Origin of the sequence: Breoghania corrubedonensis (assembly GCF_003053845.1) — a bacterium.
Lineage (GTDB): Bacteria > Pseudomonadota > Alphaproteobacteria > Rhizobiales > Stappiaceae > Breoghania > Breoghania corrubedonensis.
The window spans coordinates 114,328-171,998 of sequence record NZ_QAYG01000003.1; the positions used below are offsets into that span (position 1 = coordinate 114,328).

At 64.4% G+C, this 57,671-nt stretch carries 47 protein-coding genes (2 of these 47 only partly in view); 31 read left to right on the plus strand and 16 right to left on the minus strand.

What is annotated here, in order from left to right; all coding sequences use genetic code 11:
• The 4 genes from C8N35_RS11010 to C8N35_RS11025 all read right to left on the minus strand — a co-directional run.
• On the minus strand, positions 1-549 hold the 5' end (the start) of the coding sequence (locus C8N35_RS11010) for a 4Fe-4S binding protein (RefSeq protein WP_245926758.1). It extends 873 nt beyond the left edge of the window; 549 of the gene's 1,422 nt are visible here — the first part of the coding sequence; the start codon lies at positions 547-549; its stop codon lies off the left edge, out of view.
• Entirely contained in the window at positions 546-1,400 is an 855-nt protein-coding gene (locus C8N35_RS11015; protein WP_107989745.1) for an FTR1 family iron permease, read from the minus strand. Before C8N35_RS11015 ends, C8N35_RS11010 begins: the two co-directional genes overlap by 4 nt.
• A gap of 37 nt (positions 1,401-1,437) precedes the next feature.
• On the minus strand, positions 1,438-1,809 hold the full coding sequence (locus C8N35_RS11020; protein WP_107989746.1) for a cupredoxin domain-containing protein: 372 nt from the start codon (positions 1,807-1,809) through the stop codon (positions 1,438-1,440).
• Between the two features lie 77 nt (positions 1,810-1,886).
• Positions 1,887-2,423, minus strand: coding sequence for an iron transporter (locus tag C8N35_RS11025; protein WP_107989747.1), 537 nt, complete (start codon positions 2,421-2,423; stop codon positions 1,887-1,889).
• 519 nt (positions 2,424-2,942) lie between these two features.
• Between C8N35_RS11025 and C8N35_RS11030 the strand changes: the two genes are divergently transcribed.
• The 4 genes from C8N35_RS11030 (at position 2,943) to gltX (ending at position 8,177) form a co-directional block, all read left to right on the plus strand.
• The gene (locus C8N35_RS11030) at positions 2,943-3,776 is read left to right on the plus strand and encodes a DODA-type extradiol aromatic ring-opening family dioxygenase (protein WP_107989748.1); all 834 of its coding nucleotides are present in this window, start codon (positions 2,943-2,945) and stop codon (positions 3,774-3,776) included.
• Positions 3,777-3,937: 161 nt separating this feature from the next.
• A complete protein-coding gene (locus tag C8N35_RS11035) occupies positions 3,938-4,504 on the plus strand; it encodes a response regulator (protein ID WP_146177381.1) in 567 nt (188 codons plus the stop codon).
• 335 nt (positions 4,505-4,839) lie between these two features.
• Complete coding sequence (locus C8N35_RS11040; protein WP_107989750.1) at positions 4,840-6,510, plus strand: NAD+ synthase; 1,671 nt, start codon at positions 4,840-4,842, stop codon at positions 6,508-6,510.
• Positions 6,511-6,809: 299 nt separating this feature from the next.
• The gene (gene gltX, locus C8N35_RS11045; RefSeq protein WP_107989751.1) at positions 6,810-8,177 is read left to right on the plus strand and encodes a glutamate--tRNA ligase; all 1,368 of its coding nucleotides are present in this window, start codon (positions 6,810-6,812) and stop codon (positions 8,175-8,177) included.
• Here the strand turns inward: gltX and C8N35_RS11050 are convergent.
• On the minus strand, positions 8,140-9,546 hold the full coding sequence (locus C8N35_RS11050) for a DUF2865 domain-containing protein (protein ID WP_107989752.1): 1,407 nt from the start codon (positions 9,544-9,546) through the stop codon (positions 8,140-8,142). The genes gltX and C8N35_RS11050 overlap by 38 nt on opposite strands.
• Before the next feature lie 258 nt (positions 9,547-9,804).
• Here C8N35_RS11050 and C8N35_RS11055 point away from each other — a divergent pair, with 258 nt between their 5' ends.
• From C8N35_RS11055 to C8N35_RS11080, 6 genes are all read left to right on the plus strand, one after another.
• Positions 9,805-10,818, plus strand: a complete 1,014-nt coding sequence (locus C8N35_RS11055) for a fumarylacetoacetate hydrolase family protein (RefSeq protein WP_107989753.1) — start codon at positions 9,805-9,807, stop codon at positions 10,816-10,818.
• Positions 10,819-11,079: 261 nt separating this feature from the next.
• On the plus strand, positions 11,080-12,036 hold the full coding sequence (locus C8N35_RS11060) for an MBL fold metallo-hydrolase (RefSeq protein ID WP_107989754.1): 957 nt from the start codon (positions 11,080-11,082) through the stop codon (positions 12,034-12,036).
• A gap of 389 nt (positions 12,037-12,425) precedes the next feature.
• Complete coding sequence (locus C8N35_RS11065; RefSeq protein ID WP_107989975.1) at positions 12,426-14,054, plus strand: FAD-dependent oxidoreductase; 1,629 nt, start codon at positions 12,426-12,428, stop codon at positions 14,052-14,054.
• Positions 14,055-14,068: 14 nt separating this feature from the next.
• Positions 14,069-14,263 (plus strand): DUF2783 domain-containing protein, encoded by a 195-nt coding sequence (locus tag C8N35_RS11070; RefSeq protein ID WP_107989755.1) that lies wholly within the window; start codon positions 14,069-14,071, stop codon positions 14,261-14,263.
• Between the two features lie 296 nt (positions 14,264-14,559).
• Positions 14,560-15,144: a hypothetical protein gene (locus tag C8N35_RS11075; RefSeq protein ID WP_107989756.1), complete on the plus strand. Its 585-nt coding sequence runs from the start codon at positions 14,560-14,562 to the stop codon at positions 15,142-15,144.
• A 156-nt stretch (positions 15,145-15,300) separates the two neighbouring features.
• The gene (locus C8N35_RS11080; protein ID WP_107989976.1) at positions 15,301-15,792 is read left to right on the plus strand and encodes a CreA family protein; all 492 of its coding nucleotides are present in this window, start codon (positions 15,301-15,303) and stop codon (positions 15,790-15,792) included.
• A gap of 50 nt (positions 15,793-15,842) precedes the next feature.
• Here the strand turns inward: C8N35_RS11080 and C8N35_RS11085 are convergent, their stop codons facing one another.
• On the minus strand, positions 15,843-16,154 hold the full coding sequence (locus C8N35_RS11085; protein WP_107989757.1) for a hypothetical protein: 312 nt from the start codon (positions 16,152-16,154) through the stop codon (positions 15,843-15,845).
• Positions 16,155-16,438: 284 nt separating this feature from the next.
• Here C8N35_RS11085 and cysS point away from each other — a divergent pair, with 284 nt between their 5' ends.
• From cysS to rarD, 5 genes are all read left to right on the plus strand, one after another.
• Positions 16,439-17,860 (plus strand): cysteine--tRNA ligase, encoded by a 1,422-nt coding sequence (cysS, locus tag C8N35_RS11090; protein WP_107989758.1) that lies wholly within the window; start codon positions 16,439-16,441, stop codon positions 17,858-17,860.
• A 212-nt stretch (positions 17,861-18,072) separates the two neighbouring features.
• Positions 18,073-18,591, plus strand: a complete 519-nt coding sequence (locus tag C8N35_RS11095) for a GFA family protein (protein WP_107989759.1) — start codon at positions 18,073-18,075, stop codon at positions 18,589-18,591.
• Entirely contained in the window at positions 18,588-19,544 is a 957-nt protein-coding gene (pip, locus tag C8N35_RS11100; protein WP_107989760.1) for a prolyl aminopeptidase, read from the plus strand. Before C8N35_RS11095 ends, pip begins: the two co-directional genes overlap by 4 nt.
• Before the next feature lie 43 nt (positions 19,545-19,587).
• Positions 19,588-21,219 carry a citramalate synthase gene (gene cimA, locus C8N35_RS11105; RefSeq protein ID WP_107989761.1) on the plus strand — a complete coding sequence of 544 codons (1,632 nt, stop codon included), beginning with the start codon at positions 19,588-19,590 and terminating at the stop codon, positions 21,217-21,219.
• A gap of 18 nt (positions 21,220-21,237) precedes the next feature.
• Positions 21,238-22,173 (plus strand): EamA family transporter RarD, encoded by a 936-nt coding sequence (rarD, locus tag C8N35_RS11110; RefSeq protein ID WP_107989762.1) that lies wholly within the window; start codon positions 21,238-21,240, stop codon positions 22,171-22,173.
• 90 nt (positions 22,174-22,263) lie between these two features.
• On the opposite strand, the gene C8N35_RS11115 is transcribed toward rarD, so the two are convergent.
• Complete coding sequence (locus C8N35_RS11115; protein WP_107989763.1) at positions 22,264-22,866, minus strand: LOG family protein; 603 nt, start codon at positions 22,864-22,866, stop codon at positions 22,264-22,266.
• Between the two features lie 390 nt (positions 22,867-23,256).
• On the opposite strand from C8N35_RS11115, the gene C8N35_RS11125 reads away from it, so the two are divergent.
• From C8N35_RS11125 to C8N35_RS11135, 3 genes are all read left to right on the plus strand, one after another.
• The gene (locus C8N35_RS11125) at positions 23,257-24,906 is read left to right on the plus strand and encodes a LysM peptidoglycan-binding domain-containing protein (RefSeq protein WP_170122077.1); all 1,650 of its coding nucleotides are present in this window, start codon (positions 23,257-23,259) and stop codon (positions 24,904-24,906) included.
• A gap of 556 nt (positions 24,907-25,462) precedes the next feature.
• Complete coding sequence (locus tag C8N35_RS11130; protein ID WP_107989766.1) at positions 25,463-25,846, plus strand: ArsR/SmtB family transcription factor; 384 nt, start codon at positions 25,463-25,465, stop codon at positions 25,844-25,846.
• Positions 25,843-27,774: an ABCB family ABC transporter ATP-binding protein/permease gene (locus C8N35_RS11135; RefSeq protein ID WP_107989767.1), complete on the plus strand. Its 1,932-nt coding sequence runs from the start codon at positions 25,843-25,845 to the stop codon at positions 27,772-27,774. The genes C8N35_RS11130 and C8N35_RS11135 overlap by 4 nt, the downstream gene beginning before the upstream one ends.
• A 294-nt stretch (positions 27,775-28,068) precedes the next feature.
• On the opposite strand, the gene C8N35_RS11140 is transcribed toward C8N35_RS11135, so the two are convergent.
• On the minus strand, positions 28,069-28,365 hold the full coding sequence (locus C8N35_RS11140) for a GIY-YIG nuclease family protein (RefSeq protein WP_107989768.1): 297 nt from the start codon (positions 28,363-28,365) through the stop codon (positions 28,069-28,071).
• Between the two features lie 167 nt (positions 28,366-28,532).
• Here C8N35_RS11140 and C8N35_RS11145 point away from each other — a divergent pair, with 167 nt between their 5' ends.
• Both C8N35_RS11145 and pssA read left to right on the plus strand, forming a co-directional pair.
• On the plus strand, positions 28,533-29,234 hold the full coding sequence (locus C8N35_RS11145; protein WP_107989769.1) for a phosphatidylserine decarboxylase: 702 nt from the start codon (positions 28,533-28,535) through the stop codon (positions 29,232-29,234).
• 4 nt (positions 29,235-29,238) lie between these two features.
• Entirely contained in the window at positions 29,239-30,162 is a 924-nt protein-coding gene (gene pssA / locus C8N35_RS11150; protein WP_107989770.1) for a CDP-diacylglycerol--serine O-phosphatidyltransferase, read from the plus strand.
• Between the two features lie 71 nt (positions 30,163-30,233).
• On the opposite strand, the gene C8N35_RS11155 is transcribed toward pssA, so the two are convergent.
• Positions 30,234-30,494 carry a hypothetical protein gene (locus tag C8N35_RS11155; RefSeq protein ID WP_107989771.1) on the minus strand — a complete coding sequence of 87 codons (261 nt, stop codon included), beginning with the start codon at positions 30,492-30,494 and terminating at the stop codon, positions 30,234-30,236.
• 338 nt (positions 30,495-30,832) lie between these two features.
• Here C8N35_RS11155 and puuE point away from each other — a divergent pair, with 338 nt between their 5' ends.
• The 10 genes from puuE to C8N35_RS11205 all read left to right on the plus strand — a co-directional run bounded on the left by puuE (position 30,833) and on the right by C8N35_RS11205 (position 43,318).
• Entirely contained in the window at positions 30,833-31,741 is a 909-nt protein-coding gene (puuE, locus tag C8N35_RS11160; RefSeq protein WP_107989772.1) for an allantoinase PuuE, read from the plus strand.
• A gap of 319 nt (positions 31,742-32,060) precedes the next feature.
• Positions 32,061-33,113, plus strand: a complete 1,053-nt coding sequence (locus tag C8N35_RS11165) for a TRAP transporter substrate-binding protein (protein ID WP_107989773.1) — start codon at positions 32,061-32,063, stop codon at positions 33,111-33,113.
• A 229-nt stretch (positions 33,114-33,342) separates the two neighbouring features.
• Positions 33,343-33,906 carry a TRAP transporter small permease gene (locus C8N35_RS11170; RefSeq protein ID WP_107989774.1) on the plus strand — a complete coding sequence of 188 codons (564 nt, stop codon included), beginning with the start codon at positions 33,343-33,345 and terminating at the stop codon, positions 33,904-33,906.
• Positions 33,906-35,222 carry a TRAP transporter large permease gene (locus C8N35_RS11175; RefSeq protein ID WP_107989775.1) on the plus strand — a complete coding sequence of 439 codons (1,317 nt, stop codon included), beginning with the start codon at positions 33,906-33,908 and terminating at the stop codon, positions 35,220-35,222. Before C8N35_RS11170 ends, C8N35_RS11175 begins: the two co-directional genes overlap by 1 nt.
• A gap of 480 nt (positions 35,223-35,702) precedes the next feature.
• A complete protein-coding gene (locus C8N35_RS11180; protein ID WP_245926760.1) occupies positions 35,703-36,506 on the plus strand; it encodes an ABC transporter ATP-binding protein in 804 nt (267 codons plus the stop codon).
• A complete protein-coding gene (locus C8N35_RS11185; protein ID WP_107989776.1) occupies positions 36,506-37,891 on the plus strand; it encodes a KpsE/RkpR family capsule polysaccharide export protein in 1,386 nt (461 codons plus the stop codon). Before C8N35_RS11180 ends, C8N35_RS11185 begins: the two co-directional genes overlap by 1 nt.
• A gap of 270 nt (positions 37,892-38,161) precedes the next feature.
• Positions 38,162-39,298 (plus strand): polysaccharide biosynthesis/export family protein, encoded by a 1,137-nt coding sequence (locus tag C8N35_RS11190; RefSeq protein ID WP_107989777.1) that lies wholly within the window; start codon positions 38,162-38,164, stop codon positions 39,296-39,298.
• Between the two features lie 290 nt (positions 39,299-39,588).
• Positions 39,589-40,938, plus strand: coding sequence for a capsule polysaccharide biogenesis protein (locus C8N35_RS11195; protein WP_107989778.1), 1,350 nt, complete (start codon positions 39,589-39,591; stop codon positions 40,936-40,938).
• A 69-nt stretch (positions 40,939-41,007) separates the two neighbouring features.
• The gene (locus tag C8N35_RS11200; protein WP_107989779.1) at positions 41,008-42,288 is read left to right on the plus strand and encodes a capsule polysaccharide biogenesis protein; all 1,281 of its coding nucleotides are present in this window, start codon (positions 41,008-41,010) and stop codon (positions 42,286-42,288) included.
• A gap of 238 nt (positions 42,289-42,526) precedes the next feature.
• Entirely contained in the window at positions 42,527-43,318 is a 792-nt protein-coding gene (locus tag C8N35_RS11205) for an SDR family NAD(P)-dependent oxidoreductase (RefSeq protein ID WP_107989780.1), read from the plus strand.
• Positions 43,319-43,467: 149 nt separating this feature from the next.
• Here C8N35_RS11205 and C8N35_RS11210 read toward each other — a convergent pair whose 3' ends face one another.
• From C8N35_RS11210 to C8N35_RS11225, 4 genes are all read right to left on the minus strand, one after another.
• Positions 43,468-44,841: an aminotransferase class I/II-fold pyridoxal phosphate-dependent enzyme gene (locus tag C8N35_RS11210; RefSeq protein ID WP_107989781.1), complete on the minus strand. Its 1,374-nt coding sequence runs from the start codon at positions 44,839-44,841 to the stop codon at positions 43,468-43,470.
• An 81-nt stretch (positions 44,842-44,922) separates the two neighbouring features.
• Positions 44,923-52,539, minus strand: coding sequence for a type I polyketide synthase (locus tag C8N35_RS11215; protein WP_210203490.1), 7,617 nt, complete (start codon positions 52,537-52,539; stop codon positions 44,923-44,925).
• A gap of 543 nt (positions 52,540-53,082) precedes the next feature.
• Complete coding sequence (locus C8N35_RS11220; RefSeq protein WP_107989782.1) at positions 53,083-53,835, minus strand: substrate-binding periplasmic protein; 753 nt, start codon at positions 53,833-53,835, stop codon at positions 53,083-53,085.
• A 213-nt stretch (positions 53,836-54,048) separates the two neighbouring features.
• Positions 54,049-55,068 carry a helix-turn-helix transcriptional regulator gene (locus C8N35_RS11225; RefSeq protein ID WP_107989783.1) on the minus strand — a complete coding sequence of 340 codons (1,020 nt, stop codon included), beginning with the start codon at positions 55,066-55,068 and terminating at the stop codon, positions 54,049-54,051.
• A gap of 152 nt (positions 55,069-55,220) precedes the next feature.
• Here C8N35_RS11225 and C8N35_RS11230 point away from each other — a divergent pair, with 152 nt between their 5' ends.
• Positions 55,221-55,466 carry a YjiS-like domain-containing protein gene (locus C8N35_RS11230; protein WP_107989784.1) on the plus strand — a complete coding sequence of 82 codons (246 nt, stop codon included), beginning with the start codon at positions 55,221-55,223 and terminating at the stop codon, positions 55,464-55,466.
• Positions 55,467-55,551: 85 nt separating this feature from the next.
• Here C8N35_RS11230 and C8N35_RS11235 read toward each other — a convergent pair whose 3' ends face one another.
• The 3 genes from C8N35_RS11235 to C8N35_RS11245 all read right to left on the minus strand — a co-directional run.
• On the minus strand, positions 55,552-56,400 hold the full coding sequence (locus C8N35_RS11235) for an ABC transporter substrate-binding protein (RefSeq protein ID WP_107989785.1): 849 nt from the start codon (positions 56,398-56,400) through the stop codon (positions 55,552-55,554).
• Positions 56,397-57,149: an ATP-binding cassette domain-containing protein gene (locus C8N35_RS11240; protein ID WP_245926768.1), complete on the minus strand. Its 753-nt coding sequence runs from the start codon at positions 57,147-57,149 to the stop codon at positions 56,397-56,399. The genes C8N35_RS11235 and C8N35_RS11240 overlap by 4 nt, the downstream gene beginning before the upstream one ends.
• A gap of 109 nt (positions 57,150-57,258) precedes the next feature.
• On the minus strand, positions 57,259-57,671 hold the 3' portion of the coding sequence (locus C8N35_RS11245) for an ABC transporter permease (protein ID WP_107989787.1). Its footprint extends 295 nt past the window's final position; the window shows 413 of its 708 coding nt (coding positions 296-708); the start codon falls outside the window, past its right edge; the stop codon is at positions 57,259-57,261.

Sequence of the window (57,671 nt, forward strand, 5' to 3'; positions counted from 1 at the left end):
GCACAGGTAGCGGCACCACACGCGCTTGTCGTTGCCGTACATGTAGCCGATGCCGATCGCCGCCGCCGTGGAACCGCCCAGGATCAGCAGCGCGGGAAGAGGGTACTGGTAGACGGAAATCATCTGGCCGTAGAGCGTGGTGCACGCGAAGGCGACGAAGGGCCAGCCCGACCAGCGGATCCAGCGCGGCACCGAGCGCTTGCGGCCGTGCCGGCTGGCGAATTCGGACAAGGCGCCTTCCGGGCACATGGTGCCGCACCACAGCCGGCCGAACAGCACGATGGAGAGCAGCACGCCCGGCCACCAGATGCCCCAGAACACGAACTCGGCGAAGACTGTCAGATTGTTCCAGATATGGGCGGCGAGCGGTGGCAGCGGCAGCAGGGTGGGGACGATCAGCAGCGTCGCGTAGATGGCGACAATGCACCATTGCACGACGCGGATGAAACGCTGGTGGCGACGCAGCCAAAGCCCGACCGCGGCAAGCCGTGGCCGGGTTCTGGCCGGTCCGTCGAGGCCCATATCCCGGATGTAGATGGTGGTGCTCATTGGGTGGCCGCCGTCGCTGGTGCTGCCTCCCCGGCCTTGTTGACGCGCTTGGCCCGGGCGAACAGCAGCGCGACGCCGCCCCAGAAGACCACCCAGACCGTGACTGTCGCCGGGTCCGGCATGGCACGGTAGCCGGTGAGCGAGGCGACGATGCCGCCGAACCGGCTCATGTCGTCGAGGATGAACGACGTATCCCAGACCGGATCCATGTAGGGGATCAGTCCGAGCGAGGCGAGGTCGCCGATGCCGGTGGTGAACAGCGCGCAGGCGAGCAGCAACAGCATCGCCTCGGTCACCGAGAAGAACAGCCGCCAGGAAAGCACCCTGCCGCCGAGCTGCAGCACGCCGTAGGTGAGCAACGCCAGCGCGAAGCCGGCGGCCGACGCACCGACGACGGTCCAGGTGGAAACGGCCGGGCCTGCGGCGAACATGCCATAGAGAAAGACCACCGTTTCGCTGCCCTCGCGCGCGACGGCGATTGCCGCAAGGATCGTCACCGTCCACCAGCGCCCGCTCTCAGCCGCGCTTTCCACGCCCTGCTGCAGCTCACGCTTGAGTTGGCGGCCGTGTTTGCGCATCCAGAAGACCATCTGCACGATGAGCCCGGCGGCGATCAGTACCAGTGCCGCCTGGAAGTATTCGAGGCTTTCGCCCGACATGACGGCGGAGGCCTCGAGCAGGCCGTAGGCCAGCACGATCGCCACGGCGAGGCCCGCAAGGACCCCGCCCCAAAGATAGCGCCTGCCGGCGGAATAGGCCGCGTTGTGGGTGATCCAGGCATTCAGGATGCCGATCACCAGCAGCGCTTCGACGCTCTCGCGCCAGACGATGAACAATATCTGTGTGGTCATAGAGGCCGTACCTGCGTCATTGGGCTGATGACAATCGTCACTTGGCGATAATCACGCCGTTGGCGCTCTCCTGATCCATGTGGAATTCGTCGTAGAACTTGTAGGTGCCGGACGACAGGCGGCGGATGACCACGAAAGATGTCACGCCGGGGCCGAGCACCTTTTCCTTGCGAAGCCGGAGGCTTTCGAATTCGGCCGGCGTCGTGCCGGTGTTGCGCACGATGATCTTGAAGGTCGTGCCGGCTTCCACCTCAAGCGTCTGCGGTGTGATCACGCCGTCCTTCAGTTCCATGTCGTAAGTCTTCATCTCGTCGGCCGATGCCGGGACGACGCCTGGAACGGCAATGCCGATGAGGGCCGCGAGGAGTCCTGAAACGGCGGATCTGAGAAGGTGGAGCGAATGTGTCATGAGGTCTGCTGCCGGCGGGATTGGGGGAGGCCGGCACCTGTCGGGTGCCGGCCCTTGTCTGTGGAACAGGCGCTGGCTCAGTAGCCGCCCTTCTTGCCGACGCCGGAGAACACGAACTCGTACTCCGTCGTGAATGGCTCGAACCACGGGGCGACGCCGGTCTCCTTGTCGACGTGACGGCCGAACTCCTTGCCCGGCGCGGCGATCTTGAAGGTGAGCTTGTATTTGCCCGGGCCCATGAGCTTGATGTTGTCGCCGTAGTGCGGACCGTCATTGGCGACCATCGGCATCAGCGGGCCGGACTGTGTCTCGCCGCTGTCTTCCTTGGTGAGCGTGTATTCGATGTTGAGATACGGCGCCCACTCGCCCTCGGCCAGACCGTTCTTGTTGTCTGCCAGCGCGTGGATGTCGGCTTCCAGGTGGACGTCGGACTCCGCCGCAGGGCGCATCATGCCGGCCGGCTCCATGACGATCGGCTGCAGGTAGACGGCGGCGACTTCCAAACCGCCGGCTTCCTGCGGCTCGCCGATCGGATATTCGATCGCCTGGGCGGGGACGGCAAACGCCATGGCCAGAAGTCCGGCACCGAAAATGCTGACACTCGTCCGATTCATCGTCTTGGATTCCTTGTTGCTCTTAAAAGTCGGCTGAGGCGGCCAGTCGGCCCGAAGGGGGAGGGCTGGCTGACCGTCACCAGGCGGTGGCGGACCGCGAAAGGCCGGGCCACGGGTTTCGGGTCATTGCGCGATGGATGGGACGGATCGCTGCGACGGCCCTTAACTTGAGACTAAGAAGCAAGTTTATCGGGCGGGATGCAAGGGGGGATACGGCAAAAATGTCGGAATGTCACATCACTCAGATTGGAATGAAGCAACGTGATAGAAAATTAGCCTTGGAAACATGAGAGGTTGCTATGTCTTTTATTATAATTCAAATGAGCAAATAAGTTGGGCAGAGCAGGCGCTATAGGCCAGTTTTATCGACTGGGGACCACTCTGGCCGGCGTTTTGGGTTGCCGGACGGGAGATATCCGGAACGAATATCGGGCATGTCGTGCACGCACTGTTCACCGCCCGCGACATTGACCGGCCCAGGGGGCGATGCGATCTCTCTGGCAAGTCAAGGAGGTCACCATGCCTTTCATTCATCCGCTTTTCGTATCGCACGGCTCGCCGATGCTGGTTCTCCAGAACACAGCCGCGCGGAATTTCCTCGCCGGTTATGCCGCATCCCAGCCGCGCCCCGATGCTATCGTCTCCGTGTCCGCCCATTTCGAAGCGGACGCGCCGACAATCGTCTCAGATCCCGCGCCGGACATGATCTATGACATGTACGGTTTCCCGCGCGAACTTTACGAGATCGTCTACCCTGCGAAGGGGGATCCGGCGCTGGCCGAACGCGTCGCCGGCCTGGTCGAAAAGGCCGGTCTTGCACCGCGTCTTGCACCGCGCCGCGGCTTCGATCACGGCACCTGGGTGCCGCTGAAGCTGCTCTACCCGCAGGCTGACATCCCTGTCGTGCAGGTCTCCGTCCAGCCGGACAAAGGCGCGGCGCATCATCTGGCGCTCGGGCGGGCGCTGGAGCCTCTGACGCGCGAGAACGTGCTCGTGATCGGCTCCGGCTCGCTGACCCACAACCTTCATGAGCTGCGCGCTCCCGGTGGCGGCATGCGCGCGATCGATGAAACCGAGCCGCAATGGGTGAAGGAATTCGCCGATTGGGTGGGCACCAGGATCGAGGAGGGGGCGGTTGAGGATCTGGTCGACTACCGCCGTCGCGCACCTTTCGGAGCCGAGAACCACCCGAGCGAGGAACACTATCTCCCGCTGCTGGTGGCGATGGGGGCGGCGATTGGGGCGACGGGTGAAGATCCGCAAGGCCGGCTTGTCCACACCAGCGCCGAATACGGCATCCTGAGAATGGATGCCTTCCAGTTCGCCGGCGCCGCCTCCGCCATGGCGGCATAAGGGGTAAAACTGAGCTTTGATGACGCCGGCCGCTTTCAACGAAGACGCAAGGCGGCCGGCGTCGTCATGTCCGCACGAACACGGATCCTGCCCGGATTAACGCGATCGCAACGCCATACGGGGCATAACCGCATGACGATTGTGTCAGGATACGCGTTGGAGTGAGGCGCACCATGCGCTGCGGGATCGATCTCGCCGGACTGAGCTTTCTCGTTGTCGACGACAGCGAATTCATGCGCAATGCCATCCGCACCGTGTTGTGCGAGCTCGGCAGCGCACGGGTGGCGGAGGCGGCTGACGGCACGCAGGCCTTCGAACAGATCGCCTGGGAAGAGCCGGACATCATCATCTGCGACTGGCTGATGCAGCCGATGGGAGGCGAGGATTTCATGCGCAGCTTGCGCGCCGATCCGACCTCGCCGATCTCCATGCTTCCGGTCATCATGCTGACGTCGTTTTCCGGCCGCGACCACGCGCTGACCGCAGCCCGCTTGGGCGTCAACGAATTCATCGAGAAGCCACTGACGCCGGGCGCGCTTGCCCGCCGCATCGAGCGCATCGTCACCGAGGACCGGCCGTTCATCCGCGTTCCGGGATATTTCGGCCCGCTTCCCCGCGCCGCCGGCATCGACGGGGCGAAGCTGCGGGCGATTGCGGAACGCCAGCGCCGCGAGCGCGAGGCGGAAGCCGAGGCCATGCGGCTGCAGGACACCTCGCGCGCGGCGTGAGGCGAATGTAGCTCCGAGCGCCAACCTCTTGCTCCCTTCTCCCCCCTTGCGGGGGAGAAGTCGGCCAAAGGTCGACAGAGGGGGGTAAAGCGGCACACTCGGAACAAGCGGCCTTACCCCCCTCTGTCACGCATAGGCGTGACATCTCCCCCGCAAGGGGGAGAGGGGCGCAAGTCGAGAGACCCGGTAGAGCGTTCGGCGCGTTCGAATTTTCCAGTCCTTTGCACGCTTTCCCGTCCGCCCCTCTGGCCTTTTCGGCCTCAGGCGTCTATCTCGCTTGTTGAACAATTCGTTTCCGCCGATACCGTTTTCGACGACTGGGCCGAACCGCCATCATGACCGCAATCACCGATACACTGCGCCTCGCTCTCGTCCAGTTGAACCCGACGCTGGGCGATCTCGCTGGCAATGCCGAGAAGCTGCGCGCCGCGCGCGCGACGGCGGCCGGGCAGGGCGCTGATCTTCTCATCACCTCCGAACTGTTCATTTCCGGCTATCCGCCGGAGGATCTCGTTTTGAAGCCGGCCTTCGTGCGCGCCTGCCGCCGCCATGTGGAGGATCTGGCGAAGGAAACCGCTGACGGCGGGCCGGCCGTGCTCATCGGCGCCCCCTGGATGATCGACGACAAGCTCCACAACGTCGTCTGCCTGCTCGACGGCGGCGAAGTGCAGGCGGTGCGCGCCAAGGTCGATCTGCCCAATTACGGCCCCTTCGATGAAAAGCGGGTGTTCACACCCGGACCGCTGCCCGGGCCGATCGATTTCCGGGGGCTGCGTATCGGCGTGCCGATCTGCGAGGACACCTGGAACGACGAGGTCTGCGAATGCCTTGCGGAGACGGGAGCGGAGATCCTGCTCGTGCCCAACGGCTCGCCCTACTGGGCCGACAAGATCGAGGAACGCATCCAGGTGATGGTCGCCCGCGTGGTGGAAAGCGGGTTGCCGCTCGTCTACGTAAACCAGGTCGGCGGACAGGACGAACTCATCTTCGACGGCGCCTCCTTCGCGCTTGAGGCCGATCGAACGCTGTCGATCCAGATGCCGCAGTTTCAAGAAGACATCGCGACCTTCACATGGAAGCGCGAGGGCGACACCTGGAAATGCGTCGACGGCACGAGGCTGCCGGCGCCGGGACTGGCTGAAGCGCAGTGGCGCGCCTGCGTCATGGGGCTTCGCGACTACGTGATGAAGAACGGCTTTCCCGGTGTGATCCTCGGGCTTTCCGGCGGCATCGATTCCGCGATCTGCGCGGCGATGGCGGTGGATGCGCTGGGCGCCGACAAGGTGCGCTGCGTGATGCTGCCCTATCACTACACCGCGAGCGAAAGCCTGGAGGACGCGGCAGCCTGCGCGAAGGCGCTGGGCGTCGCCTACGACGTGGTGCCGATCGAGCCGGCCGTCTCCGGTTTCGAGGCGGTGCTGAAGCCGCTCTTCGACGGTCTTGCCTCCAATGTCGCGGAGGAAAACGTCCAGGCGCGCACGCGCGGCGTCATCCTGATGGCGATCTCCAACAAGTTCGGCCCGATGCTGGTGACGACCGGCAACAAGTCGGAGATGTCGGTCGGCTATGCCACGCTCTACGGCGACATGAACGGCGGCTTCAACCCGATCAAGGACATCTACAAGACCGAGGTCTTCAAGCTGGCGGCCTGGCGCAACACCCACCGCCCGGCGGATGCGCTGGGGCCCGAAGGCGAGGTGATCCCTGAGCGCATCATCACCAAGCCGCCGTCGGCCGAGCTTCGGCCCGACCAGACCGACCAGGATTCGCTGCCGCCCTACGACGTGCTGGACGACATTCTGGAATGCCTCGTGGAGCGGGAAATGAGCGTGTCGCAGATCGAGGAACGCGGCCACGATGCGGCGCTGATCAACCGGATCCAGAACCTTCTCTACGTCGCCGAATACAAGCGCCGACAAGCCCCGCCGGGCGTGAAGGTCACAAGCCGCAACTTCGGCCGCGACCGGCGCTACCCGATCACCAACCGGTTCCGCGACAAGCGGTAGGGGGCGTCTTCGGAGCCGGCAATGACGGGGAGGACGTGGTGAGGAATGGCGCTATGTCGTTATCCGGCCAGCCTCTGAGAAGGCCGAATGCATGCCCCTCTCCAAGGATAAGCGACGACGCCTGATCCCGATCACGGATCCTGCCCATGGGGGCCGCAATATCGCCTCCGGCACCTCGCGTGTTTGCATCGGCGGTGATCGATAGTAGAAGCTGAATTCATAGGCAGGATCCGTTTGCAAGGTGCGCGCCATCAGACGCGCTCACGGATTTCTGCAAGCAAAGGCAAGCAGCAAAGAGCATGACTGCAACCGTCCGTTTCGCACCCTCGCCCACAGGACAGATCCATATCGGCAACGCGCGCACGGCGCTGTTCAATGCGCTGTTCGCCCGGCAACGGAGCGGGTCCTTCGTGCTGCGGCTGGACGACACCGACGTGGCGCGCTCGCGCGAGGAATATGCCCTGGGCATCATCCGCGATCTCGAATGGCTCGGCATCGCGCCCGATCGCATCGAGCGTCAGTCGACGCGTTTCGCGTTCTATGACGAGGCAGCGGAAAAGCTGAAACAGGCGGGGCTTCTCTATCCCTGCTTCGAGACGCCCGAGGAACTCGACCGTCGGCGCAAGCGGCGGCGTGCCCGCGGCCTGCCGCCGATTTACGACCGCTCCGCACTGAAGCTGAGCGATGAGCAAAAGGCCGCTCTGGAAGCGGAAGGGCGCAAGCCGCACTGGCGATTCCTGCTGCCCAATTTCGAGAGCGATCCCTTCAAAACCCGTCGTTCCGAAATTACCTGGTCCGATCTGTGCCGGGGCGAGCAGAGTGTCGATCTCGCATCGCTGTCCGACCCGGTGCTGCTGCGCGAGGACGGCACCTACCTCTACACGCTGCCCTCCATTGTCGATGACATCGATTTCGCCATGACCCATGTCATCCGCGGCGAGGACCATGTCGCCAACACCGCGGTGCAGATCGCGATCTTCCACGCGCTGGGCGCCACACCGCCTGTCTTCGGCCATCACAACCTGCTGACGACGGCCTCCGGCGAAGGGCTTTCCAAGCGCTCCGGCGCCCTGTCGATCTCGGCACTGCGCGAGGCGGGTTACGAGCCGATGACGGTGGCGAGCCTCGCGGTGCTGATCGGAAGCTCCGATGCGGTGGAGCCGATGGCCAGTCTCGACGCGCTGACGGCGCAGTTCGATCTCGCCCACGTCTCGCGGGCGCCCGCCCGCTTCGATCCCGCCGACCTCGACGCGCTGAACGCCCGTCTGCTGCGCGAGATGCCGGCGGACAGGATCGCCGGCCGGCTCATCGAAATGGGTGTGCCGGCGGACAAGGTTTCCGCCCTGTGGGACACGGTTTCGGGAAACATCGAAAAGGTCTCGGACGTGGAAGGCTGGTGGCGGATTGTCTCGAGCCAGATCGAACCGGACATCGCGGCGGAAGACCGCGAATTCCTCGAAGAGGCCGCGCGGCATCTGCCAGAGGAGCCGTGGGACGGGGAAACCTGGAAGTCCTGGACAGGCGCGCTCAAGGCCGCCACGGGCCGCAAGGGCAAGGGCCTTTTCATGCCGCTTCGAAAGGCGCTGACGGGGCTTGAGCACGGGCCGGAGCTTGCCCGTCTGCTGCCGCTTATTGGGCGACGAAATACTTTGGACCGACTCGTCTGACGCGGCTGGGCTCGCGCGGCTCTTCGCGTGTGCCGGGCGCGGTGCCGTCGCCGGGAGACGCGGTTTCGACATCCGCGGTCTTCGGCGTCGTGACTTTCGCGAGGCGAGGCACGTAGCTGCCACGCTGGTTCGCGATCGTGTCGGGATCCTCGTCGGCGGAGAGTTTCGGCAGCGGCGTGACGTCAGTGACGAGATTCTCGTTCGGCGCGCCGCGATAGCCGCTCCACGGATCGTCGGCATCCCATGGATCGCCGGAATATTGCGGGTCGTTCATGTCCCAGGTGGTTGTATCGGTCCAGCCGGAGCCCGCGTCCCAGTCGTTCGCGGCATCGTCGCCGGAGGAATTGAGCACCTTGCCCTTGCCCTCTCCGGTCAGGGGCGTCATGTCGCCGTCATAGGCGTTGCCAAGCCCCGCAACCGACATGTTCTTCGATTTGCAGGTGCAATCCGCGTCATACTCGGTGCGATAGCGGAAGGCGTTTTCCATGTCCGTGTAGGGCGTGCCGTAGACGGACACCATGTCGGAGGGGTCTTGTCCGGGGTTTCGATAGACGTAAAGCTCCGCGTCCGTGCCCGGGCACATGGCCTGACACTGATCGGCATCATGGGCGAACTGCTCCTCGGTCGTGGAAAACGAGATCGGGAAGAAGAAGCCGTCGCAACGCCGCACGCACAGGGTGCGATAGGTGCCGCCGCCCTGGCTGCGATCCTCGTAGGGCGTGTAGGGATCGCGTTCGTCCTGATAGCGCCGTCCGCCTCCAAACAGCATGCCGAAGAGCCCGCCCTCGCGTTCGCGCGGCGCGGCGCCGCGTTCGTCAATGACGCCATTGCGATTGGGGCGAGCTGTGCCGCGTTGGCCACCATAGACGGAAGGGTCTTGCGGATAGCGGGAATTCGGCGCTCGCGAGGAGGCGCTGTAATCGGGCGCGTTGCAGCGAAGGCTCGCGAGTTGCGAGCGCAGCGTGGCGATGCGTTGGGCGATCTTGCCGCCGTTGCTCCGCCGCATGGCGATGGAACGGTTGCGCGACAGCCGCGCCATGCGGGCGTGTGTGTCGGCGATATCGCGCTCGATGCCGTTGCATATGCGCGGGTCGGGCGAGGAGAACAGGAACCCGCCGCCGTTGCAATGGGCGCGCCGGTAGCGTCGTTCCAGCCCGTCGAGCTGGCCGGCGGCATCCTGAAGCGCGCGGTCCCACTGCTGAACCTCGGCCCCGCCGCGCCGATCGTCATCCAGGCTGGCGACGCGTGCGAGTTCGTCTTCGAGCGCATAGCAGCGCCGGTCACGCGCCTCCGCGCTGCCACAAAGCCCGCTTGTCACCATGATGGCGAGGCCAAACGCGGTCAGCACTGGCGAGCAACGAAAACGCATGCACTGTCACCGGTACTTGCGCTGCCGGTGCCCCGAATTTCCTGAAAGCTTCACACAGCCGCAATCTAGCGGAGAGGCGCGCCAGGGGAAACCGTGTCGTGATCGGAAGGGAACGGCGGAAGTTGCTCCCCCCGTTCCTCGCCGCGTCCTCTGGCCGCGTCGGGCAAGCGAAGGCGAGACGGTTGCATTTTCACGGTCTAGTCTCAGATATCCTTGGCACCTTTCGCAAGAGTGCCGAAAAATGGTGAGGAGAAATTCATGAAGCTCGCAACGCTGCGCGACGGCACGCGCGACGGACAGTTGGTCGTCGTCTCCCGAGATCTTTCCCGCTACACGCCCGCGGGCACGGTCGCCGGCACGATGCAGCAGGCGCTGGACAACTGGACGCAAGCGGAGAAGGGCTTGCGGGATCTGTCCATGCGGCTCGACATCGACCAGATCCCGGGCGAGCCCTTCGACGAGACGCAATGCCTGTCGCCGCTGCCGCGCGCCTACCAGTGGGCGGATGGCTCGGCCTATGTCAATCACGTGGAACTGGTGCGCAAGTCGCGCGGCGCGGAGATGCCGTCAAGCTTCTGGACCAATCCGCTGATGTATCAGGGCGGCTCGGACACCTTCATCGCGCCGCGCAATCCGATCCGTCTGGCGGACGAGGCCTGGGGCATCGATTTCGAGGCGGAGATCGCAGTTGTTACCGACGACGTGCCGATGGGCATCGCGCCCGAGCAGGCCGGCCACCACATCAAGCTCTTGATGCTGGTCAACGACGTCTCGCTCAGGAACCTCATCCCCGGCGAACTCGGCAAGGGCTTCGGCTTCTTCCAGTCCAAGCCGTCTTCGGCATTCGGCCCCGTCGCGGTGACGCCGGACGAGCTGGGCGAGGCCTGGACCGGCGGCACGATCGCGCTGCCGATGCTGGTCGAATACAACGGCAAGGCTTTCGGCAAGGCGCGCTGCGACACCGACATGACCTTCGATCTGCCACGCCTCATTTCCCATGCGGCGAAGACGCGACCGCTGGGGGCCGGCTGCGTCATCGGTTCGGGTACCATTTCCAACAAGCTCGACGGCGGGCCGGGCAAGATGATCGGCGAGGGCGGCGTCGGCTATGCCTGCATCGCGGAACAGCGCATGGTGGAGACGATCGTCGAGGGCGCGGCGAAAACCCCCTTCATGAGCTTCGGCGATCGCGTGCGCATCGAGATGAAGGACGCCGACGGACGTTCGGTCTTCGGCGCGATCGATCAGGTGGTGGAGCAGTACGAGGGGTAGGGGCCCGGCTCTCTGCTTGTCGTCGTCATTGCCCGGCGCAGTCCGGGCAATCCACAGGCGAGCCGCGCGTGCTGCCGACTAAAATGGATCACCCCCGGACAAAGCCGGGTGATGACGGCGGAGAAGGCGGTGTAAAGGGATCCATCTCGACGGATGGGGTCCGAGCCGTGATGCCCACCCGTTGCGGCCCCTCGTTGACGGTTACAAATTCATGGCCGATCAGAAGTGCCAAACGCGCATTCGGCCAATTGGGAGAAAGCCATGAGCAAGCAATTCGCATCCGCCGGCGACATGGAGGAGAAGGTTGTCTCCTTCTCCGAGATTGGCGCCGGCTGCTACGCCTTCACCGCGCAAGGCGATCCCAACACCGGCATCATCGTCGGTGACGAGAGCGTCATGGTGATCGACACGCAGGCGACGCCCGCCATGGCGCAAAAAGTGATCGAGTACATCCGCACCGTCACCGACAAGCCGATCAAGCATGTGGTGCTGTCGCATTATCACGCGGTGCGCGTGCTCGGCGCCTCGGCCTATGGCGCCAGCGAGATCATTTCCTCCGATCTCACCTACCGCTTGATCGTGGAGCGCGGTCAGCAGGACTGGGACAGCGAGCAGGGACGCTTTCCCCGGCTCTTCCAGGGCGCGGATTCCATTCCCGGCCTCACCTGGCCGACGCTCACCTTCGGCTCGTCGATGACCGTCTGGCTCGGCAAGCGCGAAGTGAAGATCATGCATCTGGGCCGTGGCCACACCATGGGCGATATTGTCGTGTGGGTGCCAGACGCGGGCGTGATGTTCTCCGGCGATCTGGTGGAGTATCATTCCGCCTGCTATTGCGGCGATGCCCATTTCGCCGACTGGCCCAAGACGCTCGACCGTCTGGCCGCCTTCGAGCCCAGGGCCGTTGTGCCGGGGCGCGGCGATGCGCTGACCTCGCCGCAGATGGTCGCCGATGGCATCGCGCTGACGCGGGATTTCCTGACGACGCTCTACACCTCGGTCTCGGCGTCGGTCGCAGAGGGGCGCAGCCTGAAGGAGGCGTTCGATGCGGCGCGCACCGCGATGGACCCGAAATTCGGCTCCTTCGCCATCCACGAGCATTGCCTGCCCTTCAACGTCGCGCGCGCCTATGACGAGGCAAAGGGCCTCGACCATCCGCAGATCTGGACCGCCGAGCGCGACCGCGAGATGTGGGCTTCGTTGCAGCACGGCGAATAGGGGGCGAGGGGCGGCATGGCGGGAGTGCGGCGCGCCGAGGTCGTCCTTGCTGCAACGGCACTCTCGGTGTCATCCCGGGCGTGGTGCAGCGTGAAACGCTGCTCCGCAGACCCGGGATCTCGCTCCGCAGTCGCCGGGGCCGGGTTCTTGGTGAACATGGTGCCTCGGCCCCGGATCTGCGATGTGGCACTGCGCGCCGCATCGCAGATCCGGGGTGACGCTGGGGGGCTTTTTCAGAGCGCGTACATCATCCCCGCCGTTGGGAGGCGGCCGGGATGATCTGGCTCAAAGTCGGAAAACTGCCGTAACGTTATAAATGGTGCGGCGCGAAGTTTTGGGAGGAAATCATGGCAGCACCCGGAGCCACGGGTTCGGCTGCGCCTGCCGGCATGGGCGCCGGTGCGCGCAAGGCGCTCTACCAGTTCGGATATGCGCGCTCAATCGATCAGGACGTATTCGCCGCAACCGGTGCCCCGGCCCGCCACGCGGTCGTCGTGGTGGGCGCCGGGCCGGTGGGCATGACGGTCGCAATCGATCTGGCCATGCGCGGCAACGAGGTGGTGATCCTCGACGATGCCGACCGCATCGGCGAAGGCTCGCGCGCCATCTGCTTTGCCCAGCGCACGCTGGAGATCTGGGACCGGCTCGGCGTCGCCCGGCCGATGGTCGACAAGGGCGTCACCTGGCAGGTCGGCAAGAACTTCCTGCACGACGATCTCGTCTACCAGTTCGACCTCTTGCCCGAGGACGGCCACAAGATGCCGGCCTTCATCAACCTGCAGCAATATTACGCCGAGCTTTATCTGGTGGAGCGGATCGCGGAACTGCCGGGCGTTGACCTGCGCTGGCGCAACAAGGTAACCGCGATCGACAACCGGCCCGATGGCGTCCGCCTTACCGTCGAGACCCCCGAAGGGGCATACGACATCGACGCGGACTGGCTGATCGCCTGCGACGGCGCCAAGTCCCCCGTGCGCGACATGCTGGGGCTGGAATTCCGCGGCGAGGTCTTCGACGACCGGTTTCTCATCGCCGACGTGAAGATGACGGCCGATTTTCCGGCCGAGCGCTGGTTCTGGTTCGATCCGCCGTTCCATGCCGGTCAGTCGGCGCTGCTGCACAAGCAGCCCGACGATGTCTGGCGCATCGACCTGCAACTGGGTCCCGAGGCGGATCCGGAGGTCGAGCAGAAGCCGGAGAACGTCGTTCCGCGCATCGAGCGCATGCTGGGGCACCGCAATTTCGAGCTGGAATGGGTCTCGCTCTATTCCTTCCAGTGCCGCCGCATCGACCGGTTCGTGCACGGTCACGTGGTGTTCTGCGGCGACAGCGCGCACCAGGTCTCGCCGTTCGGCGCACGCGGCGCGAATTCCGGCGTGCAGGATGCGGAGAACCTCGTCTGGAAGCTCGATCTCGTCCTGAAGGGGGAGGCCGACGCGGCGCTGATGGAGAGCTACGATGCCGAACGGTCATTTGCGGCGGACGAGAACATCGGCCATTCCACGCGTTCCACCGATTTCATCGCGCCCAAGACGCCGATGGAGCGCACCTTGCGCAACGCCGTGCTCAACCTCGCCTCGCGCACGCAATTCGCCCGCAAGATGGTGAATTCGGGTCGCCTGTCGATGCCCGCCACCTATCCGGCCGATCTCGCGACGGCCGATGCGGAGCCGTTCTCCGGCTCCGCCAGGCTTGGCGCGCCGGTGCCCGATGCGCCGCTCAGAAAAGCCGATGGCAGCGACACTTGGCTGCTTGACGAACTGGCGGACGGCTTCACGGTGCTGCATGTGGCCAACGGCACGGCTCCCAACGCGGTCGACGGCGCGGACCTGCGCATCATCGGCGGCGAGATCTTCGACGAGACAGGCCAGTTCCGCCGCCGCTTCGACGCGACGCCGGGGGCGACCTACGTCATTCGCCCCGACCAGCATCTCGCCGCACGCTTCCGCCATTTCGAGGCACAGAAGGTGGCCGACGCGATCGCCCGGGCCAAGGGCCGCGTACCGGTCACCGTATGACAGGAGATCCCGCCATGACAGATCTCATCACCACCACCCAGCTTGCCGACCCGGATGCGGCCTACAACATGCTGGTCGATGCCCATCGCGATCTGAGCGAGACACAAAGCGCCGATCTCAACGCCCGTCTCGTGTTGCTGCTCGCCAATCATGTCGGCGATATCTGCGTGCTGGAACAGGCCGTCGCGCTTGCGAAGACGGAGCTTTGAGGGGGGGGCGGGCACGGCTTTGGGCTTGGTTGGGATCGGAGGATTGGTCGGGAGCCGGTGCTTGCACCCCTCTCCCCCGTGTGGGGGAGATGTCACGCCTTCGCGTGACAGAGGGGGGTAATGCCGCTTGCTCCGAACACGCCGCCTCACCCCCCTCTGTCGGCTACGCCGACATCTCCCCCACAAGGGGGGAGAGGGGTGCAAGTGGCAGGCGCTCGGTGAACCGTTGCGAAGATGGCTGGGAGTTCGCGCGATTTCAATTGAAAACACTTCTCCGGCTTGGCACAGGTTGTGTCATGACCCGACGCATGATTGCCCATATCGCCCTTGCCGGTCTCGCCCTGTCGCTGGTGATAGTCGCCGCGATATGGTTGGTCGTGTTGCCCGCGATGCTGCCTGCCGGCCAGCTTCCCTTCGATTTTTACAAGGGCTCGATGACCTTCGATCAGGCGCGCGACCTGATGCTGGCGCTGGGCGAACGCGGACGCTCCCTTTACCGATATGTGCTGATACCGCTCGATATGGTGTTGGTCGTGGCCTATGGCGCCGGCATCGGTTGCGCGATCGTGTGGCTGCGCGGCATTCCCGATACCTGGGGACAGCATCCAAGCCCTTACGAAATGCGCCGCCGCCAGCCGGCCGGCCGGCGCATCCGCTCCGCGGTCGGCTCGGTCTTCCTTGTCGCTCCATTCCTTGCCGCCGCATTCGATTTCTGGGAGAACATTCTGGTCTTCCGCATGCTGGGGCAGGGCGATGGCCTGTCCATCCGGTTGCTGGAGGAACTGAACCGCACGTCCGGCTACAAGTGGGCCTTTCTGGCGTTGTCAGTTGTCGCCCTGTTTTTCGCCATGCTCGGGTTCGCGATGCGGCGAAAGCGTTGAACGAGGCGCAAGCACTCGTAAAGTGCCGCCACGGCGCCTACATGAGCGACACTCCGGGCAGGAACGCCCAGAGAAATCTCGATGAGAGGATGGACAATGCGCAAGGCTTTTCGCGCGCTGATCGCGCCTACGATAACAGCAATCGCGGCGGTGGCCATGGTGGCGGGAATATCGATGGTTGCGGGCACGGGGGCCCGGGCGGCGGACGAGCCGGAGCTGATCTTCAAGCGCTCCACCGTGTGGAAGTTCCTGACCCCCGACCACAAGCTTGCCACCTACGCGGTCGATGACCCGCTCGTGGAAGGCGTTGCCTGTCACTTCACGGTGCCGGAAAAGGGCGGCATTTCGGGCTGGCTCGGCGTGGCGGAGGAAGTTTCCGACATTTCGCTCGCCTGCCGACAGGTGGGGCCCATTTCGTTCAAGGGAAAATTCGAGCAGGGCGAGGAAATGTTCCGCCAGCGCCGCTCGCTGTTCTTCAAGAAGATGCGGATCGTGCGCGGCTGCGACGCCAGGCGAAACGTGCTGGTCTACGTCGTTTATTCCGACAAGCTGGTGGAGGGATCGCCGAAGAATTCCACCTCCACCGTGCCGATCATGCCCTGGGGCGACCAGATGCCGGCGAAATGCGGCGACTATCTGGACGACTGACATGCGCCGGCCTGAACGTCGCCTTCCTGTCTCGTTTCCGGGGCCACACCTTAGCGCGGCGGTGCGAACGACCAGGGCGACAGATCGTGAAAGATGCCGGGATTGTTGTTCCCGGCCACCGCCACCAGCGCGGCGACAGGCGCGGCCAGCATCAATCCGATGACGATCCCGGCGAGGATGGCCTTCACCTTCTCGCCCATGGTCATTTCCCCGCGGCCGAACCTGTCGCCGGGGCGCACGCTGGCGCGAATGCTGGAACCGAGGTCGGGCCGCATCCGTGGCCGACTGGAAAGACGGTGCGGGCGGGGGTGCGTTGTCCCGTGAACGCCGCTCGCATCGCCCATGATCATGAATTTCGACATTTCCGGTACTCACGACTGTTTCCGAATGTATCGATGGTGGCCGACATGGCCTGAATGCGTCATTAGGGCACCGTTCAGTGACCGTTCATCCCGATCGTTCGACTTGACCCGGCCGCCGATGCGCCTTACACCGCTTGGCAATGAACACGGTCAACATCATTCGCATTAGCGACGAGATCATTTGCGGCTAGCGACAACGCTGGCTGTGGCCGTTTCCTCCTGCCCGAAATCGCATGACGAACGCCCCGGCTAGCGCCCCGCTAGCGCCGTTGAACGGGGTGCCCATGGACCTGATTATTTACAATACGCTTACGCGCGTTAAGGAAGCCTTCACGCCAATCGATGCGGCGAACGTGCGCATGTATGTCTGTGGGCCGACGGTCTATGACTACGCGCATATCGGTAACGCGCGTCCTGTCGTTGTCTTCGACACGCTGTTTCGTCTGCTGCGCTACCTCTACGGCACGGATCACGTCACCTATGTGCGCAACATCACCGACGTTGATGACAAGATCAACGCACGCGCGGAAGCGGAGCGCCGCACCATCCGCGAGGTGACGGAGACGACGGCTGCCCAGTATCACGCCGACATGGCCGCGCTCGGCGCGCTGCTGCCCACAGTGGAGCCGCGCGCGACCGAGCACATCGAGGAGATGAAGGCGCTGATCGAGCGGCTCGTCGCCAACGGCTTCGCCTACGTGGCCGAAGGGCATGTGCTGTTCGAGGTTGGCAAGATGGCCGACTACGGTAAGCTTTCCGGCCGCTCGCTGGAGGACATGGTGGCCGGCGCCCGCGTCGAGATCGCGCCCTACAAGAAGGACCCGATGGACTTCGTTCTGTGGAAGCCGTCGAAGCAGGGCGAGCCCTCCTGGCCGAGCCCCTGCGGCATCGAGACCGACGGGCGTCCCGGCTGGCACATCGAGTGCTCGGCCATGGCCGGCAAGCATCTGGGCGAGGTCTTCGACATCCATGGCGGCGGCATTGACCTGACGTTTCCCCACCACGAGAACGAGATCGCCCAGTCGTGCTGCGCCCATGGCACGGCGAGAATGGCGAACTACTGGATGCACAACGGCTTTCTGCAGGTGGAAGGCGAGAAGATGTCGAAATCGCTCGGCAACTTCATCACCGTTCACGAACTGCTGGAGAGCGACAAGGTCGGCGGGCGCACCTGGTCCGGCGCGGCCGTGCGGCTGACGCTGATGTCGGCCCACTACCGCCAGCCGCTCGACTTCACCCAGAAGGGGCTGGAGGAGGCGGTCAAGCTCATCGAACGCTGGGCGAAGCTCATTTCCGGCGTGACGCCGCATGAGGCGGGCGCGCCTCCAGCCGAGGTGGTCGAGGCCCTGTGCGAGGATCTGAACACCCCGAGCGCGATCGCCGCATTGCATGGCTTCGCGCGTGCCGCGCGCGCCGGCGATGCGGAGGCTGCGCAGAAGCTCGCCGATGCGGCGGCATTCCTCGGCCTGATGCCGGAGAACTGGCGCGACGCAGTTGCCCAGAGGGCCGAGGCAGCTGAAGCCGATCCGGAGTTCGCCGCACGCGTGGAGGCATTGATCGCCGCCCGTATTGCGGCTCGCACGGCCAAGAACTGGGCCGAATCCGACCGCATCCGCGATGAGCTCGTCGCCATGGGCGTGGTGCTGATGGACGGCAAGAACCCGCAGACGGGCGAACTGGAAACGAAGTGGGAGTTGGCGCGGTAGGGGGCGATGATCTGAAAGCTTGCCGCTTGTTCCCCTCTCCCCCCTTGTGGGGGAGATGCCCCGTCAGGGGCAGAGGGGGGTACTAGCGGCAGGCTTGGAGCAAGCGGCTTCCCCCCCCTCTGTCGGCTGGCGCCGACATCTCCCCCGCAAGGGGGGAGAGGGGAACAAGCGGAAACCGCACGGATGATGGTGGATTTGATAGGAGATCGGGAATGACGGTAGACGATACATCTCCCCGAACCGGCGGATGCCAGTGCGGCGCGGTGCGGTTTGCCGTTTCCGGTCCGCTCGGCCAGGCCTCCATCTGCCATTGCCGCATGTGCCAGAAGGCGTTCGGCGCCTTCTATGCGCCGCTCGTCTCGGCTGGCGCCGAGGACCTCACATGGACCCGCGGCGCGCCATCCCATTTCCAGTCATCGAACCATGTGCGGCGCGGCTTTTGCGAGAAATGCGGGACGCCGCTGACCTATGAGGCGCCCGACGGGATCGCCCTTGCCATCGGTGCCTTCGATGCGCCCGAGACAATCGTGCCGACCGTCCAGTTCGGGCTGGAGGCAAAGATTTCTTATGTCGACCGGCTTCACTGTCTCTCCGGGATGACGTCCCTGGACGACCCGGAATCGGCCGATTTTCTGACAACCCTGGTGTCCTATCAGCACCCGGATCACGACACGCGCGACTGGCCGCCGGCCGACGAAGCCCCAAAGCCGTCCGCAAAGGAGAAGAAATGAGCGATCTAGCCACCCTCTACCCGCCGATCGAGCCATACGAGACCGGCTATCTCGATGTCGGCGACGGCCATGAGATCTACTGGGAGCGATGCGGCACGAAGGGCGCCAAGCCCGTCGTCTTCCTGCACGGCGGACCCGGCGGCGGCTTTTCCGTCAACCATCGCCGGCAGTTCGATCCCGCGCGCTACGACATCCTGTTGTTCGATCAGCGCGGCTGCGGCCGTTCGCGCCCGCATGCCAGGCTCGAGGCCAACACCACCTGGCATCTGGTCGCCGATATCGAGCGGCTGCGCGAAATGGTCGGCGTGGACAAGTGGCAGGTCTTCGGCGGCTCGTGGGGCTCCGCGCTGGCGCTGGCCTATGCCGAGACGCATCCGGAACACGTCAGCGAGCTTATCATGCGCGGGATCTTCACCCTGCGCCGCTTCGAGCTGGAATGGTACTACCAGTCCGGCGCCTCGATGCTTCATCCCGAAAAGTGGGAGCGTTTCCTGGCCCCCATCCCCGAGGACGAGCGCGGCGACATGATGGCCGCCTATCGCCGCCGGCTGGTGGGCGACAACGAGGAGGTCAAGCTGGAGGCCGCCAAGGCCTGGGCGATCTGGGAAGGCGAGACGCTGACGCTGAACCCCGATCCCGGCACCTCGGAGAAGTTCAAGGACGGCCACTTCGCGCTGGCCTTCGCGCGCATCGAGAACCACTATTTCGTCCACGGCGGCTGGCTGGACGAGGGCCAGCTCATCCGCGATGCCCACAAGCTGAAGGGCATTCCGGGCGTGATCGTGCAGGGCCGCTACGACATGGCGACGCCTGCCGTGACCGCGTGGGACCTGCACAAGGCCTGGCCGGAGGCGGAGTTCCACCTGATCGAGGCCGCCGGCCACGCCTTCTCCGAGCCCGGCATTCTCAACCAGCTCATCCGTGCAACGGATCGCTTTGCCGACAATACCTGACAAGACACGAAACGCCTCGCCAGACAAAAGGCTGAACATTCCCATGTCCGTGAACGCTGAATCTTCGAAGACCACCGCCCGCGAGCGGCTCTATCTCTTCGACACCACCTTGCGCGACGGTGCCCAGACCAACGGCATCGACTTTTCGCTTGAGGACAAGATTGCGATTGCGGACATGCTGGACAAGCTCGGCATCGACTATGTCGAGGGCGGCTATCCCGGCGCCAATCCGATGGATACCGCCTTCTTCCAGAAGAAGCGCACGAAGGCGGCGGCTTTCACCGCCTTCGGCATGACCAAGCGGGCCGGCCGGTCGGTCGAAAACGATCCCGGCCTGCAAGGGCTTTTGCAGGCGCAATCGGATGCGATCTGCTTTGTCGCCAAGTCCTGGGACTTCCACGTCAAGGTGGCGCTCGCGACCACCAACGAGGAAAACCTCGACGGCATCCGCCAGTCGGTCGCCGCCGCCGTGGCCGCCGGCAAGGAGGCGCTCGTCGATTGCGAGCACTTCTTCGACGGCTACAAGGCCAATCGCGACTATGCGGTGGCCTGCGCGAAGGCGGCCTATGAGGCGGGTGCGCGCTGGGTGGTGCTGTGCGACACCAATGGCGGCACGCTGCCCGACGAGATCGAGGCCATCGTCGCCGACGTGACGCGGTTCGTGCCGGGCGATCACCTCGGCATCCACGCCCACAACGACACCGAGCAGGCGGTCGCCAATTCGCTGGCCGCCGTCAAGGCCGGCGTGCGCCAGATCCAGGGCACGCTCAACGGCATTGGCGAGCGCTGCGGCAATGCCAATCTCGTCACGCTGATCCCGACCCTGATGCTCAAGCGCGACTATGCGGAGCGCTTCGAGGTGGGGGTGAGCGAGGATGCGCTTTCCAAGCTCACGCAGTTCTCGCGCTCGTTCGACGAGTTGCTGAACCGCGCGCCCGACCGTCACGCGCCCTATGTCGGAGCGGCGGCGTTTGCCACCAAGGCCGGCATCCACGCCTCCGCCATCCTGAAGGACCCCAGGACCTACGAGCATGTGGCGCCCGAGCGCGTCGGCAATCGCCGGCACGTTCTGGTGTCCGATCAGGCCGGCAAGTCGAACCTCGTCAGCCAGCTCAAGTCGCTGGGGATTGCGGCCGATCCCTCCGACCGCCGGCTCGACGGGTTGCTGCGCGAGGTGAAGGAGCGCGAGGCGCTGGGCTATGCCTACGAGGCGGCGGATGCCTCGTTCTCGCTGCTCGCCATGCGCCATCTGGGCGAGGTGCCGAAGTTCTTCGACGTGAAGAGCTTTCGCGTCATGGTCGAGCGCCGCTACAACGCGGTCGGCGAACTGGTCACGATGTCGGAAGCGGTCGTGAAGCTCGTCATCGACGGCGAGGAGCACATGTCGGTGGCGGAGGGCAACGGCCCGGTCAACGCGCTCGACATCGCCATGCGCAAGGATCTCGGCAAGTATCAGAGCGAGATAGAGAACCTCGTGCTGATGGACTTCAAGGTGCGTATCCTCAATGGTGGTACGGAAGCCATCACCCGAGTGCTGATCGAGAGCATGGACGAAAAGACCGACGAGCGCTGGTTCACCGTCGGCGTGTCGCCTAATATCGTCGATGCCTCGTTCCAGGCTCTGACGGATTCGATCACCTACCGCTTGCTGAAGGGAGCTGCGCCGGCGGCCTGACCGGCGCATTCAACAAACATGACCATCTTGCCGTCCGGGCGCAGCGCCCAGGATGAGGAACTGTCCGCCTATGCCAGTGCGGTCGGGGCCTACGTCCTGTGGGGGCTTCTGCCGCTATATTTCATGGTCCTGCATGCAGTCCCCGCCGAGCAACTCGTCGCCCAGCGCATCGTCTGGTCGGTCGTGCTGGTGGGGGCGATGCTGGCCGCTGTCCGGCGTCTGGACGAGGTGATCGCGGTCTTCACCGATCCGGCCAGGCTCTGGCGTCTTACGCTGAGTGCGACGATCCTCGCCGCCAACTGGCTGATCTTCATCATCGGCATCGATGCGCATCGGGTGCTGGAGATTTCCTTCGGCTACTTCATCAATCCGCTGGTATCCGTGGCGCTGGGAACGGTGCTGCTCGGCGAACGTCTGAGCCGGGGGCAGGTTCTCGCCGTGGCGATCGCGTTTGTCGCGATCGCGTTGCAGGCCTGGGGGCTTGGCAGCTTTCCCTGGATCTCGCTGGCACTGGCGTTCTCCTTCGGGATCTACGGCTTCCTGCGCAAGACGGTCGACGTCGGGGCCGCGCCGGGCCTTCTGGTCGAGGCGACCGTTCTGGCGCCGATCGCGCTCGGCTACCTCGCGTGGCACGGGATGAACGGCACGCTCGTTTTCGGTCCCGGCCTCGGCATGATGGCGCTTATCGCGGCTTCCGGCGTGGTGACGGCGCTGCCGCTGATCCTGTTTGCGCGCGGCGTGCGCGGTCTGCCGCTCACCACCATCGGCATCCTGCAATATTTCGCGCCCTCGCTGCACTTCGTGCTGGCGATCGCGGTCTTCGGCGAGCCGCTGGACCCGGTGCGGCTGGTGAGTTTCGCGCTGATCTGGCTGTCGCTCGCGGTGTTCAGCCGCGATTTGTTGCGCCGGCGCGCGAAAGCGGCCGCGGAGGCCGCGAAAAACCCGGTGGTGTGAGTGCCGGCGGGCATCGGGAATGAGGCGCGAAAATAGCGCGAGCGGCCGCTCTTCAAGACGGCCGCCGGCTTTGCCCGTCGCGCGCGATGTTCAAAGCTGCGAAAGCGAGACGCCGTCTTCCTGGCAAAGGTCGCGCTTGCCGTCGGCGACATTCTGCAAATGCGGCACGATTTCGGCTGCCGTATTGGCGACGTGATAGGTCACATCAAGCCCGTTGCGGATGAAGCCGTCGCGCCGCATGTGTTCGAGCAACTGGCGGAATGGCTCCCAGAAACCCTTGATGTTGGCGAGCAGGACGGGTTTGCGATGCTGACCAAGCTGGGCCCAGGTCATCATCTCGACCGTTTCTTCCAGCGTTCCGATGCCGCCGGGCAGCGCGACGAAGGCGTCCGCCTTTTCGAACATCAGCCGTTTGCGCTCGTGCATGTCCTCGGTGACGATGAGCTCACCGGCGTCTTCCAGCATTTCCTCGCGTTCCTTCAGGAACTGCGGGATGATGCCCGTCACCTCGCCACCATTGTCGAGGACGGATCGTGCCACGATCCCCATCAGCCCGATGGACCCACCGCCATAGACGAGCCGGATTCCGGCTCTGGCCATTTCCCGGCCGAGTTCCGTGGCCGCTTCGCGGTAGGCGGGGTCGGTGCCGGCGCCGGAACCGCAATAAACGCAGATGCTTCGAATGTCTGTCATGGGTTCAGGTTGGCACCGCACGCGATATCTGGTCAAGCTGTGTTCGCAAGGCTCCGCATTCGTGCTGAGGAAAGGCGTCGCGGCGCCTCGCGCGGCGTCGGCCGGCTGGTGGGGCGGCGAGGCCGAATTCTTCATGCCGGTGACAGGCCTCGTCATCGCAAAGGGAGAATCAGCCCGGGCGACAGGCTTGCGCCGCAAAGCTGCGCGGACAAAAGCAACGTGACGTGAGGGACTTGCCGCCGTTTGCTTGCCGCGCTGGGCAAAGGCGTATAACCATGCGGAGAATTAGCGGAAAAATATGGCGCTGCCGGGAAGGCGCGCGCCGCCGGCGGTATGACCCGGCGGGTCCTCAAGGAACGGTCCGCCAGTCTCAGGGAGCGTGAAGGCTCGATGTTCAAGGTATTGCTCGCAGGGCTCATCGGTATCGCTGTCGCGATCGCTCTCGCCATCTTCGGGTATCAGGCCGGGTATTTCGACAGCTTCCGCAAGGCAGCCGAGCCGGCGCCGCAGGTCGCCGCCAATGGATCGCAGCAAGCGGCAAAGCCCGGCGGGGAGCCCCCCTTGTCCGGGAAGGGGCAAGCCGACAACACGGCCTCCGGCGCGCAAACGTCGAATGCCGCGACATCGACCGCATCCGGTTCAAGCACCCAGAGCCCGGCCGGCAACGCCAAGGCCGCACCGGCGATCGCACCGACATTCGACGTGGTGCGCGTCGAGCCGTCGGGAGATGCCGTCGTAGCTGGACTTGCCGAAGCGGATGCGACGGTGGCCCTTGTCGCCAATGGCAAGGTGATCGCCAGGACGAAATCGAACAGCGCGGGCGAATGGGCCATCGTGCTGGACGATCCGCTTGGGCCCGGCGACTACGATATCGCCATTTACTCCGAAAAGGAGGGCGAGGCCGCGACGGAGTCGACCCAGCGCGTAACCGTCTCCATTCCCCGCGACAAGGATAATGGCGACGTTCTCGTCGTCATGAACGCCGAGGGCGAAGCCAGCACGATCCTGCAGAAGCCCGGCGATCGGCAGCCGGCCGTGGTCGCCTCCAAGGCGTCGCCGGCAATGACCGCTGAGACCTCGCAGAGCGAAACCGGACAGGACGCGGCATCCGCTGTTGAAGGCGCGGGCGATGAGGCCCGGGTGATGGCCGAGGCAACGCCGACCGGCGAGAAGGAGGTCGCCGCGAGCGATGAAGCCGCGCCTTCGGATGGCGACACGGCAGGCGAAACCACCATCGCCAAGGCAAGCACGGGTGGCGCGAGCGAGACCCCGGCCGCTTCGAGCGACGAGGGCGCATCGGCGACCACCGGCGGCACGTCCGCGTCTTCCGCCACCGGCAGGGCCGACAAGTCCGGCACGGAGCAGGGGAACAATCCGGGGCTCACGGCGGCCGCCGAAGCCACGGTCGCAAGCGTCGCGGCCGGCGATGCCAACACCACGTCCAGTCCAGCCACGGGCGCAAGTGAAGGAAAGCAGGACGACGTGTCCCGCTTTCATGTCACCGTCGATGCGGTGGAAAGCGAGAAGGGCAAGATTTTCGTTGCCGGCACCAGCAATCCCGGTGCGCGGCTTCGCATCTACATCGGCAAGGACTATCTCGGCGAGACGACGGCGCGCGCCAACGGTCGCTGGCTGCTGGAGACCGAACACGATGTGCCCGCCGGCAAGCACGAGGTGCGCGCGGATCTTGTCGAGGGGCCGGAAGGCACGGTGCTTGCGCGCGCCGAGGTGACCTTCGAGCGCGCGCCGGATGCGGTGATCCTCACCCAGGTCGCCGCCGAAGGCGAGGCGGGCGAGGGTACGGGCGCGAGCGCCACCGCCACCGCCCGCGTGCCCAACGTGATCATCCGCAAGGGCGACAACCTGTGGACGATCTCCCGCAGGCTCTACGGCAAGGGCATGCGCTACACGACGATCTACGAGGCTAACCAGGGCCAGATCCGCAACCCGGACCTGATCTATCCCGGCCAGGTGTTCCTTACCCCCGTGGGCGACGACGCCTGGAAGGGCGACAGGGAAGACCCGTCCGCGACCAACTGAGGCGGGCGGCTCCGCTGGCGGGATTTCCGGTGCTTGCGGCCCATCCTTCGAGACGGCCTTGTCAGGCCTCCTCAGGATGACGTCGTGTGCGTTGATGGCTTCATCGAGGCGACAACACGGGTAACGTCATCCTGACGTCTAACCGGAAAATGGTGTCGGGTTGTGTTCTTTCACCCTCATACCCCTCCGCCGTCATTGCCCGGCGGAGTTCGGGCAATCCATGCCGCGATCTTTCGTCACGACGTGTTGGTGAATTCTCCTGCGATTTCCACCTTCTCCCGCGTGGATAGTTCACGGCATGGATCCCGGCTCGGAGGCCGGGATGACGGCGGAGAAATAGGGAGACCCGACCCGATACCATTTCCGGGTCAGACATTGAGGAGCGCTTGTCAGAGCGCGTCTCGAAGGATGGGGCGCTTGTTCCGCCGATCCGCCCCTTGCGCACTTCAATCACTTGCATTTGTACAATTCATCGTCTATCGACGATCATCGATCGGCGGGCCCCGGCTGCCGCGCCGCCTTCAGGCGGGTGAGACAAGAAATTCCAAGGACGTTCATGTCTTCTCTCAGTGACGACAGGCTCGCCGCCTGTTTCAAGGCCTTTGCCCATCCCGCCCGGCTGGCGATCCTGCGTGAGCTTGCCGATAACGACCGGCGCTGTTGCGGCGATATTGTCGGCATGCTGCCGCTGGCCCAGTCGACCGTCTCCCAGCATCTCCACATCCTGCGCGAGGCGGGGCTGATCCGGGGCGAGATCGATGGGCGGCGCTCCTGCTATTGCCTCGACGGCGAAGCGGTGCGGGCCTTCATGGAGGGCTCGGCGGCGCTGTTCGCCCTGCTCGGCGAGACGGAAGAAAAATGCGCGACCGGGCCCGCCCCCGTGGCCAGTGCCGGTGCGTCCGCAACGGCCGGCCTTGAAGTTGCGGAGGCCGGACGATGAGCGGCACCACCAGCGAACCCGAAGGCGCGGCGAAGCCCGGCCGCCGGGCCACCGTCGACGAAGCCTCCACGCTTCGCACGGTCCTCAATCTCTGGCCCTACATCTGGCCGGCAGATCGGCCGGACCTGAAGAACCGCGTGGTGATGGCGCTGGGGATGCTGCTTCTGGGCAAGATCGTTACCGTGCTCGTGCCCTACAGCTTCAAGTGGGCAACCGATGCGCTGACCGGCGAGCTGGATGCGGGCGGGCTCGGCCTGCCGGTGTGGGCGGTAACGCCGATGATGCTGGTGGCGGCCTATGTCGTCGGCCGCATGCTGATGATCGCCTTCAACCAGGTGCGCGACGCGCTGTTTGCCCGCGTCGGCCAGCACGCGGTGCGCCAGCTCGCCTACAAGACTTTCATTCACATGCACGAGCTGTCGCTGCGCTTTCACCTGCGCCGGCGCACGGGCGGGCTCTCGCGCATCATCGAGCGCGGTGTGAAAGGCATCGAGACCATCGTCCGCTTCACCATCCTCAACGCCATTCCGACCGCGCTGGAATTCGCGCTGATGGCGGCTGTCATCGCCTACCAGTTCTCCTGGTCCTATGTCGGCGTGATCGCGGTGACGGTATGGCTCTACGTGTGGTTCACGGTCAGGGCATCGGACTGGCGCATCAACATCCGCAAGGTGATGAACGACAGCGACACCGACGCCAATTCCAAGGCGATCGACTCGCTTCTGAATTACGAGACGGTGAAGTACTTCAACAACGAGCGGATGGAGGCCGCGCGCTTCGACGTCTCCATGGAGCGCTACGAGGGTGCGGCGGTGAAGACGTGGACGTCGCTCGCCTGGCTCAACATGGGCCAGACGGTGATCTTCACCCTCGGCATGGGCGCCTGCATGGCGCTTTCGGCGCGCGCGGTGATGGCCGGCGAGCAGACCATTGGCGATTTCGTGATGATCAACGCGCTGCTGATGCAGCTCTCCATCCCGCTCAACATGATCGGCTACATCTACCGCGAACTGCGCCAGGGGCTGATCGACATCGCCGACATGTTCGACCTACTGTCGGTGGAGGCCGAGATCGTCGACGCGCCGGCTGCGGCTCCGCTGGTGGTCGACGGCGGCACGATCCGCTTCGAGGACGTGCATTTTGCCTACGATCCCGAACGCCAGATCCTGAAGGGCGTCTCCTTCGAGGTGCCGAGCGGCCACACGGTCGCGATCGTCGGGCCCTCGGGCGCGGGCAAGTCGACCATTTCGCGGCTGATCTTCCGATTTTATGATGTGACATCGGGCGCCATCACCATCGACGGGCAGGACCTGCGCGAGGTGCAGCAGGAAACCCTGCGCGCCCGGATCGGCATGGTTCCGCAGGACACCGTGCTCTTCAACGATACCATCCGCTACAACGTCCGCTACGGCCGCCCCTCGGCGAACGATGGGGAAGTGGAGGAAGCGGCGCGCATGGCGCAGATCGCCGGCTTCATCGAGAGCCTGCCGCACGGCTTCGACACGGAGGTGGGCGAACGCGGCCTGAAGCTTTCGGGCGGCGAGAAGCAGCGCGTGGCGATCGCCCGCACATTGCTGAAGGCACCGCCGATCCTGATCCTCGACGAGGCGACCTCCGCGCTCGACACCCAGACGGAGCGCGAGATCCAGTCGGCGCTCGACGTGGTGTCGAAGAACCGCACGACACTGGTGATCGCGCATCGGCTCTCCACGGTCGTGGGTGCCGACCAGATCCTGGTGCTGGAGGCCGGCCGGATCGTGGAACGCGGCACGCATGCGGAGTTGCTTGCGAAGGACGGGCTCTACGCCTCCATGTGGGCCCGCCAGCGCGAGGCGACGGAAGCCGAGGAGCGCCTGCGTCAGGTGCAGGAAGCCGACGGCGACTTCATCGTGCGCCGCGGGCCGAAGGCGGAGGAAGTGGTGGAGTAGGGGAGCGACAGAGGACTGAGCGTCGCGCCCTGCGGCTGTCTTCGTTCGTCGCTCTTCCCCAAATGTCATCCCGGCCACAGCGAAGCGGAGAGCCGGGACCCAGTAATCGGGGTGCCTGATTTCCGGCAGGATCACAGACCACGATGGGATGGCGTTCCGGGCCAAAGCCGCCAGCAGCAACGGTTACTGGGTCCCCGCTTTCGCGGGGATGACATCGAAAAAGGGGCGGCGCATGCGGCTCGCCGCAGGCTCTCGGCTCCGCTGCGGCCGGTGACACCGGAGCAGCGCGAGAGCTCAGATCAGAGACTTGAACAGGTCGTCCCAGTTGGGATTGCGCTCTTCGATCAATTGGATCTTCCAGCGGCGGTTCCAGCGCTTGACCTGCTTCTCGCGTCGGATCGCCTCGTTGATGTCTCGATGATGCTCGTAGTAGACGAGATGGTGCACGCGGTATTTTCGCGTGAAATTGCTGGCTATGCCCTGGCGATGTTCCGAAATGCGCCGCACAAGGTCGTTCGTGACGCCGACATAGAGCGTGCCGCCCAATCCGCTGGCCAGAACATATATGAAGTAGTCATGTGGACGCTCCATCAGGCAATGATGCGGCAGGAGGCGGTATCTTCGCAATTCTCCCAAGGGTGGCCCACTTCCGATTGTTCGGTGCACATCTTCTTCCCCGATTGATCTCCCCCGCCCCGTTGGTGCAAAGATGGCAATCCGGCATGGCAATGCCGCGCGGAAAGCTCTAAGTAGGCACAATGTCCCTGATCGATACCATCAAGCGCACGGCTGTTCCGATCCATCGCGAAGGCTGGCCGTTCATCGCAATCGCCGCCGCGATCACCATCGTCGTCGGCTGGTTCGTGCCCTTCATCTTCTGGATCGGGCTGATCCTGACCGGCTGGGTCACGTATTTCTTTCGCGATCCGCAACGGGTGACGCCCGTCGGCACCGGTCTGGTCGTCGCGCCCGCGGACGGCACCGTGTGCATGGTCGGTCCCGCCACACCGCCGGTCGAACTCGGCCTGGGAACAGAACCGATGGTGCGTATCTGCACCTTCATGAATGTCTTCAACTGCCACGTGAACCGCGCACCCATCGGCGGTGCGGTGACCAAGATCGCCTATCGTGCCGGCAAGTTCCTGAATGCGGAACTCGAAAAGGCGTCGGACGACAACGAGCGTAACGGCCTCGTCATCAATGCGCCCGAAGGCCGTATCGCGGTCGTGCAGATCGCCGGTCTCGTGGCGCGACGCATCGTCTGTTTCGTGCGCGAAGGCGAAAGCGTGCAGGGCGGCGAGCGCTTCGGGCTGATCCGTTTCGGCTCGCGTCTCGATGTCTATCTGCCGGCCGGAACGGCGCCCCGGGTCGCCATCGGCCAGACCATGGTGGCGGGCGAGACCGTGCTGGCGGATCTGACCGCACCGGCTGGCGGCATCCCGCTGACACGGGTGAGCTGAGATCATGAGCACACCGTTTGCCCCCTTCGAACCCGGCCCCAGTTCAAACGCCAAGCGACGCGGGAAGCGTATCCGCCGGTTCCAGCGCGTCCCGCTGAAGATGATCCTGCCCAATCTGGTGACGCTGCTGGCGTTGTGTTCGGGGCTCACCGCCATCCGCATGGCACTGGAGGCGCGCTGGGACCTGGCGATCGGCGCCATCGTTCTGGCCGCGGTTCTCGATGCGATCGATGGACGTGTTGCCCGGCTGTTGCGCTCCACCTCGCGCTTCGGCGCGGAACTCGACAGTCTCGCCGATTTCGTGAATTTCGGCGTGGCACCGGCGATCATCCTCTACACGTGGCTGCTGAACGACCTGAAGTCGCTCGGCTGGATCACCGTTCTGGTTTTCGCGATATCGGCCGCGTTGCGTCTCGCGCGCTTCAATGTGGCGCTGGACGATCCCGACAAGCCCGCCTGGCAGGGGAACTTCTTCACCGGAACGCCGGCGCCCGCCGGCGCGCTGTCCGTGCTGCTGCCGGTCTACCTGCACCAGTTGGGCGTGCTCGATCGCTGGATTGAAATCGAGCCGGTGATCGTCGGTTACACGTTCCTGATCGCGTTCCTGATGGTCTCGCGTCTGCCGACCTTTTCCGGCAAGCGGGTGGCGATGCGGGTGCGCAAGGATCTCGTCCTGCCGGTCTTCGTCGCAGCCGTGCTGCTGGTGGCGCTTGGCGTGAGCTATCCCTTCGAGGTGCTCAGTGTCGCGACAATCGCCTATCTGGCAGCGATCCCTGTCGCGGGCCGCGTCTGGCGCAAGCACATGCTGGCCGATGAGGACAAGACCAGGGATCAGATGCCTGACGACGAACCGGATGCGCCGGTCTCAGGCGTTTTGGACGTGGATACGCCGGACCAGAACGGGGCAGACCCGAAAAAGCCCGAATAGAAGCCGCCGGTCGGCCGGACGGGCCTGGCCTCGGCTGCGCCGCGCGCGTGTCCGTCTCGCCGCCTTTGCGCTCACGCCTCCTGGCGAGAGCCCAGGGCGCGGACGCGATCGCTCAGGTCCGCATCCGGAAAGGCCTGGCGCAGCATGGCCAGCGCTTCCGCGGCGGAGGCATGCGGAACGCTTTCCAGCATCCGCCGCATCGCCTCCAGCCGGTTGTCCAGATGTGTCGTCCCGGGTATCGCACCGGGCACCACAAACGCGTTCGTGGCCTCTTCCTGCGGTCCCGCAACCTCATTCTCGACGAGGGTGAGCGAGGGTTTCATCGTCGCCATCACTGTCTCCTTGCCTTCAAACCTGCCCGTATCGGATGCAGGCCGGGGCCTATTTGCTCGGCAATAACGCGCCGAAGGCCAAAAAGCTCCAGCCTCGATGCGGATAAAGCCTCCTCTTGCCAGTTTCGGGCCAGTTTCGGGCCAGTTGCAGGTCAGTTTTACTGCCAACCGGGAAAGTGACGACTTCGAGAAAACTCTCCGTCGCGTTGAATAGGGGCATTGATGGCGGTGTGAGGTGTGACGTCCGTTGATGGCAACAGTTGAAATTGCCGCGACTATCGGCTTCTCTGCGAACAGCTTTCCTCGTCAATTCCGACAGTAACCGGAGTGAAATTTTCATGACCGACTACCCGCGCGACATGATCGGCTACGGGCGCAACGCGCCGGATCCGCGCTGGCCGGACGATGCGCGCATCGCCGTGCAATTCGTGATCAACTACGAAGAGGGCGGCGAGAACAACATCCTGCATGGCGACGCGGCATCAGAGGCGTTCCTGTCGGAGATCGTCGGCGCCGCGCCCTGGCTCGGCAAGCGCCACATGAACATGGAATCGATCTACGAGTACGGATCGCGCGCGGGCTTCTGGCGTTTGTGGCGCATGTTCACGGCGCGCAACGTGCCGGTCACCGTCTACGGCGTGGCGATGGCGCTTCAGCGCAACCCGGAGGCCGTGGCCGCCATGAAGGAGGCCGGCTGGGAAATCGCCTCGCACGGGCTGAAGTGGGTCGAATACAAGGACATGCCGGTGGAGGTCGAGCGCGCGGCGATCGCGGAGGCTGTGCGTATCCACACGCAGGTGACCGGCGAACGGCCGCTGGGCTTCTACCAGGGCCGCAGTTCCGAAAACACCATTCCGCTCGCCATGAAGGAGGGCGGCTTCGTCTATCTCTCCGACACCTATGCCGACGATCTGCCCTACTGGATCGAGGGCCCCGGCGGTCATCAGTTGATCATTCCCTATACGCTCGATGCCAACGACATGCGCTTTGCGACCGCGCAGGGCTTCAATTGCGGCGACCAGTTCTTTGCCTATCTGAAGGACAGCTTCGACATGCTCTATGCCGAAGGTGTTGCCGGACAGGCGAAGATGATGAATGTCGGCCTTCATTGCCGCCTCGTCGGCCGACCGGGCCGCGCCGCGGCGCTCGCGCGATTCATCGACTACGTGAAGGGCCACGACAAGGTGTGGCTGCCGCGCCGCATCGATATCGCGCGCCACTGGCACGAACATCACAGGCCCGAATAGTCGCCGTTCGATGAGGCTTTGAGGTCACACGCCAGCGGTTGAGGACGCAATGGCAGAGGCGAGAGCTCGTGTTTCGTCGCTTGCAGGTCATTCTACCTTTCCCGAACGCGATAGGTTCTGGCTATAGGAAGGTTCTCAATGGCTGGTGAAGGTCAGCGATTTCAGCGACTTGTTTGCATTGCGAACTTTGACTTCAATTCTTCATTTTATACTGGCAATGAGAATCGTTTTGCTCAAAATTCGCCGCGTCGCAACCCGGTCAAGCTCTGCCGCGGTTGAGGGAGCGATCCGCCACTGGCGGAAAAGTTGGAGGATAATCATGTTGAAGAATCTCGCGATCGCGGGTTGTCTTGTCGCGGGCGCGCTTGGCCTTGGTGCCACCGCGCAAGCACAGGAAGTAACCCTGAAGGTCCACCATTTTCTGTCGCCGCAATCGCCGGTCCCGAAATATTTCATCGGTCCGTGGGCGGAGAAGGTGGAAAAGGATTCCGGCGGTCGCATCGCCGTGCAGATCTATCCGACCATGCAGCTCGGAGGCAAGCCGCCCTCGCTCTACGATCAGGCCAAGGACGGCGTGGTCGACATCGTCTGGACGCTGACGGGCTACACGCCGGGACGTTTCCCCAAGTCGGAAGCCTTCGAGCTGCCGTTCATCGCCGGCAAGGCCGCGCCGACGTCGGAGGCCGCCTGGGATTTCTATGAAAAGGATCTCCAGGACGAGTTCAAGGACGTCAAGGTCATCGCCGCCTTCGTTCACGGCCCCGGTCTTGTCCATGCGAACAAGCCGATCGAAAAGCTTGAGGACATGAAGGGCCTGAAGCTGCGCGGTCCCACCCGCATGACCAACAAGCTGCTGGAAAAGCTCGGTGCGATTCCGGTCGGCATGCCGGTTCCCGCCGTCCCCGAAGCGCTGTCCAAGCACGTCATCGACGGTGCGGTCGTGCCCTGGGAGGTGTCCGTGCCGCTGCGCATCCCGGAACTCGTCCACAACCATACCGGTTTCTCCGGTTCGCGCGGGCTCTACACCTCGTTCATGGTCTTCGCGATGAACAAGGCGAAGTACGACAGCCTTCCCGACGATCTGAAGAAGGTGATCGACGACAATTCCGGTCGTGAGGCGTCCCGCCTCGCCGGCCTTGCCATGGACAAGGGCGACATGGCCGGTCCGCCGGCACTGGCGAAGCTTGGCGACAAGCAGACCATTCTCGACGAAGCCGAGACCCAGCGCTGGAAGGATGCCGCCAAGGACATCGAGGCCGGCTGGATCGAAGAGATGAACGGCAAGGGTCTCGACGGAACCCAGCTCGTGAAGGATGCAAAGGCCGCGATCGACACGTATGTCGACAAGGACCAGGCGGCTTACGAATACTGAGCCGCTTTCCGCTCAGGGCACACCGCGCCCGCGGCATCGAGTTGCCGGCGCGGTGTCGATCCGTCTTTGAAAAACGATCAACTGGCGGCGGGCCGGCGCCAGGGCGCCACCGGTGGCGGGAACATCAAGAAGCCTTGTGCAACGGGGGCGCGCGGGTCCAGTCTTGGTGCCTGTCGCCGATAATGCTGCACGGGATGGCTTTCAACTTTTATCGAATTGGGGAGTAGGGATGGTCAGCCAGGCTAAGGGGCTCGCGCCCCGGCTCGAACGGCGCGTCGGCCATGTCATCGAGTTCATCACCCGCTGGCTGGCGCTCGCCGGCGGCGCCTCGCTCGTCGCGATCACCGCGGTGACCTGCATCAGCGTGATCGGCCGGGAACTTGCCGGTGTTCCGATCCCGGCATTCGAGGTCTTCGGTCCCATTCAGGGGGATTTCGAACTGGTGGAGGCGGGGTGCGCCTTTGCGATCTTCTCCTTCCTGCCCTGGTGCCAGATGCGCCGTGGCCACGTCACGGTGGATATCTTCGTCCAGCCGCTGGGGCCGCGGGTCAACGCAGGGCTGGCTCTTGCGGGAAATCTGCTGCTTACCGCCTGCGCTCTCCTGATCGCCGTGAAGCTCGGCGAAGGGCTCGTGGACAAGCGCTCCTATTCGGAGACGACCTTCATCCTGCAGATGCCCGTGTGGTGGGGCTATGCGGTGGCGCTCGTGGGCGCCTGGGTCTTCGTTCTCGCCTCCGCCTACACGGTGTGGCGCAGTCTCAATGAAATGTTGGGTGACGGGGAGCGCGAGTAATGGGCAACATCGAACTCGCCGGCGCCAGCTTCGTCGTCCTGCTGGCGCTCATCTTCCTGCGCATCCCGATCGGGCTTTCGATGCTCGCCGTCGGCATCGGCGGCACGGTTCTGGTCACCGGAAGCTGGGTGCCGATCCTGGCGCAGATGAAGTCCCTCACCTACGAGACCTTCTCCAGCTATTCGCTCTCCATCGTGCCGCTCTTCCTGCTCATGGGCCAGTTCGCCACCAGAAGCGGCATGTCGCGGGGGCTGTTTCGTGCGGCCGCGGCCATGATCGGCCACAAGCGCGGTGGTATCGCCATGGCGTCGGTCGCAGGCTGCGCCGGTTTCGGCGCGATCTGCGGCTCCTCGCTTGCGACCGCCGCCACCATGGCGCAGGTGGCGCTGCCGGAAATGAAGCGCTACGGCTACAACGGCGCGCTGTCGACTGCCTGCCTCGCCGCCGGCGGTACGCTGGGCATCCTGATCCCGCCGTCCTTCGTGCTGGTGATCTACGCGATCCTTGCCGAGCAGAACATCGCCAAGCTGTTTGCCGCCGCCTTCGTGCCCGGCATCCTCGCGGCGATCGGCTATGTCATCACCATCTCGCTCTTCATGCGTTTCGATCCCGAAGCCGCCCAGCCGGCCGCGAAGGCCAGCACGCGCGAACGGCTGGAGGCGATGGTCGAGGTCTGGCCGGTGGTGCTGATCTTCCTGCTCGTCGTGGGCGGCATCTACGCCGGCTGGTTCACTCCGACAGAAGGTGCCGCCGTCGGCACCGCCGGAACGGGGCTGGTGGCGCTCTTTCGCCGTCAGCTCGGCTGGAGCGCGCTCGGCGAGTGCATCCTGGCGACCGCCGTCTCCTCCGGCATGATCTTCTTTATCGTCTTCGGAGCAGGGGTGTTCAATTCGTTCCTGGCCTTCACCCAGATGCCGCAGATGGCGGCCGAATGGGTTGGCAATGCCGGGTTGAGCCCGTGGCTGGTGCTGGCCGGCATCCTGCTGACCTATCTGGTCTTCGGTTGCGTGATGGATTCGGTGTCGATGATCCTCCTCACCGTACCGATCTTCTTTCCGATCGTCATGACGCTCGATTTCGGGCTCTCGCCGGAGGACACGGCGATCTGGTTCGGCGTTCTGGTGCTGATCGTGGTGGAGGTCGGGTTGATCACCCCGCCAGTGGGGATGAACCTCTTCATCATCAATTCCATGGCGCCCGACGTACCCCTGACCCAGACCTACAAGGGCGTCGTGTTTTTCGTGCTTTCCGATCTGATCCGTGTGGTGATCCTGGCCGCTTTCCCCGCGATCACGCTTGCCGTGCTCTGGTTGTGACCGGGGCAATCGTCACCGCCCCTTGCGTCTGCGGCCGCAAGGGGCGGTGTCCTTCGCGCCGCTGTGTGGCGCGCCGCTGTGTGGTGTGCCCCGGCATCGCGCCCCCTGAGTGGGGCCGTAAACTGAAGGAATGGTCAGGTTTTTGGCGCCAGATGCCAAGCACAGGCCCTGATCAGACCACGCGCCGGATGGCCGTTGAAAGAAGAGCGGCGAGACGTCTCTCCCCTCCGGCGCCACAAAAACGCCCTTAAGCTTGTCCGTTCTGTTATAGAGGCTGCACGATATCTGGAGCCGCGGGCGGCGTTTTGGCGGATGGGCAGGTGGTCTGTTCGCGGGCTTGAGCGCCCGGGCAAAATGTCGGCCAAGGCGAATCGCGGCATTGTGTTGGAAGCCCGCCTGCGCGCACGCAAGTTTCGCGCAAGCGTTTGATGTCGAGTCTCGAATGGTGCAGAATCGCGAACGCATCGGGCGGAGAGTGCAGTGAACACACGTCAGGCCAGCCAGAACGGATATCCGAGCGGCGGTTCGATCCGGCCGGGAAAATCGCGCGGCGGGTCGTTCCTCAAGCGTGTGACCAGCACGCTGATCGACGCGCGCGCAAGCGCGTGGACCAACCATGGCGAGCCCGAACGCCATTTGCGGTTCAGCAATGTCACGAAGCTCTATGCTACCAAACACGGTCACCGCCGCGTGATCGATCAGCTCTCGCTCGATTTTCCTCGCGGGCGCAACATCGCGATCCTCGGCAAGAACGGCGCGGGCAAATCGACGTTGATGCGGATGATCGCCGGCTCCGAAGCCCCGAGTTCGGGCAAGATCACGCGCGAGACGCGAATTTCGTGGCCGCTCGGTCTCGGTGTCGGTGTGCATCCCGCGCTGAGCGCCTTGGAGAATTGCCGGTTCGTCGCTCGTATCTACAACGCCGATCCGCGCGAGGTGATCGATTCGGTGGAGGAGTTCGCCGACGTTGGCGCCTATTTCCACATGCCGGTACGCACCTTGTCGTCGGGCATGCGCGCCCGGGTCAATTTCGGCCTCTCCATGGCGATCCAGTTCGACTGTTACCTGATCGATGAGTTGACGGCCGTTGGCGACCGGAAGTTCCAGGAAAAATGCCGGGAAGCCTTCGCGGAGCGGTTGTCCAGCGCAGATGTCATCATGGTTTCTCATCAGGCGAGCACAGTTAAATCCTATTGCGAAATGGCGGCGGTCCTTCAGGACGGTAAGATCCGCTTTTACGATTCGCTGGAAGAAGCGACCGAGATCTACCAGGGGCTTGCCTGATGCTTGACATTCCCAAGGCCGCCAACCGGCTTCGCCAGATGGCGAAAGACGGGATGCATGGCGGCCAGTGGTCGCGGCGGAATGCGGCGGCAGGAGAAAATGCCGCGGAGCAGATGGCGGAACGCAACGAGCCGGTTCATGTGCCGGATCCCACGATCGTACGCCTGCCGGAGGGGCAGCCCGGCGGCAGGCCGATCCCGCATCCCGGCTCCAGGCCGCCGCCAGCGGAACGGCGGGGGCGCGGTGGTGCCGCCTTCCTGCGGCAGGCGGGCGTGCCGAAGCTCAGCACCGGCGGCATCATCCGGCTGACGTTCCTCGCCTTCGTTGTCCTTCCCACCATCGTGACGGGGCTCTACTACGCCTTCTTCGCCGCCGATCAATATTCGGTGGAGGCGCAGTTCGCGGTTCGCAGCAAGGAAAACACCGGAGCTTCGCTCGACGGACTGACGATCCTGAGCGGGATCACCGGCTCCACGCCGAACGCGTCCGACAGCTACGTCGTCACCAATTTCGTGGGGTCGCGTGATCTGGTCGGCAAGATCGACAAGGATCTCGATCTGCGCAAACTCTATTCGCGACCGGAAGCGGACTTCTTTTCCACCGTCGACCCCGACGCTCCGGTGGAGGACTTGGTCGAATACTGGAACGGCATGGTCACGACCGAATACGACAAGTATTCCGGTATCGTCACGCTGCGGGTGAAGGCATTCCGCGCGAAGGATGCCGTGACTGTCGCGCAGAAGGTCATTGGCTACTCCGAGGCACTGGTGAACGACTTGTCGCGGCGCGCGCGTGATGACGCGGTCTCCGAATCGGAGAGCGAGGTGGCGCGCGCGGAGAACCGGTTGCGTCTTGCGCGCCGCGCCGTGGCCCGGTTCCGCGGTTCCGAACGCCGTCTCAATCCGATGGCGACGGCTGAGTCGCGCGAAAAGATCATTGGTGAACTGGAAGGCCAGAAGTCAAAACTTGAGACAGAGCTTTCCGCCGTGAAGGAGGTCAGCCCCAATTCGCCGCGTCTTACTTCGCTGAACTCGCAGCTTTCGGCGATAGTCAAGCAGATCGACAGCGTCCGTTTGCAGACAAACGAGAACGAGTCCGGCGATGAAGGCACGCTCAATCAGCAGCTTTCCCAATATGAGGAGTTGCAGACCGAGCGCGAGTTTGCGGAAAAAGCCTATGTCTCCTCCCTGGCATCGCTGGAAAAGGCGCGACTCGAGGCTTCCACCCAGACGCGGTATCTGTCGGTTTTCGTCGAACCGCGGCTTCCCGACATCGCACTTTATCCCGAAGGTTTGCGCTCGACGTTCATCGTGTTCATCGGAGCGTTCCTGATCTGGGGAATCGCCGGGCTGGTCATCGCCGGCGTTCGGGACCACGTGGCGTGATGGATCCGGGCTTCATGCAGGCTTTTGCGGATCCTCGACTCTTTCGAAATTTAATAAAAGTTTTACTCCCAGGCCGCTCTTTAGAGTGTGGTTCCGGGCAAGGTTGCCGGGCTACTCCTGACTGGATTCGTGTCCATCGGGTTATGGCGCTGTTGCTTCGGGGCAACAGTTGCGTGCCGACCGCGCGTTGCAGCGGTTCATTGATGTAAATGCAATGAGCCAACTGATATGAGAGTCGCGGCGGGCAAAAGGGCTAATACTTTGAGTGTGATGAAATCGATCGGCCTTGTCTTCGTTGCGCTGCTGCTAGCAGGTTGTTCGGTCGTGCCTGGTGGCGGCCCGAGCGGTGCCGCCCTGAGCGCCGACGATATCGAGACCGCGGTCCAGAAAGAGGACTACTTCAGCTTCACTCTGACGCCTGAGATCGCGCAGATCGTCGGGCGCTATGTGCCGACCAGATTCTCCGACTATTTCGGGATCAAGGGGACCGAGCCGCGCCAGCGCATCGGGGTCGGTGACCTCCTAACCATCAATATCTGGGAAGCCGACGAGCGCGGCATCTTCTCCACCTCATATGGCAAGAAGACCACCGTCGAGAGCGTCGTCGACGATTCGGGGCGTATCTTCGTGCCCTATGCCGGGCGCATCCGCGCGGCGGGACAATCAGTGGAATCGGTCCGCGAAGCTGTGGAAACCGCACTGGTCGGCAAGGCCGTTCAGCCGCAGGTGCAGATCATCGTCACCGGCAACCAGACCAACAGCGCGGTGATCGTTGGCGATGTCGGCAAGCCGGGCAAGTATCCGATTTCGGTTGCCGGCACGACGTTGCTTGATCTGGTCGCGCATGCCGGCGGTTCGCGCGGCAAAACCTTCGAGACCGTGGTCACGCTGAAGCGTGGAAACCGCAAGGCGACGACGAACCTTCAGGATCTGATCGACGTTCCCAAGAACAACGTTCGGCTGGTCAAGGGCGACAACATCCTGCTGACCGTGAAGCCGCGCAGCTTCACCGCCTTTGGCGCGGTCGTGAAGACCGCGATCCAGCAATTCCCGACCGAATCCGTGACGTTGGCGGAGGCGCTGGCCAGTGTTGGCGGTCTCAACGACAATACCGCCGACGCGAGCGCGGTCTATCTGTTCCGCTTCGAGGATCCGGAAGTCATCGTCAAACTGAAGCCGGAAGCCCGCGACAAGATCGGCGACTATCAGGTGCCCGTGATCTACCGCCTGAACCTGCGCGATCCCAAGGCGTGGTTCGTGGCACGGTATTTCCAGATGCGCGACAAGGACATGATTTATGTCGCAAACCATCCGGCAGCCGAACTGGGCAAGTTCCTGAGGATCATCCAGCCGCTGTTGACGTCGACGCGATATGGTGTGCTGATTTCCAACGATCTGGAAAAGTAGAGGGTGCGAGTCCGCCGGGGCAGATCCGTTTCGCAGGCAAGAAGCCGCTCCAGATCCATACCTTGCGTATTGCCGTACCGTTCAGATTGACAAGATCTGAACGGTACGCGGCTGCCTCGCCTGCTCGTTTTGCAGAATGTTATCAACGCGCATCCCTCGCGCAAGCATGATGGCTGAGATTGCATTGCAGCCTCAATCGACGGCTATGACGTTTCTCGTTCTGGTAAAGTCAGGTGAACTCAGGTCGCTGTGAACGTGCTCAATCGGCGTAACGGACAGTTTTTTCTCTCATGACTGCTAGGCAAACGACGGTTCGGACCGTTCTGTTTCTTCAAGGTCCCCCTTCGCTTTTCCTGCGCGATCTGGCCGTGGTGCTGGCGCGGCGGGGGCACCGTACCTGTCGGATCAACCTGAATCTTGGAGACTGGCTGTTCTGGCCGCGCCGCGGGGCGGTCAACTATCGCGGACGCTTGCGTGACTGGCGTGCGTTCCTGACCGACTACGTCAGTCGCCACGGGGTGACAGACATTGTCTATTACGCCGACCGGCTGCCGTATCATGTCATCGCGGGCGAGGTCGGGCGGGCGGGCGGGATCAACGTGATTGCGCTCGAGTTCGGCTATCTCAGGCCTGACTGGATCACGCTTGAACGAAACGGCATGTCCGCCTATTCGCATTTTCCCGCCGATCCGCAGGTCATCCGTGAGCTGGGCAAGGATCTGGTCGCGCCCTCGGCTGCCTCCCTTTATTCCTTTCCGCACGCCAAGGAAGCGTTCTGCGAGGTTCTCTACAATCTGACTTCCTATTTCGGTCGGCCGTTCTACCCCCATTACTATGCCGATCGCATCTACAATCCGGTCATCGAGTACATCAGCCACATCCCGCGCATTCTCTCGACGCGCGGCAACCAGCGCCGTTCGCACAAGGTGCTGCACGAACTGGTCGATCGCGGAACGCCTTACTATCTCTTCGCCCTGCAGATCGATGCGGATTATCAGCTGCGTGCGAATGCGCCCTTCCGCCGTCAGGCGGATGCGGTGAAACTCGCCATCAGTTCCTTTGCCAAGCACGCGCCGAAGGATACGGTGCTGCTGTTCAAGCAGCATCCGCTCGACAATGCGATGACGCACTGGAAGTCCCGTATTCATCGGCTCGCGCGCCGCTACAAGGTTCCCGAGCGTGTCCGCTTCGTGCGCGCCGGTGATTTGCGCGATCAGCTCACGCATGCGCGCGGAACCGTGCTGATCAATTCGACCGTCGGCATTCATGCGCTCAAGCACGGCTGCCCGGTCAAGACGCTGGGCGTTGCGATCTATGACATGCCCGGCCTGACCTTCCAGGGTCCGCTCGACGATTTCTGGACCAAAGCGGACAAACCGGATCCGGATCTGTGCCACGCGCTGGTCGCGGTCATGGCGAACACGATCCAGGTGCGCGGCAACTTCTATTCCCGTGCCGGACGCAATGCCGGCGCGCGTGCGGCGGCGGAACGGATCGCCAGAGGCTGTATTAACGAGCCGGGCGCCTTGGTCGAAAAGCCTCCCCGCCTTGCCCGGGCGAGGCGCATGGGTTTGCAGCCGGCAGACGATCTGGGACGCCAGAACCCTCAGCGCGGACTGATCGAACCGGACCAGGCGTAGAGGCCGGACGCGGAGAGGGCCGAGGCAGGCAGGACGGGATCCTCCCGCCCCTTTGAGAGAGACGGCGCGTTGGAAACAAGCCGCACATTTCTGTTCCTCCAGGGACCGTTGTCGCCCCTGTTCTCCCACATCGGCGATCGGCTCGCCGAGGCCGGACATCGGGTGTTGCGGGTCAACCTGTGTGTCGGCGACCGGTTGCACTGGCGCCGCGACGGGGCGAGGGACTATCGCGGCAGCGTCGCGGCGTGGCCCAGTTTCATCGATACGTTTATGGAGCGCGAAGGCGTCACGGATCTGATCCTTCACGGCGATCGGCGGATCTATCATCGCATGGCGGCCGACGCGGCGCGTGCGCGGGGTATTGGCGTGATCGCGACCGAACTGGGATACCTGCGGCCCGACTGGATGACGATCGAGCGCGACGGCACCTCCACCGGCTCGCATTTTCCCGACGATCCGGACACCATATCGAGGATCGCAGACGAGGTTGGGGCGATCGACTTCACTCCGCGCTTCCGCACGAGCTTCTGGCGCGTGGCGGCCCCCGATGTCGCCTACAATCTCGCCAATGTGGCGTTCTGGTTCCTCTATCCGCACTATCGTCGCCACACGATCTACAATCCGGTCATCGAATATGTCGCTGCGGGGTGGCGGCTCGCTCGCAAGGAGAGGCGTGACCGGCCCGCGAGGGCGCTGGCGGAGCAGCTGCACAAGGGCAGGGTGCCCTGGTTCGTGTTGCCCATGCAGCTTGAAGGCGATTTCCAGCTGCGCGACCATTCCCCCTTCGGCGGGATGGAGCCGGCGCTTGAAACGGTGTTTCGTTCCTTCGCCGCCCATGCGCCGAACGATTGCCGGCTGGTCGTCAAAGCCCACCCGCTCGACGCCGGGCTGGAGCGCTGGCATGCGGTCGTGCCCCGTCTGGCGCGGGATACGGGGATCGCGGACCGGGTCGACCATGCCGATGGCGGCGGGCTCGACGATCTTCTGGCCGGCTCGTCCGGAATGGTAACGGTGAACAGCTCGGCCGGGCTGGAGGCGTTGCGTGCCGGGGTCCCGGTCAAGGCTCTGTGTCCGGCGATCTTCGACGTGCCGGGCATGACCGATTTCCAACCGCTCGACGCCTTCTGGCGGACACCGACGCCGCCCGATCCGGCGCTGGTGCAGGCCTTCGTGACTGCGCTTGCCGGTACGGTGCAGGCGCGCGGTACGATCCACAGTCGGGAAGGTCTCGATGCGGCGGTAGCGACCATGAGCGCCCGCATCCTTGAAGACCGGCTGAACGATCATGGTGCCTACATCGATCCGCCGCCGCGCCTCGCGCGTGCCCGGGCCCTTGGCGCTCCGCTGTGAGCCGAGCCTGCCGCGTCTGGGCGTCGCGAGTGCAGAGACATTTGTACAGGGCCTTGAATCAGGATCTTAGCGGCGGTTAAAAATGTCGTGAGAGCAATATCTTACGCATGTTTGCGGAATCAGTTTCACCATCCGTTGAATCACTTTCTCAAGCGACGTTGAATCGGTTTGTGAAGACCGCCCTTGAATCAATTTCTCAACACCGCCGGGCAAGGCGGTCAGTGCACGGCAGGACGCCATGACGGATTATCGCAGCATCGTGATCACCGGAGCGAGCGGCGGCATCGGAACCGAGCTCGCCAGGGCCTTTGCCGGGCCGGGTGTCTCGCTCGCCCTGATCGCGCGCGATGCGACACGCCTGGAGGCGCTGGCCGAGGACTGCCGCGCCGCCGGCGCTATTGTGTCCGTGGCCGGCATCGACGTACGCGACCGGCCGGCGCTGCATGCCTTTCTCCAGGCTCATGACGCGGAGCATCCCGTCGACCTGCTGATCGCCAATGCGGGCGTCACCTGCGGTCTGGGAGAAGGCCGCAGCCGGGAGAGCGATGGGGATGCGGAGTGGCTGGCAGAGGTGAACTACAAGGGGGCGGTTCACACCGTCTCCGCGCTGGTGGAGCGGATGCGCGCGCGCAAGAACGGTCGGATCGTCATCATGTCGTCGCTTGCCGGCATGCGCGGCCTGCCCGACATGCCGTCCTATTCGGCCACCAAGGCGGCGTTGATCGCTTATGGCGAGTCCCTGCGCGGCTGGCTGCGGCGCGACCGTGTCGGCGTCACGGTGATCTGCCCCGGCTTCGTGACCTCACCCATGTCCGCACGCCACATGGGCGCCAAGCCCTTCGAGATCTCTGCGCAAAAGGCGGCGCGCATCATCAAGCGCGCGGCGGAGAAGGGGAGGCCCTTCCGTGCCTTCCCGTTTCCGCTCGCCCTCGGCATCCGGCTTTCGAAATTCCTGCCCGCCTGGGCCTCGGACCTCTGCTACGCATCGATGTCTGCGGATGTGGAGCGCGATCCGCGCAGCGACCTGTGAGTCGCATTCTGACAATATGGAACTTATTTGCGGTTATTCCGGCTAAAACGGCGCATCGGGGCAGTTGAATCGATTTCTCAAGAAGGTGGGGTCGTCTCGATGGATGGGCGCTTGCTCCGGGCAACATTTTCCGGAGGCCCCATTCCGCCTCAGCGTGCGCGATCCATCAGGGCCTTCAGCCCCGAACCGCCGGCCCGGATCTGCGCGAGCCGGTGCGCGGTGCAGGCGACGGCGCGCTCGATCTGCTCTGCGGTGTGATCGCAGGTGATGAAGAAGCGAAGCCGCGCGGCATTCTCGGCGACGGCGGGGAAGATGATCGGCAGCGCGTTGATGCCGTCTTCCAGAAGCGCATTGGCGAGCATCGCCGCCTGGATGCTGTCGCCGACGATGACGGGGATGACCGAATAGCCGGCGGAGGGGCCGGTATCGAGCCCGGCCTCGGCGGCGGCTTTCAGGAAATGATGGCCGTTGGACTTGAGGCGGGCGACCCGGTCGGGTTCGCGCTCCAGTATGCCGGCGGAGGCAAGCGCGGCTGCGGCAAGCGGAGGCGCCATGCCGACGGAATAGACAAAGCCTGGCGCCGTGGCTTTCAGGTAGTCGCACAAGGCGCTGGAGCCGGCGATGTAGCCGCCACAGGAGGCGAGCGTCTTCGACAGCGTGCCCATCCAGATCTCGACCGACTTCGGATCTATGCCGAATTCTTCCGCGATACCGTGGCCATGGGCGCCGAGCACGCCAAGCGAGTGCGCCTCGTCGACCAGCAGCCAGGCATTGTAGCGGTTCTTGAGCGCGACCAGCCGCTTCAGGTCGGGGAAGTCGCCGTCCATCGAATAGAGGCCTTCCACCGCGATCAGCACGTGGGTGTGCATATGGCGGTTGGAAGCGAGCTGGCGCTCCAGCGCATCGAGGTCACCATGCGGGAAGTTGAGCCGCTTGGCGCCGGCGAGCCGCGCGCCCTCGGCAATGGAATTGTGGATCAGCACGTCGGTCAGGATCAGGTCGTCCGGCCCGAGGAGATGGCCGATGGTGGAGACGTTGGTGGCGTGACCGGAAACGTAGGTCATCGCGTCCTCCACCCCGTGCAGGCGCGCCAGCGCTGCTTCCAGCTCTCGGTGGATCGGCCGCTCGCCCGCGACCACGCGGCTGGCGGAGACGGACGTCCCATAGCGCTGCGTCGCGGCATTGGCCGCCGCGATCACCTCCCGGTGCCCGCTGAGACCCAGATAGTTGTAGGACGCGAAATTGTCGAAGCTGCGCCCGTCGATTTCCGTGCACGCGCCGGCGGTGGCGTCATGGGCGCGGAAGAAGGGGTTCGCGACGCCGATCATGTCGGCCGCCGCCCGCTGCATCTTCAGCTGCTTGACTTCCGGCAGGGTGGCGAAATCGAAGGCCGGAGCGGCTTCCGGCCGTTTCGGCGCGGCCGTACGCGTGTCCTGAGCGCTCTTGCGACCGGCGCGCAGCGATTGCATCAGCTTGTCACGATCGCCGCCTGAAAGACCGCCGATACCGCGTCTTCCGCTCATGAATACCGTCCTTGCAAGAAGGGCGGGGCCTCCCGGCCCCCGCCGCGCCGGGCGAAGTCGCCCAGGCGCCATTTCTCATATCTAATTCAGAAGCTTGCCCACATTGCGGCTCGATTCCTCCACCTGCGCGGCGAGACCTTCGAGATCGCGACCATCCGCCGTTTCGTCGTCTGTGCCCAGATGATGGGTCGCAAGCGATTGCGCGTCGCCCGAAAGTGTCGTTGTTTCCTCGCCGCGCACCCGCCGCACGATCCGCATCGACAGGTCGTTGAGGCTCGCGCCGTTGGCAAGCGACATCAACGGAATGTCGACACCGAGCTGGCGTTCGGCCGCCATGCGCAGTTCCAGCGCCATCAGCGAATCCATGCCGATGTCGGAAAGCGGCTTGTGAGCGACGATCTCCTCCGGCGCGATGCGCAGGATGCGGCCTATCTCGCCGGAAAGAAGCCGGGCTACCGTCTGCACGGCGGCGGCGGCATCGAGCCCTTCCAGCATGGCTGCAAGGTCGATCTCGCCTTCCTCCATGCCCTCGCCACCCGATCCGATCCCGAGTCGGGCAACGAGCGGTGTGGAAAGAAGCGCCAGATCCCGCCGTGCCTGCGCCCAGTCGATGCGCGCATAGGCGATGGCCGCAAGATCGGGATCGCGTTGATGGTCGTCCGGCAGTGCCAGCAGCCGTTCCAGTCCCGCAAGGGCTTCGGCCGCGCTCAGCGCATGCTTGCCGAGCTTGCGGGCAAGCAGGTCGTTCACATCGGTGTTGCGGGCGAGATACCCGGCATCGGAGATCGCGCCCCACGCGACAGCGAGTGCGGCCTTGCCCTGCATCCTGCGCCGGCGCGCCAATGCTTCGAGGTAGCCGTTGGCAGCGACATAGTTGGCCTGCCCCGGATTGCCGACGAGCGTGGTGGCGGAGGAGAAGAGCACGAAGGCCGTGACCGGATCATCCCCCGTCAGGGCGTCCAGATGGTCCGCCGCCGCGATCTTGGGCGCGAGAACGCGGGCGATCCCGTCATGATCGAGATTGGCGATCAGCGTGTCGTGGAGCACCATCGCCGTGTGGAAGACGCCGGATATGGGCGGCATCGCGGACCGGATATCGTCGAGAGCGCTGGCCAGGGCGTCACGGTCCGTGGCATCGCAGGCAATTGCGCGAACGGTGACGCCACGCGCCTCAAGCCGCGCGATGGCCTCGCGGGCCTCCTCGCGCGTACCGCCGGAGCGGCCGATGACCGCGAGGTGTCGGGCACCGTGGTCGGCAAGCCAGTTCAGCAACTGCGTGCCGAAACCGCCAAATCCACCGACGATGACCTGCGTCCGCGCGCCGGAGAAGTCGACCGGGGTCGGCGTCGGGCGCGGTTCGGGCGCGGCCGGGGGACCGAGCACGATCTTGCCGATATGACCGGACTGCTGCATGACGCGGAAGGCTTCCACCACCGACCCGGCCTCGAACAGCCGGTACGGCAGGGGCGCGAGAACGCCCTCGTCGAAAAGGGCGACGAGTTCGCCGAACAGCCGGCGGGCCAGTTCAGGCTGACGCGTCAGCAACTGGTCCGCGTCGATGCCGAAATAGGAGAGGTTCTGGCGGAACGGGCGCAGTCCGACGCGGGTATTGCCGTAGTAGTCCCGCTTGCCGAGTTCCAGGAACCGGCCGAACGGTTTGAGCACGCCGATGGAGCGCTCCATCGCCTCGCCGAAGAGCGAATTCAGGACAACATCGACGCCTTCTTCGCCGGTGATCTCCATGACCTCCTCGGCGAAATCGAGCGAGCGGGAATCAAAGACGTAGTCGGCACCGAGCAGCGTCAGGAAATTGCGCTTTTCCGGGGAGCCTGCCGTCGCGATGACGGTCGCCCCCCGCCATTTGGCAAGCTGAAGCGCCGCAAGTCCGACGCCGCCGGCCCCGCCGTGGATCAGCACCGTCTCGCCTTCGCCAAGCCGCGCGAGCTCGATCAGCGCGTAATAGGCGGTGAGGAAGGTGACGGGGATGGTGGCCGCTTCCTCGAAGGTGACCGTCTGCGGCATCGGCGCGAGTGCGGCTTCACCCACCGTGACGTGGCTTGCGAAACAGGCCGGTGCGAAGGTGATGACGCGGTCGCCCGGCGCAAAGCGGGTCACGCCGGGCCCGACGCGGGTGACCTCGCCGGCGCATTCCATGCCGAGCGTGGGGCCGGCGAACCCGTCTTCCAGCGCTTCCTCGGGCAAGAGGCCCAAGGCCCACATCACATCGCGGAAATTGAGGCCGCTGGCCTGTACCTCGATCTCGACTTCGTCTCCTTCGGGCGTCTTGCGCTCGACCGTCTGCCAGACGAGTTCGTCAAGCGCGCCCTGATGGGGAATGTCGAGGCGGGCGGCGAGATCTGCGCCTGTCGCGATGTCGCGATTGTCATCCGGAAGCCCGCCACGGACAAGGCGCAGGCCTGCGCGGTGGTCCATGTCGCGCACGATCTCGCGTTCAGGGGAAGGGTTCACGATCTCGTCGGCGAGCCTGAGGGCGAATTCGCCCGGCGCCAGCACGGCGGAGATATCGACCAGCCTGAGGGTGAGATCGGGAAATTCGTTGATCGCGACCCGGCCGAAAGTCCAGATCGCTCCCTGCACCGGATCGTGCTGGCGGCTTCCGGCAATCGTCTGCATGGCATCGGGCGCGACGAGCCAGAAAGCGGCCTCCTGTCCGTTCAGCGCCTTGAGGAGATCGACAATCGCCTCCATGCGCGCGCACGCGCGTTCGTTGTCATCGCCACCGCGCGAAAAGGCGCCTGCCAGATGCACGATCTGCGTGGCGGCCTCGTCGGCCAGATCCTGAGGGCATGTCGCATCCCACGCGACGAGCGCGGCGACATGGCCGTTGCGCTCCAGCGTATCGGCAAGCGCGCTGGCGACATCGAGGGACAGGCCCTCGCCGTCGTGGAGGATGATAGTGCGCCGATTATCGTCCTCGGCATCCGCGACGGGAACTGTATTCGGGCGAAGGGCGTCGTGCCGGGTCCGTGCGATTATGAGATGCGCGTCGGTGTCGCCGGCCTCAAGGGCCATGCCTTCGACTTCGGCGAAGCCGGCCGCTTCAAGCGCCTCGCGCCATTCGCCGGGCGTACGCAGGCGGGAGACGGGGAAGTCGGGTGTCACGGTCTCGGACCACCAGTCGGCACCTATGCCAAAGATCATGTCGAGCACCGGGGAGGGCGCCGGTTCGGCGGCGATCAGCACGGCACCGGGGGCAAGTCGGGCGGTCAGCTCGGAAAACTCGGTCTTTGGCAGGTCGGTCAGGAGGCGTGTGCCGAGAACCACGTCGAAGTGCCGTGCCTCGTCCGTGTCCTCCAGGATTTCCGCAAGCGGTTGGTGCGAGACATGGCCTGGTCCCGCCCAGCGCCGCGCCGCGCGCGACAGATGACCCTCATCGGCGTCCGTTACGGTGAGCGTGGCGAGAGACGGATCCAGACAGGACACCAGACGGCCGGCGAGCGCCACGTCGAGGGCGCCGACGAGCAGCACGCGCATGGGCTCGCGCGCCGGCCAGCACGCGGCAAGGCGCCCGGTGGAGGCGACAAGCGCATCGGCGAGCGGCGCATAGCCAGGCGAGGCGGTAAGGAAGTGCTCGAGCAACTGCGCCGCGAGGGCGTGTTCCGCCGATGCGGGAAGTCCGTCGCGCAGGTGACCGGCGAGATCTCCATGAAGTCGGGCAAGCAGCGCGAGTTCGGCGATGCGCTCCGGTGCCTCCAGTGCGACGGTACGCAGGAGATCGGCCACGCCCGGCTGATCGTCGGGGCTCGCAAGGCACCAGCCGCGCGGCGTCTCCTCGTTCTTCGTCTCCGTTGCCAGACCGGCGTCCACCAGTTCCTGCAACAGGCGGATGATAAGCGGCATGGCACTCTCGTCAACACCCCCGGGCGCCGCGAGATCTTCCTGCGAGATCGTGCCCCTGGCGTCGGCAATCGCGCGCAGGGTGTCCAGCGCAATGGCGCGCGCGAGCGCTTCGACGAGCAGCAGCGCCTCTTCCGGCTCGCTCCTCTGTGCAACCGTTTCCGGATCGGGAATGGCGGAGAGCTCAGGTGCGGCGGCAAGGGCCGCCGAGGCCGCACCCTTGAGCGGCAACGCAACCGCTTGCGTACGATAGACGAGGTCATCTGGTTTGTCGGCGCGCCCGAGCGTGACCGCCTTGAACCGCGTGCCCGCCAGCCGCGCGACGAGAGAACCTTCTGCATCGAGATATTCGAACGTCGCCTCGATGGAGCGCGGCGAGGCTTTCGTTACCTCGATACGCGCCGCGACCGGCGTACCGGCCTCGTTCAGCCGCAGCCGGCCGATACGCACGGGCAGGAAGCTGACATTGCCGGCGGTCCGGCCGCTTTCGCGCAGCAATGCGAAAAGGCCGTGGAACCCGGCGTCCAGCAGCGTCGGATCGAGCGAGAAATCAATCTCCGCGCACGTATCGGGCACAAGATGGACGGTGGCGTGACGCTCGTCCGCGATTTCGACGGATGTGGCGCGCCGGAAGGCCGGGCCGTAGTCGAGGCCGTAGCGGCGGGTCAGATCATAGAGCGCCTCGGCGCCGAGCAGGCTTGTGGCCGGGGTTGCTTGCGTTTTGGGAGTTCCGCCGGTCCTGGACACGCGCGTCACGGTTCCCCGCACGTGCAGGGACCATTCAACGTCCTCAAGCCTGGGACGGCTTTCGATCTCGATCACCCGGTCGTCGGGCGAGATTCGCGCACGAACTTCCTGACTGCGCCCTTCCTCGAAGACCAGCGGGCGCAGGATGTCGAAGTCACGAAGCTCGACCGTGTCGCTCTGATACCAGACCTGCGCGGCGCGCAAGGCCATCTCCGCGAAGCCGGCGGCGGGGAAGACGACCGCCTCCTCAACCTTGTGATCGGCAAGGAAGGGCTGCACCTCGGCGTCGAGAATGGAGAACCACTCGCTCAGTTCCGGGCGAAGCCGGAAGCCCAGCAACGGCCACTGCCGCCCCGAGAAGGAGTGAATGTTCTCTTCCGTCGCTTCCGGCTGGAACGGCTTGTTCTGCCAGGGATAGAGCGGGAGCTGCAGCGGTTGTGCCAGTGCCGGGCCGACAAAGCGCTCAAGGTCGATCTTGCCGCCATGGGCGACGACGCTCGCCACGACCGGCGCGATCGGGTCAGCCGGCGGTGTCGGTATCGGCCCGATCTCAGCCGCCGTATCGTCGCGGCGCGGCGCAGCCTTTCCGCCCTTTTTCGGCTTGTCCAGGCTCGGCAGGACCGTCGCTGTCTGTCCCGCCTCGCGCAGCACGTCACGCGCATAGGCGCCGAGAAGCGGCATTGGCCCCACTTCCAGGACAACCCTGTAGCCTTCTTCGATCAACCGGCCGAGCGCATCGGAAAAGCGCACCGGTTCGCGGACATTGTCCCACCAGTAGCCTGCATCGAGCGCGAGTTCGTCCCTATCGGGATAGACCGTGGAGACGAAGCGGCATTTCGGTTCGCCTGAGCGCAGATCCCCGAGGCTTTCCAGAAGCGGCGCGTGGATCGGCTCGACCAGATGGCAGTGGAAGGGGTAGTCGAGCGCCAGCCGGCGCATCGCGAGCCGCTTCTTGCGCGCGAATTTGCCGAAGGCGTCGAGGCTTTCCGACGGGCCGGAGATCGTCACCGAGCGGGGGCTGTTGATCGCCGCGATCTCGATGCCGGGAAAGCCGGCTTCGGCAATCGCCGCGCGCGCGTCTCCGTCGGCAAGCAGCAACGCCGCCATGCCGCCCAGGTGACGGATCATCTCCTGATGTGTGGAGCGGGCATGGATGACACGCACGGCCGTGTCGAGATCGATCATGCCCGCGGCCCAGGCGGCGGCCACTTCGCCGACCGAATGGCCAAGCACCGCATCGGGAACGACCCCTTTCGCCGCGAGCGCCTCCGTCAATGCGACCTGCACCGCCAGCAACAGGGGCTGGGCGATCTCGGTGCGCTCGATCTCGCTTTCCAGATCTGCGGAATAGAGCATCGAGACGAGCGACCAGCCAGAAAGGCTCATGAATATGCGATCAAGCCTGTCGAAGGTGTTGCGGAAGACGGCGTTGCCGCGATAGGCGGCGGTGCCCATTCCCGCCCATTGCGAGCCGTTGCCGGTATAGGCGAAGACGATGGGGGCGTGACCTGCCGTCCCTGATCCCGTGACGAGAGCGGAGCCGCCCGCGTCCGTCGACTTGTCGCCGGCAAACGAGCGAAGTGCCGCAATGCGGGCCTCGGGATCTTCGTCCAGCACAACGGCGCGATGTTCCAGCGCATCGCGGCCATAAGCGGCCGCTGCGGCGATCGGGAGGCGCTCGTGCGCGTCCAGTCTCTCCAGATGGTCGGCGTAACGTCCCGCCAGCGCCCGCAACGCAGCTTCGGAACGGGCGGAAAGAATAAGCGGGCCGTCGCCCGCGCTTTCCTCGACAGGCTTCGCGGCAGGCGGTGCATCCGCGATGACGGCATGGGCGTTGGTGCCGCCGAAGCCGAAGGAATTGATGCCGGCAAGCCTGGGCCTTGCGGACCTTTCAAGCTGGACGGCCCGGTCCGCGACCGCGATGTTCAGTTCACCGAAGGGGATGTCCGGGTTCGGCGTCTCGAAATGCAGGGAGCGGGGAAGGCGGTCATGCTCGAGCGCCAGGATGGACTTGATCACGCCGGCAAGTCCGGAGGCCGGCTCCAGATGGCCGATATTGGTCTTAACCGAGCCGATGGGAAGCGGCGCGGTGCGGCGCTTGCCCAGCTTCTCGCCAAGCGCGAAGGCCTCCGCCGGATCGCCGACGCGAGTGCCGGTGCCATGGGCCTCGATGAAGGCGAGGTCGTTCGCGTCGAGTTCGAAGTCGCGATAGATGTCTTCGAGAAGCGCGGCTTGCGACTGGGACGAAGGAAGAGACATCCCGACGGTCCGTCCGTCGGAATTGACGCCCGAGCCGACGAGGCGCGCATATTCCCGGTTACCCGCCCGCCTTGCCGCGGACGCCGTGCGCAGGACGATGACGGCGGCGCCTTCGGAGCGCACATAGCCGTCTCCCGCCGCGTCGAAAGCCCGGCAAAGGCCTTGCGGCGACAGCATGGAGGCGCGCGAGAAGCCGATGAAGGCGAAGGGGCTGAGCAGCAGGTTGACGCCCGCCACGACGGCGGTGTCGATATGGCCGGCCCTCAACGCCTCCGCCGCCTCGTGTAACGCGACGAGGGAGGAGGAGCAGGCGGTATCGACGGTGAAGCTCGGTCCGCGCAGATCGTAGATGTAGGAAATGCGGTTGGAGATGATCGACAGCGTGTTGCCGGTCATGAACTGCACGTCGGCGGCCGCCGGATCGAGCAGGAAGCGGTGACTGTAATCGAGCGCCGAGGCGCCGACGAAGACGCCGGTTCTCGTTCCCGCGAGATCGCTGGGACGCAGGGACCCGTGTTCGAGCGCCTCCCAGGTCACTTGTAGCAGAAGCCGCTGCTGCGGATCGATCTGTACCGCTTCGCGCGGGGAAATGCCGAAGAAGCCGGGATCGAACGCCCACGGATCGTCTATCTGGCCGGCCGCCCAGGTGATCGAGCGTCCCGGCGCACCGGGACGGGGGTGTCCGAACCGAGATAGCGGCCAGCGCTCGGGCGAAACCTGCGTTATTGCGCAACGGCCTTCATCAAGCAAAGACCAGTAAGTCGAAACCGAGGGCGATGCCGGCAGGCGGACGGCATAACCGACGACGGAGATGTCGCAAGATCTGTCAGGCAAGGACATGGCCATCCGCGTCTTGGTATTTGCTGAGCCGGTTCGGACCGGTCGAAGGGCTGGGGCAGCGTTGCAAAATCCGTTCCATCTCTGCTTGCGGGTATCTCTGGTTCTTACGGACAAAACCGGCGCAAGAGGCAAAGGATGCTGCCGCTTCGCTGGCTTTCGCATTTGCTCAGAATTTCGAGCACAAACCGATTGGATTGAATCGATCCAATCACCTTGAACAAGCTCAAATCATTGAGCCCGCGGCGGTTTCATGTCGCCCAGGTAATCTCGTCCAACCGAACATCGCTTCAGGGACATGAGTATCAGCCACGGATTGGCGGCAAGAGCAAGGCGCCATGACCATAAATCCCCATCCGCGCTATCGTCTTGATCATGAACATTGGAGGTGTCCCGCGAACGCCGCTTCTTGCTTTTCGCGCGCTTCCTTCCGTAGAGACATTTCGAGAGCGGGAAAGGAGAGCGCCGCCCGGTGGGGCCGGACGGCGGGAGTTTCGAAATGCTGGATTTTCTCGAATTACCTTGGGAAAGGCGGGCGTGTCAGAAGCCGACGAGCAGCGGATTGAGCACCTGAACCATGGTGCGGTCGTAAGTGCCATCCGCCTTCATCTCGCGCATCGCTGCCTCCACTCGTGGCACCAGGGCCGCATGCTTGCGGTTGAGAAAGAAGAACATCGGTCGTCGTGCAAGAGCGGGATGGAGCATCCGGACATTCTTCAATCCCAACCTCTTGATCGCATCGAGCCCCGTCCAGCGTTCGATGATGGCAATGTCGATTCGGCCGCGGTCGAGAAGCTCGAAGAGCTGGATGACGCTCTTGACCCGGGTCACTGCGGCGGCGTGCTTATCCGAGTTTCGGGCGAGGATCACCGATCCCATGAGGTGGCCGACCGTATACCGGCTCAGGGACTCCCAGCCGTTGAAACGGATACCGTCGCGACGCGTGAAGGCGACGAACTCAAAAGTGATCGCAGGCTCCTTGATCGGTACGAGATTGGGAAAATATTCGGAAAATTCGGGGATTCTCGGTCCGCACCCGTCTTCGGTTCCCGCATTGACCAGCGGTCCGGCGCGCCCCGTGGGTACCCTGCGCAGGCTGATCTCGATACCCGTCCGGCGAAACGCTTCCGCCAAAATGCGGTCGTTGAAACCGGTGTGCTCATCGTTTGAAAGCGGTGGATTGTGGCCGCTTGCAAAATGCAGATGATTATGGCCCGGCACGTCTTCGGCCGAGGCTGTGTCCGGTACCAGAGCGGAGGCGATCACCAGCATCGCCAGAATGAAAGCTCTCATGACGCCCCCCTCGTGAACGTCGTGCGCATTTGAAAATAAGACGCACCGTGTGCGTTCGATCAAACTTCCGTCCTGTCGTATCGGACGTCAGTATCCCGGTCGCGTCAATACGATTGTGTTCATAATCGCGAAAAAGTGTTCCATTTGTTTCATCAAATATCTCGATTGCGCACACAATGGGAACGGTCTTCCGTCGGAGGCTTTTCGCACTCGTCAGCGCGACGAGGCGGGCCGGTGGCTTTCGCGCATGGTGTCGAGTTCGCGGGCAAGGTCGCCGCGCAGATCTTCCGGTGCCAGGAGTTCGGCCCCGGGACCCAGCCAGCGCACCAGGGGGCAGATGACGTCGCGATCCGTGTTCGGAATGGAAATCACGATCCGACCATCCCCTGCGGGCGTAAAGGTGGCGTGGCGATAGTACCAATCCTGCCGCAGCTTGCGCGCCTGCTCCGCAGTGACGGCGATGCGCGACATCCGCTGGTCCTCGCGCTCCCAGCGCCTCATGGCCTGCGACAACCATTGCCCGCCCACGAGGTCATGAACGGTGAAGTCCGGATCCGGGCGGAAGCGCATGCCGGAAACCTCGACGTTGCGGACCCGGTCCGCACGGTACAGGCGCAACGCACCTGCCTCCAAGGAACGGCCCGCGAGATACCAGTGATTGCGGTCGAACAGGATGCCTTGCGGTTCCACTTCATGTGCTCGGGCGACGTCGCGGGCGGGATTGTGATGATCAAAGCGCACGCGGCGCGAAAGCAGCAGCCCTTCCATGAACCGGTCGAGCGCCGCCTGCCAGTCGTCTGCCGGTGCGCTGGTGGTGCCGTGGTGGAAAATATCGCCGGGCATCGGTTCTATGCCGATGATCCGTTCTGCATTGGCAAGCAGGTCATGAACGGAACGAGGAAGGGCCGCGACGAGCTTGCGCTCGGCCGTCTCCAGATCGTTGGACAGCGGGGTTGCCCGCAGGCCCCGCACCAGCGCCAGGGCGATCAGCAAGGCGGCCGTCTCGTTGCGTGACAGCGCCACGGGTGGCTGGATGAAACCGGAGGCGAGCCTGTAGCCGCCTTCCGCCCCGCGTTCCGCCTCCACCGGAATGCCGAGCGCCAGCAGCCGGTCGATATCTCGGTAAATCGTGCGCGGCGTGACCTCGAAACGTTCGGCGAGCGCGATCGCACTCACCAGCTTGCCGCCGGTCAGCATCAAGAGGATTCCAAGCGCGCGTTCGATCGGGTTCATGTCGCTCACTCCATCACTCATCAATAGCGAAAAAATCAACAAGAGAACAATGGGTGATCAAAGCTGACGCCCTGTTGTCAGGATTGGTCTGCCACTCTCTCCTCGAGGCCGGGAAAACCGGCGCTTTCCACAGGAAAAGAAGGAGAGGGGACATGACCGCCACCGACACGACCGCGCAGCGCACTTCGCGTCGCTTCGCGCCATTTTCGATGATCGTCATGCGCAAGCTTCGGGCTGCCGTCCTGCGTGCCTGGAGGCGGCGGCAGAGGCGTCGGGCGCTGGACAGGCTCGACGATCGGATGCTGAGCGATATCGGCTTGTCGCGCGGTGCCCATGGCTACGACCCCCTGCCGTCGCCGGGTCGCCCGACGCGCGGCGATGGATGGCGGATGCGTTGAGGGGGAGAAAGAAAGAGCCGCCCGGCGGATATCCGCCGGGCGGCTCTTCGTGATACGGCGAGACGCCCCTGGACGGACGGCAACCTCACATTTTTTCCGCGTTGGGGAAGAAGAGCTGCTGACCGTCGACCTTGTAGGAGGCGATGAGAGCCTGACCTTCCTCCGACAAAAGCCAGTCGATAAAGGCCTGCCCGGCCTCCGCCTTGACGTTTTCGTGCTTCTTCGGGTTCACGAGGATGACGCCATACTGGTTGAAGAGCTTGTCGTCGCCCTGAACGGCGATCTCGAAGCTCGCCTTGTTCTTGAACGAGATCCATGTCGCGCGGTCGGTAAGTGTATAGGCATCCATGCCCACGGCCGCATTGAGCGTCGCGCCCATGCCGGAGCCGGTTTCGCGGTACCACGCGCCGCTGGCCGCCGCCGGATCGATGCCGGCTTCCTTCCAGAGGGCCTTTTCCTTCTTGTGGGTGCCGGAATCATCCCCGCGCGAGGCGAACGGCGCCTTTGCTGCGGCGATCTTCTTCAGGGCGTTCACCACGTCCGAGGACCCGACGATGCCGGCGGGGTCGCTCTCTGGGCCGACGATGACGAAGTCGTTGTACATCAGGTCGAAGCGCTTCACCCCGTCGCCATTGGCAACGAATTTCTCCTCCGCCGGTTTGGCGTGAACGAGCAGCACATCGCCGTCGCCGTTGGCGGCATTCTTGATGGCCTGTCCGGTTCCCACCGCAACCACGCGCACCTCGATGCCGCTCTTTTCCGTGAATTTCGGAAGGATGTAATCAAGCAGGCCGGAATTCTGGGTCGAGGTCGTCGACTGTACGATGATGAACTGGTCAGCGGCCTCGGCCGGGCCCTGGAGCGTGCCGGCAAATTGGGCAGCCATCACGGCGAATGCGGCACCGAGTGCAGACAGGAAATAACGTCGCTTCATGGGGTAGTTTCCTCCTCCCGTTTCAATTTCCGATCTTCATCAAGCAACAGGTCGCCGGCGAGAAAACGGGCCGCCAGGGGACTCTGCGGATTGTCGAAAAAGGTCGCGGCCGGCGTACGCTCGGCGATACGCCCCGAATGCATGAACACCACCTCGTCCGCGAGCCGCCGCGCCTGCGCGAGGTCGTGGCCGACGAACAGGATGCGCGTGCCCGCGCGAACCGCTTCCAGCGCCAGCGCTTCGATATGGGCGACCGAGGTCGGATCCAGGCTCGCAGTCGGTTCATCGAGCATCAGCACGCGCGGACGCAGTGCCAGCGCACGCGCGAGCGCCAGCCGCTGCTGTTCGCCTCCCGACATCAGCCGCGCCGGTACGCCGGCAAGCGGTGCCAGACGGGCGCGCTGAAGTGCTTCGTGCGCCCGCAGTTTCCGTTCCGCGCGCTTCACGCCGGCACATTTCAGGGCGTGCACCACGTTTCCAAGAGCCGAGCGACGCAACAGGACCGGCTTTTGAAAGACGAACCCGACCCGGGTGGCGCGCGCCCTGTCTGGTGCCCGGCCGTTCCACGTCACGGTTCCCGCATCCGGTTCGACAAGACCCGCCAGCAGTCGGAGCAGGAGGCTCTTGCCGGCGCCGTTGTGACCCATGATGAGGGTGATGCCCGCGCCTTCGAGCGTGAAGTCGATGTCGTCGATCAACCGGCGCCCGGCGCGGGCAAAGACAAGGCCCCTTGCGGAGAGGGGCAACACAGGATCTGACGGGAGCGCGTGGGCGGGCACACGCTCTGCGGGCACCGGTCTGGGGGCGACAACGTTTGCCGGTTCTTGCGGGGAGCGCGGGCGGTCGAGCATGGCGGCCTCAACCGTAGGCGGCATTGGTCGCCGCGGAGCGCAGGCTCATCAGCACGGCGTTGATGGAGACGGCGATGGCGATCAGCACCATGCCGAGGCCCATGGCCATCGCCAGGTTGCCCTTGGAGGTCTCGAGCGCGATGGTCGTGGTCATCACCCGGGTGACGTGGTTGATGTTGCCGCCAACTATGATGACGGCGCCAACCTCGGCGATTGCCCGGCCGAAACCCGCCAGCAGCGCGGTCAGCAGGCTGTAGCGTGCATCGACCAGCAGCGTGGCGACCATGGCAAAGGGGCCGGTGCCGAGGGTGGCAAGATATTCGGCATATTCACCGCGCATATCCTCCACCGTCTGCCGTGTGAGCGCCGCGACGATCGGGGTGACCAGGAGCGCCTGGGCGATGATCATCGCGCCCGGTG

Coding starts and splice junctions, on each gene's coding strand:
- C8N35_RS11015 (WP_107989745.1), bottom strand. CDS start 1,400: ATGACCACACAGATATTGTTCATCGTCTGGCGCGAGAGCGTCGAAGCG.
- C8N35_RS11020 (WP_107989746.1), bottom strand. CDS start 1,809: ATGACACATTCGCTCCACCTTCTCAGATCCGCCGTTTCAGGACTCCTC.
- C8N35_RS11025 (WP_107989747.1), bottom strand. CDS start 2,423: ATGAATCGGACGAGTGTCAGCATTTTCGGTGCCGGACTTCTGGCCATG.
- C8N35_RS11030 (WP_107989748.1), top strand. CDS start 2,943: ATGCCTTTCATTCATCCGCTTTTCGTATCGCACGGCTCGCCGATGCTG.
- C8N35_RS11040 (WP_107989750.1), top strand. CDS start 4,840: ATGACCGCAATCACCGATACACTGCGCCTCGCTCTCGTCCAGTTGAAC.
- gltX (WP_107989751.1), top strand. CDS start 6,810: ATGACTGCAACCGTCCGTTTCGCACCCTCGCCCACAGGACAGATCCAT.
- C8N35_RS11050 (WP_107989752.1), bottom strand. CDS start 9,546: ATGCGTTTTCGTTGCTCGCCAGTGCTGACCGCGTTTGGCCTCGCCATC.
- C8N35_RS11055 (WP_107989753.1), top strand. CDS start 9,805: ATGAAGCTCGCAACGCTGCGCGACGGCACGCGCGACGGACAGTTGGTC.
- C8N35_RS11060 (WP_107989754.1), top strand. CDS start 11,080: ATGAGCAAGCAATTCGCATCCGCCGGCGACATGGAGGAGAAGGTTGTC.
- C8N35_RS11065 (WP_107989975.1), top strand. CDS start 12,426: ATGGGCGCCGGTGCGCGCAAGGCGCTCTACCAGTTCGGATATGCGCGC.
- C8N35_RS11070 (WP_107989755.1), top strand. CDS start 14,069: ATGACAGATCTCATCACCACCACCCAGCTTGCCGACCCGGATGCGGCC.
- C8N35_RS11075 (WP_107989756.1), top strand. CDS start 14,560: ATGACCCGACGCATGATTGCCCATATCGCCCTTGCCGGTCTCGCCCTG.
- C8N35_RS11080 (WP_107989976.1), top strand. CDS start 15,301: ATGGTGGCGGGAATATCGATGGTTGCGGGCACGGGGGCCCGGGCGGCG.
- C8N35_RS11085 (WP_107989757.1), bottom strand. CDS start 16,154: ATGTCGAAATTCATGATCATGGGCGATGCGAGCGGCGTTCACGGGACA.
- cysS (WP_107989758.1), top strand. CDS start 16,439: ATGGACCTGATTATTTACAATACGCTTACGCGCGTTAAGGAAGCCTTC.
- C8N35_RS11095 (WP_107989759.1), top strand. CDS start 18,073: ATGACGGTAGACGATACATCTCCCCGAACCGGCGGATGCCAGTGCGGC.
- pip (WP_107989760.1), top strand. CDS start 18,588: ATGAGCGATCTAGCCACCCTCTACCCGCCGATCGAGCCATACGAGACC.
- cimA (WP_107989761.1), top strand. CDS start 19,588: ATGTCCGTGAACGCTGAATCTTCGAAGACCACCGCCCGCGAGCGGCTC.
- rarD (WP_107989762.1), top strand. CDS start 21,238: ATGACCATCTTGCCGTCCGGGCGCAGCGCCCAGGATGAGGAACTGTCC.
- C8N35_RS11115 (WP_107989763.1), bottom strand. CDS start 22,866: ATGACAGACATTCGAAGCATCTGCGTTTATTGCGGTTCCGGCGCCGGC.
- C8N35_RS11125 (WP_170122077.1), top strand. CDS start 23,257: ATGTTCAAGGTATTGCTCGCAGGGCTCATCGGTATCGCTGTCGCGATC.
- C8N35_RS11130 (WP_107989766.1), top strand. CDS start 25,463: ATGTCTTCTCTCAGTGACGACAGGCTCGCCGCCTGTTTCAAGGCCTTT.
- C8N35_RS11135 (WP_107989767.1), top strand. CDS start 25,843: ATGAGCGGCACCACCAGCGAACCCGAAGGCGCGGCGAAGCCCGGCCGC.
- C8N35_RS11140 (WP_107989768.1), bottom strand. CDS start 28,365: ATGGAGCGTCCACATGACTACTTCATATATGTTCTGGCCAGCGGATTG.
- C8N35_RS11145 (WP_107989769.1), top strand. CDS start 28,533: ATGTCCCTGATCGATACCATCAAGCGCACGGCTGTTCCGATCCATCGC.
- pssA (WP_107989770.1), top strand. CDS start 29,239: ATGAGCACACCGTTTGCCCCCTTCGAACCCGGCCCCAGTTCAAACGCC.
- C8N35_RS11155 (WP_107989771.1), bottom strand. CDS start 30,494: ATGGCGACGATGAAACCCTCGCTCACCCTCGTCGAGAATGAGGTTGCG.
- puuE (WP_107989772.1), top strand. CDS start 30,833: ATGACCGACTACCCGCGCGACATGATCGGCTACGGGCGCAACGCGCCG.
- C8N35_RS11165 (WP_107989773.1), top strand. CDS start 32,061: ATGTTGAAGAATCTCGCGATCGCGGGTTGTCTTGTCGCGGGCGCGCTT.
- C8N35_RS11170 (WP_107989774.1), top strand. CDS start 33,343: ATGGTCAGCCAGGCTAAGGGGCTCGCGCCCCGGCTCGAACGGCGCGTC.
- C8N35_RS11175 (WP_107989775.1), top strand. CDS start 33,906: ATGGGCAACATCGAACTCGCCGGCGCCAGCTTCGTCGTCCTGCTGGCG.
- C8N35_RS11185 (WP_107989776.1), top strand. CDS start 36,506: ATGCTTGACATTCCCAAGGCCGCCAACCGGCTTCGCCAGATGGCGAAA.
- C8N35_RS11190 (WP_107989777.1), top strand. CDS start 38,162: ATGAAATCGATCGGCCTTGTCTTCGTTGCGCTGCTGCTAGCAGGTTGT.
- C8N35_RS11195 (WP_107989778.1), top strand. CDS start 39,589: ATGACTGCTAGGCAAACGACGGTTCGGACCGTTCTGTTTCTTCAAGGT.
- C8N35_RS11205 (WP_107989780.1), top strand. CDS start 42,527: ATGACGGATTATCGCAGCATCGTGATCACCGGAGCGAGCGGCGGCATC.
- C8N35_RS11210 (WP_107989781.1), bottom strand. CDS start 44,841: ATGAGCGGAAGACGCGGTATCGGCGGTCTTTCAGGCGGCGATCGTGAC.
- C8N35_RS11220 (WP_107989782.1), bottom strand. CDS start 53,835: ATGAGAGCTTTCATTCTGGCGATGCTGGTGATCGCCTCCGCTCTGGTA.
- C8N35_RS11225 (WP_107989783.1), bottom strand. CDS start 55,068: ATGAACCCGATCGAACGCGCGCTTGGAATCCTCTTGATGCTGACCGGC.
- C8N35_RS11230 (WP_107989784.1), top strand. CDS start 55,221: ATGACCGCCACCGACACGACCGCGCAGCGCACTTCGCGTCGCTTCGCG.
- C8N35_RS11235 (WP_107989785.1), bottom strand. CDS start 56,400: ATGAAGCGACGTTATTTCCTGTCTGCACTCGGTGCCGCATTCGCCGTG.